This is a genomic window from Mesorhizobium delmotii, from assembly GCF_900149755.1.
Classification (GTDB): Bacteria; Pseudomonadota; Alphaproteobacteria; order Rhizobiales; family Rhizobiaceae; genus Mesorhizobium; species Mesorhizobium delmotii.
Genome location: NZ_FUIG01000046.1, coordinates 296 through 57,966, shown reverse-complemented (window position 1 = coordinate 57,966; position 57,671 = coordinate 296). Strand labels below are relative to the sequence as shown.

Sequence of the window (57,671 nt, the reverse complement as noted above, 5' to 3'; positions counted from 1 at the left end):
CCGACAGGCTCCATGCGCGCATTGCAACTTATCGAGGACCGCCGCCTTGAAACGGTGGACCTGCCGCCTCCGCCGCAGCCTGCGCTGGGCGAAGTGATGCTGCGCATCAAGGCCGTGGCGCTCAATCATATCGACGTCTGGGGCTGGCGCGGCATGGCCTTCGCCAAGCGCAAGCTGCCGCTGGTCGTCGGCGCCGAAGCTTCAGGCGAGGTCGAGGCGGTCGGCCCCGGCGTCTCCAACCTTGTGCCCGGGCAGCTTGTGTCGATCTACGGCGCGCGCACCTGCGGGCTTTGCCGCGCCTGCCGCGAAGGCCGCGACAACCTCTGCGAGCATGTCTCGGGCGTACACGGCTTCCATCTCGACGGCTTTGCGCAAGAGAAGATAAACCTTCCGGCGCGCCTGCTGGTCCCTGCCCCGCCCGGCGTGACCGACATTGGGGCGGCCGTCGCGCCCGTCACCTTCGGCACGGTCGAGCACATGCTGTTCGACAATGCCAGGCTGCAGCCCGGCGAAACCATCCTGATCCATGCCGGCGGCTCGGGTATCGGCTCCGCCGCGATCCAGCTGGCGAAGAAAATGGGCTGCACCGTGATCACCACGGTCGGCTCGAACGACAAGATTGACAGGGCGAAGGCGCTTGGCGCCGACCATGTCATCAACTATCGCGAGGACCGTTTCGAAGGCGTCGTGCGCAAGCTGACGAAGAAGAAGGGCGTCGACGTCGTCTTCGAGCATGTCGGCGCCGACACCTTTGCCGCCTCGATGCTGTGCCTGAAACGCGGTGGCCGCCTGGTGACCTGCGGCTCGACCTCGGGCGTGTCGACGCAGATCAATCTGATGCAATTGTTCCAGCAGCAGCTGAAGCTGCTCGGCTCCTTCGGCTGCCGCATGCAAAACATGGCCGACGCCATGCAGAAAATGGCGGCGGGGCTGGTTTCTCCGGTCATCGACACCGAAGTCGACTTCGACGGCATCGACGCCGCGCTGAAGCGCATGGAGGGCCGTGACGTGTTCGGCAAGATCATCCTGCGCATCGGCTGACCATGATGTTGCTGTCTAAAAACATCACGGTCTAGGAATGGTCGGCAACGCCTTCAGGAAGCTCCGCCGGGACTTGGCGTTCCGCCACGGCAGGCGGCTGCGCCAGTTCAACTACTGGTTGCTTGCGCGCGTCGCGATGACGATAATTTGGCTGCTGCGTCTGCTGCCGGTCGACAGCGCGCTCAATTTCGCCGACCGCGCCGCCCGTCGCATTGGCCCGTGGGTGGGGCGCCACAACGTCGCCATCGCCAATCTGCGCAACGCCTATCCGGAAAAGAGCGACCGCGAGATCCAGGCCATCGCGTCCGACATGTGGGGCAACATGGCTCGGCTCGCCGCGGAATACATCTTTCTCGACGAGCTGTTCGACTACGATCCCGCCGCGACGAAACCCGGCCGCATCGAGGTCAAGGGGATCGAGCACTTCGTGCATATCGCCGAGGAACCGACGCCGCATATCATCTTCACCGGGCATCTCGGCAATTTCGAACTGCTTCCGGTCGCGGCAGCCACATTCGGCATGAACATCACGGCGCTGTTTCGCCCGCCCAACAACCCCTATCTTGCCGACTACATCCTCTCGACTCGCCGCTCGACCATGGGGTCGCTTCTGCCCTCCTCCACCGGCGCTTCGTTCGCGCTGGCGGCAGTCCTGGAGAAAGGCGGCAATATCGGCGTGCTCGTCGACCAGAAATTCTCGAGCGGGCTCGAAACGACATTCTTCGGCCGCCCGTGCGAAAGCAACCGGGTTCTGGGCACTCTGGCGCGGCACTATGACTGCGATGTCTATCCGGCGCGCTGCGTGCGCTTGCCCGGCAACCGCTTCCGGCTCGAGATCGAGGACAGACTGAACTTGCCGCGCACCGCCGGCGGCAGTGTCGACGTCCACGGCACCACCCAGCTGCTCAACGACGTGGTCGAGCGCTGGGTGCGCGAGGATCCCGGCCAGTGGATGTGGTTCCACAAAAGGTGGGAGATCAGCGGCCCGCGCGGAAAGCATCGCCAGGCGAGACAGCGCGGCGAAGCCGCCTGAGCGGCAGGACGATGAGAGGCAGCGCAAGCGCGAATCGATTGCCCTGCAACTATGGGTAGTTTCGACTTGACAAGTGACGGCAGTTACGCTAGGAATTTAAGCACAATGTTGATCTGCGCCCCGCCCACTGAGGCGGGTTTTTTGTTTCGGCCGGATCGCTCGACCGCCGCCCTGTTCGGCCAATTGGGGAGAGGACAATGCGAGCCTCTTCTCAAGTTGCTCAATCCAATCGAGTTGCGACCAGCTTGCCGTCCATCATCATCGGGATGATTGCCAGCTTCTTTTCTTCCAGAAATTCCAGATCGGCGCTGCCTTGATTGAGGTCCATCAGCTGCTCGACTTTTCCATCCGGATGAATGCGAAAGAGCACCCCTGCGACCCAATCCGTGACCAGCCAATTCCCGGCTCCGTCCGATTCTAGACCATCTAGATTTCCAACAGGCTCGCCGGACCCGATGTCAGAGATAGCCTTCGTGTTCAGGTCAATCGCGATAAGGTGGCCAGGTGTCTTGGACGAAAAATCCGGCTGGATATCGCGACCCCAGCCGGCGACGAGGAGGCGACCGTCTTCGACGCGCAGACCGTTCGGATGCAGGAGATCCTCGCTCTCGAGCCAGACGGAGAGAGCTTGATTGTCCAGAACATAAATCCTGTTCGCCAGCATGTCGGAAGCAAAGACACGACCCGCCTCGTCGACAGCGGGATCATTGAGGAACTGAGCGCCTTCTGCAGGCCACGTTCCAGTGATCTGACCGCTCTCGACGTCGACGGCCATAAGCCGATCGATGTCGGTGACGAAAAGCGTGTCGCCTTGCATCACCAATCCCTTGGGCGCGTTAAAGCCGGTCACCCACTCGGCTGCTTGCAACTTTCCGTCAGGCGAAACCTTCGAAAGGTATCCGACCCCATCCCTGGCGGCGGGGTCGCCAGCAATGTTGGAGACGTAGAAGACATTCCGCTTGGCATCGAAAAATACGCTCTCGGGGGCCTTGAAGCCGTCAAGCGACCAGACCTCCTCGGCTTTCGCAGGTGAACCCGCCAATCCTAGTAGTAGAATCATAAATAAACCTGACTGCAGCCTGATCATCATAGCCTCCCTGTGTTGTTTATCTGACGCGTTCAGGTAAAGTGCAGCCGCACATTGCATAGGTGGCTTTGCAACTCTTACGGTTGGCTGCTTCGATTGCTCTGACGAGTCTGTTTGCCAAGCAGCATCTGCTTAGCCTTGTGAGCTTTATAATTCCCCAGATGAATGCCAGTTCCAACATCCCTGGAAGTCGACGTCGGACACACCTCATCGGCGGTTTGTTCGACCTTGCCAACCTCGGCTCACATGATCGCCGAGCGATTGCCTGCCTCTGGTTGCGATGCCGACGCGGGGCCGCCAACGACAGGTCGTGCTTCTGACTAAGGCTTGAATTGCCTCGACAACTCCGAGGCGGGCAGCGGCCCAGAGAGCTGGCACAGATGTTAAAGAGGCCGCTGATGCGCCCCTTCAGTGGTGTTCAGTTCGCCATGAGGGCAACTTAGGGCTGCTCGGGGTTCTCGTCGGCCAGTTCCTGCTCTCGCCGCTCAAGCTGCTTCTGAAGCTCCACCGCTAATGCGAAAAGCTTTGGTGGCAGAGTTTGGTCGGCCTCCATGCTCAATCGCTTACGTAGCTTCCGACGATTATCTTCCGAACTGATCAATTCCCGGAAGGCATGATCCCCATTTCGAGTTGCCATAACGGTTACCTTTAGTTTTGTGCGTAACTCATCGATTACTGAAGAGTTCCATAAAAGGTCCGAAATGTTTGCTAGGAGCTTCCGAGCGATATCAGCTAACTACGCTGGATTGAACGGAAAGCTACGAACAGGCCCAGGGCAGTAGCCGCCTCGACAATAGCCTCGGTTATCTCGTCTTGGATGCGACCAAATCAGGCGCAGCCTGCCGAATTTGGTTCAATGCCGCTTTAATCGAGACGGTGTCCCCATAGTCTGCCCTATTGAGGGTTGCGGTAATCGCCTAATCTAGAACTGGACTGACCCTTTGGACGATGCTCATCCACTTCCCCCCGGATAGCGATGGGGCAACAATAACGTGTCCGAAGCCAACGCGCGAAATTTCGGCTCACGACCCCAAGCGGTCATCTGCGGTGCAGGCGATGAACGTCTCAATTGAGCCCATTCCAGACCTTCCGGTGCATGCACAGCAAAGGGCCTTGCGGCGATACAATGCCTCCGACTTCTGCTATGGTGCATTCCTCGGGCATAGGTGGTCTTAAAGAACGCCGTCGTGGATCGCAAGCTTGCTGCCATTCTTGCTGCCGATGTGCTGGGCTACTCCGCGCTGATGGAGCGTGACGGCCAAGCAGGCGGCCGACGCGCGCATGTGGGCCGGGGTCCATTTTCGCTCCGATGTGGTTGCGGGCCAAAAGATCGGTGAGGGTGTGGCCGAGCAGGTCATAGCGTTCGCGGTTCCACCGCCCCAGCGGTGGGCGCGACGCTCGCCTTCGATTGGGGGCTCCTTGGGGCTAAGCACTACGGAGCCCTAGGTTCCGTAGTGCTTAGCCCAGAGCTATCGGAAAAAGGTGGCCGAAGCGCACGGGGGAGAGTCGGATTGTCAACCGAGCATGTAGAGCGGCGACTTACGGCCATTCTAGCGGCCGACATCTCCGGCTACAGCCGGCTGATGGGCAACGACGAGGAAGGTACGCTCGCCCAGCTGAAGGCGCATCGGCGTGCTCTGGTCGACCGAAAGATCAACGAACACCGCGGGCGGATTGTCAAGACCACCGGCGATGGGATGCTGGTCGAGTTCGCGAGTGTGGTCGAGGCCGTGCGCTGCGCCGTCGAGATCCAGCGCGGCATGGCGGAACGCAATGTCGCGGTGCCGGCAGGACAACGTATCGAGTTCCGCGTCGGCATCAATGTCGGCGACATCATCATCGAGGATGACGACATTTTCGGGGATGGCGTCAACGTGGCGGCTCGCTTGGAGGGGCTCGCGGAGCCTGGCGGCATCTGCGTCTCGGGCCGCGTGCAGGAAGACGTGCAAGGCAAGCTCGACATTGCCTTTGAGGATATCGGCGAACAGAAGCTCAAGAACATCGCTCGGCCGGTGCGCGCCTTTCGCGTGCGGCTCGACGCCACGGCCGCTCCGGCGCCCGCCGGCTGGCGCCGGGGATTGTTCGCCGCTCTGGCTCTGATGATTTTGCTTATTGTAGGCGCGCTGTGGGCCGGTCTTGGCTCTGAGTGGAAATTTCTCGGCATTCTGCGCTCTGGCGATCAATTCACAAAGAGTGCTGAAGTCAGCACGAAACCCGCGATCGCCATTCTCCCGTTCCTGAACCAGAGCGACGATTCGGCTCGTCAGTATTTCGCGGATGGATTGACGCAGGATATCATCAACGCACTGGGTCGGTTCTCCGCGCTGACCGTGATGTCGTGGAACGCCGTCTTCCCCTACAAGGGAAAGCCCGCAAGCCCGGAGGAGATCGGCCGCGGTCTCGCCGTCAGCTATCTGGTCGAAGGCAGCGTCCGCCAGACCGGCGACCGCGTGCGGGTCATCGCGCAACTCGTCGACACAAGGCAGGGACGGGTGATTTGGTCTGCACGCTTCGAGGAGGCGCTGGCGGACGTGTTCGCGCTGCAGGACAACATTGTCACTCGCATCGTCAGAGTCCTGGCGATTCGTGTGACCCAGATCGAACAAAATCGGGTGTTCGCGAAGCCAACCGAAAATCTCGCAGCCTATGATTACGTGCTGCGCGCCAGGCCGGCATTGCAGAGCCCGACGCATGCAAACAATGTGGAGGCGCGCGCCCTGCTCAGACGCGCCATCGAGCTTGACCCGAACTACGCTGCTGCATATGCGGCACTTGCCGAAACCTATCACATTGCCAGCTCGATGGGCTGGGCGGAATCGCCAACCGCCTTCCTGAGCCGTGCCGAGGAACTGGCAATCAAGGCGCTGAGCCTTGATGATTCCGACGTGCGCGCGCGCATCACTCTCGGCCACATCCACCTCTTTCGTCAGAGATACAACCAGGCAGAGGTTGAGATCGAGCGCGCCATTGCGATCAATCCGAACGATGCTCACGGCCTCGCCGGGCGCGGCACCATCCTGTTGTGGCTGGGACAGACGGATGCGGCGATCGAGGCCTTGGAGCAGGCGCAGCGTATCGACCCCGATCTCAATGCGATCGATCGCTTTGCGCTGAGCCTGGCCTACTATCTGAAACGGCGTTACGACGCGGCGATCGAACAGGCGGAACTTAGTCTTCGAACAACCGCAGGCGCGAACTTCAGCCGTATCCTGCTGGCGGCCGCCTATGCACAAGACGATCGAGCGGAGGACGCCGCGCGTGTCGTGACGATGATACGCCGCATCGACCCAACCTTCGACCCGCAGGAGTTCGGAACCAAGTTTCTAAGCTCTGGCGATCTCGAACATCTGCGCGACGGATTCCGCAAGGCCCGCCTCTACCCCGTCACAGGCGACCTGCCACCGGCCGAGAGAATGAACCGCTAATGTCCTTGAAGTAGCGCGCGGTTCTGGTTGGCCTTCGCGATGTTCGCAGCAAGGTCCTGCTGGAAGAGCGCGGGTCCCATCGGGGCCGGTTTGCCGAAAATATAAAGCTTTCCGTCGCTGATCAGCCAGTTCTCCGGGTTGGCCTCGTCGAGCTCGCCCAGGGCCAGCGCCATTGCACAAAAATTTCCGAACTCTGGCGCGTAGCGAACAGGATCGGCCTTGAAAAGCTCGCGATGCTCGGCGTTCGCGAAGAGGTAGCGGTGCTCATCCCATTCGTACTCGATCTCCGGCAGCCCGCGCGTGGGGCTTCCGATGGTGAAATAGGCGACCGGGTCATAACCCTTGATCGCCAGCGGAACCGCTTCCGTGGCAAAAGAGGGCATCGAGGTCGCAAACAGGGCGGCTGTGACCGCCAGAACGAGGCGAATGGCATTTCGCCGAGAGACATTGTGCATGGCGAATTCCCTGATTTGACCGTCCCGGGCCGCTACCAGCCCCGCGGCAAGCGAAGCCGTCTGCGTCATTCCGTTCGGGCACTAATTATCGCTCTTGTAGCGCTCGGCCGCAACACGTTTCGGAGATTTTCGGAGTTCGAGTGTGGTCAGGCCAGCGCCCATTGCAGGGGCGCCGGGCTCCATTCTTCGTCTGCTTAGTCCGCATCGCGGTCATTCGTGCTCATCGCATTGAGGGACTGCTTCCCACCCTTACCTGACATCCGGCATTCTTCGAGTGAACGACCAATCTCGGGCCACAACCTCGATGGACTTAGAGCGGGTGGTTTTAGCCGCATTTCTGTGACGCCAGCAGAAAAGTGATCCTGATCGGTCAAAGCATTGCCTCATCGGCCGTAAGTGCGTGCTCTCGCGTGCCGGAGACGATGATCTCCAGGACCTCATGCTCGTCGGTGTTTTTGATGTAGCGATCGCCGACGTTCTCGCCGCGCTTCAGCACCATCACGCGATCGCCCACAGCGAAGATGTCAACGAGGCGGTGGGAGATGATGATCTGGGCAACGCCCTGCTTTTTCAGTTCCAGCATGGTCTCGAGCAGCCGCTCCGTCGCCATCACCGAGAGATTGGCGGTCGGCTCGTCGAGGATCACCACGCGCGGCTGGAAGGAGATAGCGCGGGCAATCGCCACCGATTGCTGGCGGCCGCCCGACAGGCTCTCGACCTTTTGATAGACGGAGTTCACGTCGACCTTGAGCCGCTTCAGCACACTGTCGGCTTCCGCGTACATTTTCCGCCGATTGACGAAAAGGCCCCTGAGCGGCCAACGGCCAAGAAAGATATTCTGACCGACATCCATATTCCCGCAAAGAGCGAAATCCTGGTAGATCATCTCGATGCCGGCGTCGCGGCTTTCGTGCGGGCTCTTGAAGTGCACCGGCTGCCCGGCGACGAAGACCTCGCCGGCGTCGCGCTGGTAGGCGCCGGTCAGGATCTTCATCAGCGTCGATTTGCCGGCCGAGTTGTCGCCGACGAGGCCCAGGATCTCGCCGGGATAGAGCACGAGGTCGACGTTGCGGAGCGCCTGCACCGCACCGAAGGCTTTTTCGATGCCCCGCATTTCTACGATCGGTGCAGGCGTGGTCGGGTCACGCATGGGTGGTCTCCGCCGTTTTTGTGCGCCGCGCGAGGCGCGCCCGCAGGCGGCCGAAGATGTTGGCCTGGCGCACCCAGATGTCGATCAGCACCGCCACGATCAGGATGCCGCCGATGAAGACGTTGATCCAGTGCTGCGGCATCGTGAAACCCTGAACGTTGAGCTGCAGCAGCGCCCGGATCAGGGTGATCACCGCCGCCCCGGCGAGCGCCCCGATCACGGTGCCGTAGCCGCCGAAGATCGAACCGCCGCCGATGATCACCGAAGCGATGGCGTCGAGCTCGCGGAACTGGCCGGCCACCGGGTTGAAGCTGCGGAAGTAGGCAACGTTGATGATCCCGGCCATTGTCGCGCAGAGCGCCGCCAGAATAAGCGCGAGAAAACGCACCCGGTTGGTATTGATTCCGGCATAAGCGGCGGCGCGAATATTGCCGCCGGTTGCATAGACCTTCTGCCCGAACGGCATGTAGGCGAGCACGACGCCGGCGATGAGGGCGACGAACAGCATCCAGATGGTCTGGACGCTCACCACCTCAGCGATCGAGCGCAGCAGCCCGTCCGGCAGCGAGATGCGGTAGTGCAGCAGGATGTCGTTCACCTTGCGGCCAAGCAGGTTGTAGCCCTCGGGCCAGCCGGTGAGCTGCTGCCCGGCTACGAACCAGGCGGCGAGGCCGCGGGCGATGTAGAACATGCCGAGCGTGGCGATGAAGGCCGGCAGCTTGAAGCCGACGGTGACGATCGCGTTGACGAGGCCGGCGCACATGCCCGCGAGCAGGCCCATCGCCACGGCGGTCACGGGGTCGGCGCCAAGGACCTTGAGGAAATAGGCGGCGGTGCTGCCGGCGAGAGCGAGCACCGCCCCGACGGAGAGATCGATATCGCCGGCGGCGATGACGTAGGTGAGTCCGATGGTGATCAGCGCAAGCTCGGTGTAGTTGAGCAAGATCGCGAAGCTGTTGGACAGGTTCCACCAGTAGTCCGGCCGGAGCGCGAGGCCGGTCAGCCACAGGAGCGCGGTCAGGATGATGGCGAGCGCGTCGCGCCGAGCGAGGAACTTGCCGAACCCGGTGGCCGACAGCGCCATGTCGGTCGCCATCGCCCCCTTGGTCTGCACTCCCTCGATCGCGATGCCGCCGATCTCGTAGGCCGGTGGCGGCGGCCGGTCGCGGAGCCAGGCCCAGAGGCGCCCTGCCACCTGGCGGCGGATGAGATAGGGCTCGATGAGCACCGCGACGACGAGCAGCAGCCCGAGGAACACCGGCACCGCGCCGACCGGTAGCGAGAAAACGGCATTGACCGTGATCTCCTCGTCGCCGATCTTGATGATGCGCGTGATCGGCCAGCCCTCGCGCAATACCTTGTCGAGCAGCACCACCAGCAGGGCGCCAAGGCAGGATCCGGCGACCCGGCCGCGGCCGCCGAGGATCGAGGCGCCGCCGATGATCACGGCGGCAATGACGGTCAGCTCACCGCTGACGCCGTAGAGGGGCGTCACGCCCTTGTCCTGGGCAGCTGACATCAAGCCGGCCAGCGCCGCGCAGAGCGAGGAGATCAGGAAGGCTCGGATGCGCACCCAGTTGGTCGGGATGCCGGCATAGGACGCCGCCTGCTCGTTGCCGCCGGTGGCGAAGGTCTCGTAGCCCCAGCGCGTCTTGGCAAGCACATAGGCGCCGATCACGGCGACAACGAGGAAGATCACGATCTGGTTGTTGAAGCCGAGGAGGTTGGTCTCGCCGAGGTGAAAAAAACCCGGATAGCCGGTCGCCTTGGCAGGGTAGTAGATCGCCTGGCCGTGAGTGAGCGCCAGCACGAAGCCGCGGCCGATGAAGAGGACGGTCAGCGTGGCGATGAACGCCGGCACCTTCAGGATGGTGACGAGCACGCCGTTGATCAGCCCGATCAGCGTGCCGAGCAGCAGGCAGAGGATCGCCGACGTGACGACGCCGAGGTCAAGGAAGTTCGGCGCGAACAGCCTGGCAAAGACGACGGCGACTAGGCCGTAAGTTGAACCGACTGAAAGATCGAGGTCCTTGTTGACGATGACGAAGGTCACTCCGACCGCGATTATGGCAACCCGCGAGGTGTCGCGGAGCAGCGAGTGAAACGCCCCTGTTGACCCGAAGAACGCGGGATTGACGAGAGCGCCGCCGAGATAGAGCAGCAAAAGCAAGGCAACGAGCCCCACCTCCCAGCCGCCGACAATCTGGGACGGCGCACGGCCAAGTGATGTGGTCGCGGTAAGCGCCATGGTCTCTTCTGGTCGATTTCCCTGCTGCCGCATTTGCGGGAGAGCTTGCGCCCTCCCGCAATGATTTCAGACGTTCCGAGCGGCCTCAGTTCTCGAAGCGCTTGCCGACGTCCTCGACGGTCTCCTTCGTCACCAGTTGGGCGCGTGTGTCGAGGTTGGCCGCCGCGATGCCGCGGTCGATCTCCAGATAGAGCTGCATGACCGGCCAGAAGCCCTGCAAGAAGGGCTGCTGCCCGAGCGCGCCGGTCAGATCGCCGCTCTTCATCGCATCCTGCTGGGCCGGGCCCAGGTCGAAACCGTAGGCGCAGATCTTGCCGGTCATTCCGGTCTGAGCGACGGCCTTGGCAAGCGCCGGCGTGAACACGTTGTTGCCGGCGAACGCGCCAACGACATCGCCGCGCGATTCGAACAGCGTCACGATGCCGTTCACCGGGTCATTCGGATTGGTGTCTATACCGGTGTTCTCCGGACCCGCGTCGACCTTGAAGGCATCAAGCTTGCCGGCATCCTTCAAGCCCTTGACGATGGCGTTGAAAGCCGAAGTGACGCGATTGTTCACCTCGATGTTGCCCATTGCGGTCGACGACGGCAGGACGATCGAACCCTTCTCGATACCCTTGTCCGCGAGGCACTTGACGAGCGCCTCGCCGGCGATTGCGGCAGCGGAGGCGTCCTGGCCAGTGTGGCCGATGCCGCTGCGGTTGAGGATCGTGCCGTCAAAGGAATTGGTCGTAGCGATCGGTATGCCCTTCGCCTCAGCGGCCTTGACGATGTCGTTATAGGCGCCGACCTGGGGCGTTGTCATGATCAGCCCGTCGATCGTCGGATCCTGCACGATCTGGTTCAGGATTTCGATCTCGCGGGCAGGATCGTCGGTCGGCGATTCCGAGCCGAGCAGCAGGACCTTGGCGCCGATCAGGTTGCCGGCGACGGTCGCGCCGACGTAGACCGGATCGAAGAAGCCATTGCCGGCAGTGTGTGTCACGATAGCGAAAGTGAGGTGACCATCGGCCGAATGGAAGTCCTTGGTAGCGGGGGCCTCCTTTGCGGCTTCTTCGAAGCTGTAGCCGCCGACGGCCTTGTCGACGCCGCCCGATTGTGCGTAGGCGTTCGATACGCCGAGCGATAACGCCGCGGCACACGCCGCGAGCGAGAAAATGCGTTTCATGATTTTCCTCCCTTGCAACCAACGGTCGGAAGCCGTTCGGGCGCATTTATTCAGGATTCCGAATGCTTCCTCCCACCCCGTATATTCTGCCCAAAGTCTGCCCACGTAAATAGTGCTAGCGCGACGCGGTGTCAGACAGACGAGGAGACTTGGTGTATTATGGTCCCTACCTGGGCCGCATTTCAAAAGGGAGCGACACAGAGAGCACCAAGAATAAAGTTTCACAAACGCGTAGGGAGGATACCGCGATGAATCTGCGACCAGACCCCACATTCTATGCGTCACCGAAGCTGGCTATGGAAGGGCCGCCGGAAACTCTGGCCTACACGATGATGCTTAGCCCGGACTTCTCGCAACCCGACGGCCTGGCTGTGGTGAATGTCGATCCAAATTCGCCGGATTTCGGCAAGATCGTCCACACTGTGATCATGCCGAACAAGGGCGATGAGTTTCATCACTTCGGCTGGAATGCGTGTTCTTCGGCGCTATCACCACTGACTGGCCACGCTTTTCTGGAGCGTCGTTATCTGATCATTCCGGGCATGCGTTCGTCGCGCATCTACATAATTGATGTGAAGGGCGGGCCGACAGCCGCCAAGATTCACAAGATCATCGAACCCGCAGAAGTCTTTGCCAAGACGGGCTATTCCCGCCCGCATACGATCCACTGCGGCCCCGAGGGCATCTATGTCTCGACCCTGGGCGGCGGCGGCAAGGACGGTACCGACGGTCCTCCGGGCATTTTCATCATGGATTGCCAGACCTTCGATGTCATTGGCCGCTATGAGATAGATCGTGGCGCCCAGGACAAGCACTACGATTTCTGGTGGAACCTGCCGCGCGACTACATGGTCAGTTCCGAATGGGCCCTGCCGCCGCAGTTCGAAAACGGCATCGTCCCGGAGGATCTACTGTCCAACAAGTACGGCCACCGCATGCATTTCTGGGATCTGCGTGCGCGTAAGAACATTCAGACGATCGATCTGGGCGCCAATCACCAAATGGCGCTCGAAATCCGCCCGGCGCATGATCCAGTCCAGCAATACGGCTTCTGCGGCGTTGTGGTCGATACCACCAATCTCGAAGGCTCGATCTGGACTTGGTGGCGCGACGCAGATGGCAAGTTCCAGGCCAAGAAGACGGCGATCATCCCGCCTCAACCGGCCAATGCCGACGATCTGCCGGATCTTCTGAAGGGTTTCTCGGCGGTGCCCCCGCTGGTCACCGACATCGACCTCAGCCTCGACGACAAATATCTCTACGTGGCTTGTTGGGGTACGGGTGAAATGCATCAATACGATGTCAGCGACCCGATGAAGCCGGTTCTGGCGGGCAAGGTCGAACTGGGTGGGATCGTCAAGAAGACCAAGCACCCCTGTGGCAAGGTCTTCGGCTATGGGCCACAGATGGTCGAGATTAGCCGCGACGGCAAGCGTGTCTATTGGACCAATTCGCTCTATTCGACCTGGGACGATCAGTTCTATCCCGGCGAGCGCGGCGGGGCTATGGTGAAGGCCGATGTTGGCGCCAATGGTGGCCTGACGCTCGACACCAACTTCTTCGTCGAGTTCCCCAAAGGCTATCGAACGCACCAGATCCGACTTGAAGGCGGCGACTGCTCTACCGACAGTTTCTGCTACCCATCGGTCTAGGTGTCGCCCGAACTCCTTTCGACCACAGCCGGCCTCTGGTTTGCTGTGGTCGCCAGCGGGATTTACCATGGCGTAAACCCGGGTATGGGCTGGCCGCTTGCTGTTTCGGCCGCCCTGATGGAACGGCGAGCCTATGCGCTGCCGGGCGCACTCCTGGCGCTGGCGTTCGGGCATCTTGTCGCCATGACGGTGGTCCTCTTGCCCTTCGCGCTGATGACCGTGCTGGTTGATTGGCAAACCGAGATCCGCGTTGGCGCAGGTCTAATTGTCGTCGCGCTCGGAGTCTGGCTGCTCTTCAACCGGCGGCATCCTAGATTTCTGGCGCGCGTGCCGCCGTCGCGACTGGCGCTCTGGTCCTTTCTGGTCGCCGTCGCGCATGGCGCCGGCCTGATGCTGGTGCCGATCTACCTCGGCCTGTGCGGCGTCGTTGAAACGGATGCTGGGCACCGTGCCGCGACCGCCCTCATTGCACGAACTGCAGCGCTCTCGATCGGCGTGGCAGCGGTCCACACCGGCGCGATGATCACTGCGGGCGGCGCTTTGGCCTTCGGCGTCTATCGGTGGCTGGGATTAAGGTTTCTTTCGAAAAGCTGGTTTGATCTAGATGTGATCTGGGCGCTAAGCCTAGTTCTGGTCGGGGCGATCGGCGTGTTTTCCGCGCTCTAGTTGGTCACCACGATCCGCGTGTTGCGGAAGCCGGCTTGCCGCACCATCGAATAGAAGGCGGCGGCATTGGCCGGGTGCAGCCGCACGCAGCCATGCGACGCCGGGCGCCCGAGAGATTTTACCGCGCCGGTGCCATGGATGGCGTAGCCGCCGCGGTAGAATACCGAATGAGGCATCGGCGACATGTCGTATTTGCGCGAATACCACATCCGTGCCGTTCGTTGCGGCCGGTAGGTGCCGCGCGGCGTGATATAGCCTTTGCGCGCCGTGGATACGCGCCATCGGTAAACCGCCTGACCGTATCTTACAGTCATCGTCTGCGATGACACGTCGATCCTTGCAACCAGCTTGGCTGCCCAGCCCTCGACCGATGAACCGAGCAGCGTCGTTGCCAGTGCCGCTGCCATGAAAACGGTTTTCATGCGATCAAACCCCTTTGACTGCCCTTGCCTGCTTGCCTTCACGCAATTCTTCATCTTTTTAATCGCAGGTGAATGAGGTAACCACACACCTCTGACGAATTCACCAATCCAAAGCAGCGAATTTGAACGATTTCCCGCGATAGTTGCCGTGACGACACGTAACCACATAACTAGGGCGCGACCCGCCAACAGGCTTGCCAAAGCGCATCATTGGCTGCTCAATTCGCCGAATGAGCGAAATGAATGAACGGCTCCTGAAAGCGGTCGGTGATCGGGTCGACGACCTGGTCGCGTTGACCGCGGACCTGATTCGCTTTCCGACCATCAATCCGCCCGGCGAAGCCTATCGGCCATGCGCCGAATACGTCGGAGCGCGGCTGAAGAAGCGCGGTTTCGAAGTCGAATTCATCCGCGCCGAAGGCACGCCCGGTGACACCGACCGCTACCCGCGCGTCAATGTCGTCGCCCGCTTCGATGGCCGCTCGCCCGGCGCCTGCTTGCATTTCAACTCGCATATCGACGTGGTCGAAGCCGGCGACGGCTGGAGCCTCGATCCCTTCGCCGGCATTGTCAGGGATGGCAAGGTCTATGGCCGCGGCGCCTGCGACATGAAGGGCGGCCTGGCCTCGTCGATCATCGCCGCCGAGGCCTTCATGGAGGTCTTCCCCGATTTTCCGGGCGCCATCGAAATATCGGGCACGGTCGACGAGGAGTCCGGCGGCTTCGGCGGCGTCGCCCATCTGGCAAAGCTCGGCTATTTCTCCAAGCCGAAGGTCGACCACGTCATCATCCCCGAGCCGTTGAACAAGGACCGCATCTGCCTTGGCCATCGCGGCGTCTGGTGGGCGGAGATCGAGACCAAGGGGGAGATTGCGCACGGCTCGATGCCGTTCCTCGGCGACAACGCGGTGCGCCATATGGGTGCCGTGCTAAAGGCCTTCGAGGACGATCTGTTTCCGGCGCTCGACCGCAAGGTCACGCGCATGCCGGTCGTGCCCGACGGGGCCAAGCGCTCGACCATGAACATCAACTCGATCCACGGCGGCCAGACCGAGGATTTCCGGCCTGGCCTGCCCTCGCCCAACGTCCCCGATTCCTGCCGGCTGACCATCGACCGCCGCTTCCTGCTCGAAGAGGACCTCGGCACGGTCAAAAGCGAGGTGACCGATATCCTCGACCGGCTGAAGCGCGAGCGCAAGAAATTCGACTACGAGATCCGCGATCTCATGGAGGTGCTGCCGCTGATGACCGAGCGCGATGCGCCGGTGGTCAAGGCGGTGGCGCAAGGCATCATGGCGATATTCGACCACGAGCCCGACTATGTGATTTCGCCCGGCACCTACGACCAGAAGCACATTGCCCGCATCGGTCACATCTACGACTGCATCGCCTATGGCCCGGGCATTCTCGACCTCGCCCACAGGCCCGACGAATGGGTGGGGATATCAGACATGGTCGAATCGGCCAAGGTGATGGCGATCGGGCTCAACGTGCTGCTTAGGGGCGCGGGCGCTCGGTAGTCGGTGATGGGCGGAAAAACATTCCTGCCGGCGCTGCCGGAAAACACGAAACGCAATTTACTCGTTGGTGAAATCACGCTTCTATCCACCGGGTTTTGAGCATGTTTTTGAGCATATCGGGAGTTGCACGATGAAATTGTGGAAAACCATTCTCACCGCCGCGGCCCTGGTGCTGTCTGCCGGAACATCGGCATTTGCCGCGCGGACCGATCTGGTCATCGGCATTACGCTCGAACCTCCGCATCTCGATCCGACCGCAGGTGCTGCGGCCGCGATCGACGAAGTGCTTTACGCCAATATGTTCGAGGGGCTGACCCGCATCGGTCCGAACGGCGAGGTGCTGCCGGATCTGGCCGAAAGCTGGATGATTTCCGACGACGGCAAGGTCTACACATTCAAGCTGCATACCGGCGTCAAATTCCATGACGGCACCGACTTCAATGCCGACGACGTGAAATTCTCGCTCGACCGCGCCCGTGCCGACAACTCCGTCAACGCACAAAAGGGCCTGTTCGCCGCCATCGATACGGTCGATGTGGTCGATCCGGCGACGGTCAAGATCACGCTGAAGAACCCGCAAAGTTCGTTCCTCTACAATATGGGCTGGGGCGACGCGGTCATCGTTGCGCCGGAGACAGCCGACACCAACAAGGAAAAGCCTGTCGGCACCGGCCCGTTCAGGTTCCAAAACTGGGCCAAGGGCTCGTCGATCACGCTGATCAAGTCCGACACTTACTGGGGCGCCCCGGTGTCCCTCGACAAGGCAGAGTTCCGCATTGTTCCCGATGCCGCTGCCGCTGTGCCGGCTTTGCTTTCCGGCGACATCCAGGCCTTTCCCTTCTTCCCCGATCCCGACAGTGTCGCCCAGATCAAGGACGACCCACGCTTCAAGGTGGTGATCGGCGCGACCGAGGGCGAAACCATTCTCTCGATCAACAACAAGAAGCCGCCTTTCGACAAGCTGCAGGTCAGGCAGGCGATTTCGTTTGCGCTCGACCGCAAGGCGATCATCGACGGCGCCTCGGCCGGTCTGGGTGTGCCGATCGGCTCGCACATGTCGCCCGCCAACAAGGCCTATGTCGACCTCACCGGCCTCTATCCGCACAATGTCGAGAAAGCCAAGGAACTCTTGAAGGAAGCCGGCCTGGAGAACGGCTTCAAGGCGACGCTGAAACTGCCGCCGCCTCCCTATGCGCGGCTTGGCGGCGAGATCATAGCGTCGCAGCTTCGCGATGTCGGCATCGATCTGCAGATCGTGCCCGTGGAATGGGCGCAGTGGCTGGATCAGGTCTTCACCAAGAAGGACTACGACCTGACCATCGTCTCCCACACCGAGCCCAACGACATCGATATCTATTCGCGCAAGGATTATTACTTCAACTATGACAACCCGACCTTCGACAAGATCATCGCCGATCTGAGCCTCACCTCTGATGAGGCCAAGCGCATGACGCTGCTCGGCGAGGCGCAGAAGATACTGGCCGACGATGCCGTGGTCGGCTTCCTCTACGAATTGCCGAAAGCCGGCGTCTGGGACGCCAAGCTCGAGGGTTTTTGGGAAAACGCCCCGATCCAGGCCAACGACCTGACCAAGGTGAAGTGGACGGAGTGAGGGGGCGCAGCGGTCCTCCCCCATGACCGCCTATCTTCTCAGACGTCTCGTCATCGCGCTCATCACGCTGGTTCTGGCCTCGATGGTTGTCTTTGCCGTGCTGGAGGTCATTCCCGGTGACCCGGCGCGGCTGATGCTTGGCCTGAACGCCAGCGCCGACCAGGTCGAGTTGCTGCGCAACCAGATGGGGCTCAACGCGCCCCTTGCGCTGCGCTATCTGCGCTGGGCCGGCGGCTTGCTGAGCCTCGATTTCGGCCGCTCCTACACCTATTCGGTGCCGGTCATCGACCTGGTCCGCGAGCGCGTCGTCGTCTCGCTGCCGCTGGCGCTGATCGCGCTGGCGCTGTCCACCATCATTGCCATTCCGATCGGACTGTTCTCAGCCGGCCGGCACGGGCGGGCCGGCGACACGATTGCGATGGGCGCCGCCCAGCTTGGTGTCGCCGTGCCGAACTTCTGGTTTGCGCTGATGCTGATCTACCTCTTCGCCGTCTGGCTGCGGCTGGTGCCATCAGGCGGCTTTCCGGGCTGGAGCGCCGGCGTCTGGCCGGCGCTGAAATCGCTGATCCTGCCGGCGATCGCGCTCGCTCTGCCGCAAGCGGCGATCCTCGCCCGCGTCACCCGCTCGGCGCTGATCGAAGTGCTGAACGAGGACTACATCCGCACCGCCCGCGCCAAGGGCCTGCCCTTTCGCGCGGTGCTGTGGCGGCACGCGCTGCGCAACGCGATGATCCCGGTGCTGACCATTCTCGGCCTGCAGTTCGCCTTCCTGCTCGCCGGCACCATCATCATCGAGAACGTCTTTTACCTGCCCGGCCTTGGCCGGCTGGTGTTCCAGGCGATCACCCAGCGCGACCTGATCGTCGTCGAAAGCGTCGTCACGCTGCTGGTTGCCGCCGTCATCGCGGTCAACCTGCTTGTCGATCTCTCCTATGCGGTCGTCGATCCGCGTCTGAGAAGCCGCCAATGACGCTGCGCTTCGACATCCCAGAGGAAAATTTTGCCGACATCCTCGTCAAGGCCTTCACCAACCGCTCGTTCCTCGCCGGCTTCGTCATCACCATAGTGGTGGCAGCGGTCGCTATCGTCTCGTTCTTCTGGACGCCTTTTGACGTCACCAGGCTGATCATCGCCGACAAGACCCAGGCACCCTCGCCGGCACACTGGTTCGGCACCGACCATTTCGGTCGCGACATTCTTTCCATGATCATGGTCGGCGCCCGCAATTCGATCGCCGTGGCGCTGGTCGCTGTCGGCATAGGCATGGGCGTAGGCGTGCCGCTCGGCGCCTTCGCCGCGGCGCGCGGCGGCATCGTCGACGAAGCGGTGATGCGGCTGAACGATCTCGTCTTCGCCTTCCCTGCCCTGCTTTCGGCGATCATGATCACCGCCATCTTCGGGCCGGGCGCACTCAACGCCATCATCGCCATCGGCATTTTCAACATCCCGGTCTTCGCCCGCGTCGCCCGGGCCGGTGCGCTGGCGATCTGGCCGCGCGAATTCATCCTTGCCGCGCGCGCCGCCGGCAAAGGCAAAACGCTAATCACGCTGGAGCATGTGCTGCCCAACATCGTCACATTGCTCCTGGTGCAAGGCACCATTCAGTTCGCGCTCGGCATCCTGGCCGAAGCCGGGCTTTCCTACGTCGGGCTCGGCACACAGCCGCCAATGCCGAGTTGGGGGCGGATGCTGTTCGACGCGCAGACCCGCATGGTGGCGGCGCCGTGGATGGCGATCTTTCCAGGCATGGCGATCGTCGTCACCGTGCTTGGCCTGAACCTGCTCGGCGATGGGATTGCCGACATCCTCGACCCAAAATCGCGGCGGCAGCGATGAGCCTGCTCGAAATCCAGAGATTGTCGCTGAGCATCGGCGACACGCCGATCCTGAGGGATATCGAGCTCTCCGTCGCGCCCGGCGAGGTGATGGGGCTGGTCGGTGAATCCGGCTCGGGCAAGTCGATAACGGCGCTGACGGTGATGCGGCTTCTGCCCTGGGCGGCGCGCGCCACCGGGCGCGTCGTCTTCGACGGCATCGACATCCTTGCGGCCAGCGAAGACCAGATGTGCGCGCTGCGCGGCGACGATATCGGCATGGTTTTCCAGGAGCCGATGACGGCACTCAATCCGGTCAAGACCATTGGCGAGCAGGTCGCCGAAGGCATCCGCTGGCACACCAAGGCGAGCCGCGCCGACGCCGAGGACCGCGCGCGAAAAATGCTCGACCGGGTCGGCCTGCCGGCGGCACAGTTCCCGCTGTCGCGCTATCCACACGAGCTTTCCGGCGGTCAGCGCCAGCGCGTCGTCATCGCCATTGCCTGCGCGCTGAAACCCAAGCTGCTGATCGCCGACGAGCCGACGACGGCGCTCGACGTCGTGCTGCAGGCGCAGATCCTCGACCTGTTGCGCGACCTGGTCGCAGAGAACCGCATGGGCTTGCTCTTGATCTCGCACGATCTCGCGGTGGTGACCGAGATGGCGGATCGCATCACCATCCTGCGCCACGGCGAAGTGATGGAGGCCGGCGACACGGCGCGCACTTTGTCCGAGCAGCTCCATGCCTACACCCGGCAGCTGGCGCAGGCCTCGATGCATGTGCCGGCGCGTGCCAGGACGCACGAGGTCGGCCAAGACAACCCCCAGCTCCAGGCTGCCAAACCTTTTCTTCAGGTGGACAGCGTGACGCGGGACTATCCGGGACGGCGCAAATCGCTGCTGAAGCGCGCGGCCCCGATCCGCGCCGTCGACGATGTCTCGTTCTCGATTGATCCCGGGCAGTCTGTGGCGCTGGTCGGGCGTTCCGGTTGCGGCAAGTCCACGCTTGCCCGCATGGTCCTGGCGCTGGACGGGCCGACATCGGGAACGATCCGGTTTCGCGGTCAGGTCATCACCGGCAAGAGCGAGGCTGAGCTCAAGCCGGCGCGGCGCGACATGCAGGTGGTGTTCCAGGACCCCTACGGCTCCTTCGATCCGCGCCAGAAGGTCGAAAAACTGGTCGCCGAGCCACTGCATGTCCTCGAGAAGAAGCCGACGGATGCGGAACGGCGCGAGATGGTGGCAAAGGCCTTGCACGAGGTCGGCCTTAGTCCACGCGACATGGACAAATATCCGCACGAGTTTTCGGGTGGCCAGCGCCAGCGCCTGTCGATCGCCCGCGCCATCATCACCCGCCCCAAGCTGGTCGTCGCCGACGAGCCGGTCTCGGCGTTGGATGTCTCGATCCGCGCCCAAATTCTCGACCTGTTCGCCGAGCTGAACCAAAAGCTCGGCGTTGCCTATCTATTTATCACCCACGATCTGACCGTTGCCCGCGCCATCACCGATCAGGTGATGGTCATGCATGACGGCAAGATCGTCGAGCGCGGCAGGACGAGCGAGGTTCTCGACCATCCGCAGTCCGAAGCCGCCAAGGCGCTGGTCGCAGCCGCTCCCGATTTGCATCGGGCGATCGCGAAACGGCTGCAGGAACAGGGGTGAGCGGCTTCGTGGCACGGCTAATTCGTCGGGCGCACGGGCGGGAGAATGGCTATTGACAGCCAACAGTTCTGAAACGCGCGAAGGGCCTGAGCCTCCTACACTGGGCCTGGGCGGCTCTGCTGCGCTGTTCGGGGCGGGTGCTCTGCTGCTGTTCCTGGTAACGCGGATAGCCGTCCCAACGTTCGTCTCCGCTAGCGGGGCTGAGACTGTGGTGATGTGGTTCTTGGCCGCAGGCATCATTCTTTTTGGCCCCCTGCTTCTCACGGCTGCCCTGCTATTGCATCGAGAGCGGCGTCAAGGAAGGCTGGTGTCGTTGGGCGCGCGGCTGTGGCTTCGCACTATGAATGGCGGCGACTGGCTCTGGGCTATTGGAGGGTTGGCGGCTGTCAGCGTGCTGACCGGCGGCATCGGCGCCGCGCTCCGGATGCTGCAAGACGGGAAGACTCTTCATCCCTCGTTCATGGCTTTCGAGCAGCTAGGTCCTGGGCGGTACTGGATTCTCGGCGCGTGGCTGCCGTTTTTTGTACTGAACATCGTTGGGGAAGAGTTTGTCTGGCGGGGTGTCGCACTGCCGCGGCAAGAGGTTGCCTTCGGGGGGTGGGCTTGGCTGGTCAACGGGATAATGTGGTTACTGTTCCACGCTGCCTTCCCTTGGCAAGTCCTGTTGACGCTCGTGCCGATCACGTTGCTCCTGCCCTACGTTGTCCAGCGGCGTCGCAGTACATGGGCCGGGATCGTTATCCATGCCGGGTTCGGGGCGATGGGCTTCCTGGTCCTAGCATTCGGGCTCGCCTAAGCGGCGCTGCTCTCGTAATCGGTTACGACCCGACTCGCCTCCAAGGGGCGGCGACGCTTCCATGGCCCATCAAATCGTTATCACACGATGCCTCAGCCTTGCGGCTTCACCACATCGGCAGGGCTGATTTCGAGCAGGTCGAGCGTGCGCCGCAAGAGCTGCATCTCGCTCCCGGCAAGTTGCGAATCGGCCTTGGCGATCTCGGCCATGTGGCGGGCGAGCAGCTTGCGCCGTTCGATGTCGAGGTCGCGGAACTGAGCGATGGCTTGCGAGCTGTTGGTCTCGTAGCCGAATTCGTTGAGATATTCGATGACGCTGTCGATGCTGGTTTCGGGAATGCCGAAGGCGTCCCGGCAGATACGCCTGAAGGCGGTCATTTCGCTTTCGCTGACCGACCCATCGGCCAGGATCATGCGAAACAGCATGAGCAGTTCCGCCGACAGTACAGGATCGTCCGCGACCTTGCGCACGCCGGGGTCGCCTTCGAAGATCGAGCGTATCTGGTCCAGCAAAGCGAATGACATCAGCGTCCCTTTCCGATTCGTGAAATGCATGTCGCTCAAAAGTGCGCAGCGGTTTTGAGATAACGACATGCATAAAACAAAAGAGCCAAGCGCGTCGCGGCGCGCTTGGCATAGGTAGCGCGGAATCGGCCTTGCGCAAACGGGTCGGCTGTGGTTCGAACGCACCACATCTTCCCGCTGGCCAGAAGCCCTTCCCGCAACCATCCGATGTTCGATCTCGCCACCCAGACCGTCGTCATCCTCGGCGTCGCCGCCTTCGCTGCCGGCTTCGTCGATTCGATTGCCGGCGGCGGCGGCTTGATCACCATTCCAGCACTGCTGCTGGCGGGCTTCTCGCCGGTCGAGGCGCTGGGACCAACAAGCTGCAGGGCATGTTCGGCTCAGGCTCGGCGACCATCCACTACGCCGCCAAGGGCCATGTCGATTTGCGCCGGCAATTGCCTTCGGCCCTGTTGGCGCTTGCCGGCAGTGCTTTCGGCGCCTTGCTGGCGACATTCGTGCCGGGCGACCTGTTGCGGGCTCTTCTGCCGATCCTGCTGATCGCCATCGCGCTTTTCTTCGCCCTCAAGCCAAACATGGGCGACGTCGACCGCGCCCGGCGCCTGTCGCCGTTCCTGTTTGGGCTGATCCTGGTGCCGATTGTCGGCTTCTATGACGGCCTGTTCGGGCCGGGGGCCGGTTCCTTCTACATGCTGGCCTTCGTCACCCTGGCCGGCTACGGCGTGCTCAAGGCGACGGCGCATACCAAGCTGCTCAACTTCGCCTCCAACATTGGCGGCTTCATCATCTTCGCTGCTGCCGGGGTCGTCTACTGGAAGATCGGCCTGATGATGGGTGTCGCCCAGTTCCTCGGCGCCCGCGTCGGCGCCAGCCTCGCCATCCGCAATGGCGCAAAACTGATCAAACCGCTGCTGGTGATCGTCTGCCTGGCGCTGGCCAGCAAGCTGCTGGCCGATCCGGCGAACCCGCTGCGCACGCTGATTGGTGTGTGACGACGCGACTGATACTATGCGGTTGTACGAATCATGTTGGAGGAGCCACACATGAATCTCAGTGCGCCTACGCAGCTTATTTTTATCATATCCCTTGTTATCGCCCTCATCGGCCTGCTCGCCGCTCTCGGCGTTCTTGCATTTATTCCCCTGGCCGCGGTGTGGATCGTCCTCATCGCTTATATCGTGCTTGCTGGCGGCTGCCTGGTTCGCGGCGCTTAAGCACTCAGACCTCAGGCAACTCGGAGCGCCCGGTCACAAGCCGGGCGCTTTTGATTCTGAGGACTGGTCTGTTAGACTCCTTGGGCGGAAGGAAAGCTCATGCCCGCCGAGAGCGAAGACGGAAGCCGCCATGAAATTCCCGGCCTCGGCCGGGTCGAGATGGTGCGGCGTGCGCCCGGCCCTCGGCTCCGCGGCTCCGTCACCGATCTATGCTTCTATTGCGAAACGGCACCGGGCCGCTTCCGCAACGTCGAATATGCATCGCTGACCGTGCCGCTGGTCATCAGCTTCGCCGAACCCTTCGCCATCGGGCTCGGCAGGGAGCCGGGCGACAATGACCGCTTCGCCAGTTTCGCCGCCGGCCTCTATGCCGGTCCGGTGGTGATCGAATCCTTCGGCGGCGCCTGCTGCGTCCAGGTCAATTTCACGCCGCTCGGCGCCCGACGCTTCTTCGGCCTTCCGATGAGCGAACTGACCGACCGCATGGTCGGCCTCGACGATGTGCTTGGCCCCGAAGGGATCGCTCTGCGCGAAAGACTTGGTGATGCGAGCGACTGGACCGCACGCTTTGCCATCGTCGAGGCGTTCGTCGCCGCACGGCTGACTGAGGCCCGGGAAACGCAGGCCGAAATCGCCTGGGCCTATGACCGGATCATAGTCTCGGGCGGCCGCATTCGCGTCTCGTCGCTCGCCGACAGGCTGGGCTGGAGCCGCAAGCATCTCTTGGGAAAATTCTCCAATGCGATCGGCGTCGGCCCCAAGACGCTGTCGCGCATCGTCCGCTTCAACCGGGCGCTCGGCCTGTCAAGGCAGGACAAATCCGATTGGGCTGATATCGCCGCCGATTGCGGCTATGCCGACCAGGCGCATCTGGTGCGCGAATTCCGCGACCTTGCCGGCAAAACGCCGACGACGCTTGCCGCCCGGCCATAGGTTCTGAAACTGCCCTTGCCACGCCCAGTGGGCGCACGGGTAACATTTCTTCAAGACGTGCGAACAGCTTTCGCCCAGACTGGGTTATCGACAATCCAATTGAAGGAGATCGCCATGACCATGTCAGTCGAACCGCCCAGGCTCTATCCCACCTTGCGCTACCGCAATGCCGCGAAAATGATCGACTGGCTGGGTGAAGCCTTCGGCTTTGCCGTTCATGCCCGCTACGGCGAAGGCGACATTGTTCATCACGCCGAACTGACTTTCGGCTCCTCGATGATCATGCTGGGCACTGCACGCGACGACAAGTTTGGCCAGATGATCGGTGCACCGGGCCCGGGTGGCGGCAGGTCGATCTATGTTGCCGTCGACGATGCCGATGCCGCTTATGCTAGAGCCAAAAAGGCCGGCGCCGAAATACTGGAAGAGCTCACCGACCGCGACTATGGCAGCCGCGAGTTCATCTGCCGCGATCCCGAAGGCAATGTCTGGTCGTTCGGCACCTACTGGCCGAAGGCCGATGAGCCCGCCAGCTAACGCGCCAAACCAAAAATCGCGTCGCAGTCGAGGTGAGTCTCCAGCTCGGCTGCGACCTCGTCCAGTGCCCGTTCGACCTCGGCGCGATAGTCGATGCCGCCGGCTTTGACGCCAAGGTTTTCCAGGAATTTCGCCCGAAAAGCGTCAGCAGAAAACAGCCCGTGCAGATAGGTGCCCGACACCTTGCCGTCGGCCGAGATGGCGCCGTCAGCGGCGCCGTTGATGACGGCGGATGGTCGCAGCGTGTCCGGACCGGTGGTGCGGCCGAGATGAATCTCATAGCCTTCGAGCTGCAGGTCGAACTGCAGCGAGCGCGCGCTGACATTGCGCACCGTCTTTTCCGGCTCCATCACCGTTTCAACGTCGAGCAGGCCGAGCCCTTCCGTCTCGGTAACGCTGCCCTCGATGCCGTCGGGATCGCGCACGACACGGCCGAGCATCTGGAAGCCGCCGCAAATGCCGACGACGTGGCCGCCGCGCTTGCGGTGGGCAAGCAGGTCGCGGTCCCAGCCATTCTCGCGAAATCTCAGGAGATCGCCGATCGTCGACTTCGAGCCGGGAATGACCACCAGCCCGGCATCCTCTGGCAAGTGCTGGCCAGGCGGAACGAACACCACCTCGACTTGAGGCTCGGTCCTGAGCGGGTCGAGATCGTCGAAATTGGCGATACGTGAAAGCACCGGCACGGCGACCTTCAGCGCGCGCTTCTCGCCGGAAGCCAGGCGTTCGAGCACCACCGAATCTTCAGATGGCAACCGCGCCGCCGCCTTCAGCCACGGCACAACGCCAAAACAGCGCCAGCCGGTGAATGTCTCGATCGCCTCGATGCCGTCATCGAACAGCGAGACATCGCCGCGGAACTTGTTGATGAGATAGCCGACGATCATGCGCCGGTCCTCTTCCGGCAGGATCAGATGCGTGCCGGCGACCGAGGCGATGACGCCGCCACGATCGATGTCGCCGACGAGGATCACTGGCACATTGGCGCGCGTGGCAAAGCCCATATTGGCAATGTCGCGGCTCCTGAGATTGATCTCGGCCGGCGAGCCGGCGCCTTCGACGATGACGAGGTCGGCGCCCTTGCCGACCTTGGCCCAGGAGTCCAGCACGGCATCCATCAGCCGGCCCTTCAGCGCCTGGTAGTCACGCGCCCGCGCCTCGCCGAACACCTTGCCCTGCACCACAACTTGCGCGCCGACATCGGTCTGCGGCTTGAGCAGCACCGGGTTCATGTGGACGGAGGGCACAACGCCACAGGCGATCGCCTGCAGCCATTGAGCGCGACCAATCTCGCCGCCGGAGTTGTCGCCCGGAATGTCGGCGACGGCGGCGTTGTTCGACATGTTCTGCGGCTTGAACGGCTGTACCTTCAGCCCACGGTTCCTCGCCGCGCGGCACAGGCCCGCCACCAGCACCGTCTTGCCAACATCGGAGCCCGTGCCCTGCAGCATGATTGCTCTGGCCATTAATTCCTGCCCTGTGAAACGCTGCCGGTGATCGTGGATTTCGCCGCCAGCGGCCCGCCGCGCCAGATGTAGAGCGCCAGCAGCGGCTCCTTGCCGGTACGCATGGCGTGACTGATATCAGAGGCATGGTGGATCACCTCACCCGCCTCGCGCCTGCGAAATTCGCCTTCGCCCATGCGCCATTCGGTGCCGCCGGTCAACGGAATGTAGATCTCCTCGGCGACGTGGTGATGATCGGGATAGACGATATCAGGTCCGAGGATCAGCAGACCGGCCGCGACCTTGTCGTTGACGAAATGGCCACGCGTGCCGAAGACTTCCAGCCAGCCATAGTTGTCGATGAATGTCTTGCCGAAATCCGCCTCGCTGTAGGTCTGCCCCCAGCACAGATCGCGACGCTCCGCAAGCAACTGGACCAGCGACCTGGCGCCTGCCGGAGCAAGCTCGACGATACGGTCGAGCTGGCGCAGGCAAGCAAGCGGATGCGGCTCAAGCGGACGCGCCGGCATGGCCCAGCCGATCCGGGCCACGGCATCGCGCACCAACGCATCATCAAACGTTTCGAGACAGGCATGGAAACGTTCGAGCAGTTCATCGAAATATGTCGTCACGCCCTGCTCCGCACACGCATTCGCGCACCGCCGCTCCCCGGATGGTTGGATGGAGATGGTCGGCTTGCGCGGCGGCATCATTGGTCTAGATTGGACGGCGCGCAAAGCCAAAAACGACAGGCCAGCAGGCCGAAGACATCAGGGAGCACGCTATGGACGCCGCTGTCGATGCGGGCACCAGCCAGTTCGAACTCAACGAGGACCAGCGCGCCATCCAGGAGATGGCCGAGGCCTTCGCTGCCGATCGTGTGGCGCCGAACGCGCTCGACTGGGACCGCAACAAGCATTTTCCGGCCGACGTGATCCGCGAGACGGGGCCACTCGGCCTCGGCGGCATCTATGTCAGCGACGATGTCGGCGGCTCAGCGCTCGGCCGGCTCGACGCGGTGCTGATCTTCGAGGCGCTTTCGCGCGCCGATCCGGCCTTTTCATCCTTCATCTCAATCCACAACATGGTGGCTTCGATGATCGACCGCTTCGGCAGCGACGAGCAGCGCCAGCGCTTCCTGCCGAAGCTGACCTCGATGGAATGGCTGGCCAGTTATTGCCTGACCGAGCCGGGTTCGGGATCGGATGCGGCGGCGCTGAAGACGCGCGCGGTGAAGAGCGGCGGCGACTATGTGCTGAACGGCGTCAAGCAGTTCATCTCGGGCGCCGGCGACAGCGACCTCTACATCGTCATGGCGCGCACCGGCGCCGACGGGCCGAAGGGCATTTCCACCTTCGTCGTGCCGAAGGATGCGCCCGGCCTGTCCTTCGGCGCCAACGAGCACAAGATGGGCTGGCACATGCAGTCAACCCGCCAGGTCGTCTTCGAGGACTGCAAGGTGCCGGCGCAAAACCTGCTCTCGGCCGAAGGCGCCGGCTTCGGCATCGCCATGGCCGGGCTCGACGGCGGCCGGCTCAACATCGCCGCCTGTTCGCTGGGCGGGGCGCAATCGGCGCTCGACAAGGCACTGTCCTACACCGCCGAGCGCAAGGCCTTCGGGTCGAAGATCAACCAGTTCCAGGCGCTGCAGTTCAAGCTCGCCGACATGGAGACGGAGCTGCAGGCAGCACGAATCTTTCTCTACACCGCCGCCTCGAAGCTCGATCGCAAGGCCGCGGATGCCTCGAAATGGTCGGCGATGGCCAAGCGCTTCGTCACCGACATCGGCTTCAACGTCGCCAACGATGCGCTGCAACTGCATGGCGGCTACGGTTATCTGCACGACTACGGCATCGAGAAGCTGGTCCGCGACCTGCGCGTCCACCAGATCCTCGAAGGCACCAACGAGATCATGCGCGTCATCATCGCACGTGCGCTGCTTGGGCGGCAGTAGGGCAGTAGGGCAGTAGAAATGACCGGCAGGATCAATTCTTACAAGGACCTTACTGTATGGCAGCAGGGGATATATCTGGCGCATGATCAAGCTTATCAGATGCTACCTAGGCATCGGAAAAATGCTTCGCCAACTTATCAGCAACTGGCGCCGAATAGGCTGCCCTACTGCCCTACTGCCCTACTGCCCTACTGCCCTACTGCCCTACTGCCCTACTGCCCTACTGCCCTACTCCCTAACCTAACCACGGAGTGCCATTATGACCACCATCGCCTTCATCGGCCTCGGCAACATGGGCAACCCGATGGCCGCCAATCTCGTCAAGGCGGGATATGCAGTGCACGGCTTCGACCTGATGCCGGAAAATCTCGTCATCGCCAGGGACCATGGCGTCGTCGTCATGGCCAATGCCGTTGCCACGGTGAAGGAGGCCGATGTGGTCATCACCATGCTGCCGGCCGGCAAACATGTCCTGTCGGTCCACGAGGACATCGCGCCCAAGGCGAAAAAAGGCGCGCTGTTCATCGATTCCTCGACGATCGACGTCGAATCGGCACGAAAAGCCCACGCCATTGCCGCCAAACATAAGCTGCTGTCGATCGACGCGCCGGTTTCCGGCGGCACCGGCGGCGCCGCAGCCGGCACGTTGACCTTCATGGCCGGAGGCTCGAAGGAAGCCTTCGCCAAAGCCGAGCCAATCCTCAAGCCGATGGCCGGCCGTATCGTCCATTGCGGCGACGACGGCGCCGGACAGGCGGCAAAGATCTGCAACAACATGATATTAGGCATTTCGATGATCGGTGTCGCCGAAGCCTTCGTTCTGGCCGAAAAGCTCGCCCTGTCGCATCAGGCGCTGTTCGACGTCGCCTCGACATCCTCCGGCCAATGCTGGTCACTGACCACCTACTGCCCGGTGCCCGGACCGGTGCCGACATCGCCGGCCAACAATGGCTACAGGCCGGGGTTTGCCGCAGCACTGATGCTGAAGGACCTGAAACTGTCGCAGGAAGCCGCGCAAAGCGCCGGTGCGGTGACGCCGCTGGGCGCCGAGGCCGCCCAGCTTTATGCGTTGTTCAATGCCCAGGGCCATGCCGGCGCCGATTTTTCCGGCATCATAAATTTCCTGCGCGGTACACCGGCCTAATGCATGTCGCTCAAAAGCATGCCCTTGGGCGCGACCCAGGGCTTGACCCGAGGGTGCGCAGCGATTTTGGGACAACGACATGGATAAAAACAAGAACTTAAAGCGCGTCGCATGAGTCCCATCAGACGCGCCGCGCTTTAAGCCTTGAACTCGACTGGGCTTTTCGATTTCCCGGCAAAGAGAAACATCGCAAATTTAGATTTGCTTAAACTCTCGATAACCCCCCGGTAACGATGTGCCTGTAAAACGGAATGCGAGGCGGCATATCGCATCCGCCCGGCGCTCCGGATCAGGTCTCGCGTACCGGAGCCCGTAAGTTTCGCAAGTGTCCTGGTAGCGAAGCGCCATGCGTATCTGGCAAAGCCGCGTTCCCGATGGAGCGCGGTTTTTGCGTTTCGCAATCTTCAAGGACAGTGACGATCGCCCTGGCGCGTCCCCGGATGATCGTCGGCCTCGTGGCGGCGGTCCTGACTTACGACCCACAGGTGGTCGCTCCAATGCTCCCCAGCGCGAGGGTTCGGTGAGCGATCTGAGATTACCTAACTCCCGAAGCTCGTCAGTCCAGTCGACAGGACTATCGACAGCATCACGAAGTGGCAGCAGATCAAGGAAGACGCCAAGAACGACGCCGACCACATCCGCGCCGACGTAGAGATCAAGCGGCTTGAGCGGACCTCATGAAACCTTCTGATTTCTAAGCCGTTATCGCCGGTATGTCCGGGCTAAATTCAAGCCGAAATCGGTCTCCAAATCACGCGATGCCGAGAAGTCGCGCCAGGAGAAGCAATCGACTGTCGAAGTCGCGTCTGAGATCGTCGGCGCGGCCCCACCGCCGCTGGACCTGGTCGAACCCGATCCGGAGCTGACCCCTGAGGAGGCCGAGCAGGAGCGCAAGAGATATTTGCTGAGGCGTTTCTGGATCAGCGCGCGCGGTTACTGGGGCCGCGGAGGCGATAGGCTCGCTTGGCCGTACACGATCGGGTTATTGGTCCTGATCGTCATCAATGTCGGCTTCCAGTATGGGATCAATGTCTGGAATCGCGCAATTTTCGACGCCCTTGAGCAACGCAATGCTCGCACCGTCTATGTCCTGAGCGCCGTTTTTGTGCCGCTCGTGCTCGGAAGCGGAAGCCTTGTCGTTGCACAGGTCTTCCTTCGCATGACGATTCAGCGCCGCTGGCGTTCCTGGCTCACCACCGCGGTCATCGCGCGTTGGCTTGCAAGCGGGCGCTACTTTCAGTTGAATCTCGTCGGCGGCGACCACCAGAACCCCGAAGCCCGCATCACGGAGGATTTGCGGATTGCCACCGAATCCCCGGTCGACTTCATCGCCGGTGTCATCAACGCGTTTCTGTCGGCCTCGACCTTCATCGTGGTGCTCTGGACGATCGGCGGGGCCCTGACCCTGACGATCGCAGGTTCGACGGTGACCATTCCCGGCTTTCTCGTCATCACCGCGGTATTGTATGCCGCGATCACATCCACCTCGATGGCGATCATTGGCCGCCATTTCGTCCACCTCTCCGAGGAAAAAAATCAGGCGGAGGCCGAATTCCGCTACACGCTGACGCGCGTGCGGGAAAACGGCGAGAGTATCGCATTGCTCGGCGGCGAGGAGGAGGAGCGTAGCGGCATCGACAAGACGTTCGCCCATGTGCTCAGGCAATGGGCGCTCCTTACAGGTCAGCACATGCGCACAGCGCTGGTATCGCAGGGGGCGAGTCTGTTTGCGCCTGTCGTGCCGGTTTTGCTTTGCGCTCCAAAGTTTCTCGAAGGCAGCATGACACTTGGACAGGTAATGCAGGCTGCCTCTGCCTTTGCCATCGTGCAGGGCGCGTTCGGATGGCTGGTCGACAATTACCCCCGTCTCGCCAATTGGAACGCCTGTGCACGGCGCATCGCCTCGCTGATGACGTCGCTCGACGGGCTCGAGCGCGCGGAACAGAGCAACACTCTGGGACGCATAAAGCGCGACGAAACTGCAGGCGATGCGATGCTCAGCCTGAACAATCTGTCCGTGTCGCTCGACGACGGCACCGCCGTGGTCAAGGAAACCAAGGTCGTAATCGGATTAGGCGAGCGGGTGCTCGTCGCCGGCGAATCCGGCTCAGGCAAGAGTACGCTGGTGCGGGCCGTCGCAGGTCTGTGGCCGTGGGGTGGCGGCAGCGTCAACATCCACGCCGACAGACGGCTGTTCATGTTGCCGCAACGGCCCTATGTCCCCATCGGGACGCTTCGCCGCGCAGTCGCCTATCCAGGCGCCGCCGATCGCTGGGCGCTGGACAAGATCAAGGGTGCCCTCGACAAAGTCGGACTCGATTATCTGAACGACAAGATCGAGGACGACGCGCCATGGGACCAGACCTTGTCGGGTGGCGAAAAGCAGCGGCTCGCCTTCGCGCGTCTTCTGCTGCACAGCCCCGATATCATCGTGCTGGATGAAGCAACGTCAGCACTCGATGAAAAAAGCCAGGACAAGATGATGGAGATGATCGTTCACGAATTGCCGAAGGTCACCATCATGAGCGTGGCGCATCGCGCCGAGCTGGAAGCCTTTCATAGCCGAAAGATCACATTGGAGCGACGCGAGGGCGGCGCAAAGCTTGTCAGCGATATCGATCTTGTCCAGCGCAAGAGAAGACGGAACTTGCTTGTGCGATTTATGGGGCGCCGGCGCGCCGTACCGAAGCGCAGCACGACCTTGAGCAAAGCGGCGCTGCCCGAGACAAAAAAGTAAAGTCCGCCGGTCGGGCCTGGTGACAAAGGCAGCAAGGAAGAGGTCGCGTCGAGCGCACTGTGAACTAAGTGGCCCAAGAAAAAGTTCCTGGGCGTCTCTGCCGGCGCTTAAGCCGATGGCAGTGTCAGCTACGCACGTTCAAATGAAGCATCGGATGATGCTCATAATGGCCGGCGCCATTTCTTACGATGGGGTCCTCTGAGGTTATCGCCTGGATGTTTTGATCATCGGCGATCCTGTAGAGCGACACGCCATAGCCGCCACTCGGATCCATTACGGGGCCGTGTGCGACGATCAGCCCACGATCGAGCAGATCGTCCAAAAAGGCTCCGTGCTGCTTCATCCACTCTCGCTCTTCGTCAGTCATGGTCGCGAGAAAGTCGGTGCGCGGCGGAATATACTTGCACAGGTAACACTTCATTTTGAGCTCCGATTTAAATCCATTTGCCTGCTTGCCTTGGCGATCGCGTCGCCGCCGGCCTTCGCATTCATTTTTTGATGGAACGTCGACGAGCGATCAGATACTATCATTTTAGGAGTAAGTCACTATCAAAAAGATATCAACATGAAGGATCTTTCGAACCAACCCTGTCTGATCGCTCGCAGTCTTGCCTTGGTAGGGGATGCATGGAGCATGCTGATCATGCGCGATGCGCATGCCGGGCTCAGTCGTTTCGACGAATTCCGCAAGAGCCTCGGTATAGCCCCGACTATGCTGACCAGCCGGTTGGCAGCCCTGACGGAGGAAGGGCTGCTGGAGAGACGGCGATACTCCGAGCGGCCGCCGCGCGATGAATACGTGTTGACGCAGGCTGGTCAGGATCTGCTTCCAGTGCTGTTCTCACTCGTCGCTTGGGGAGGCAAGCACCGCGGTGGAGGCAATTTCACCCGGTTCTTTGACGCAGAGACAGGATCCGAAATCGACCCGATTAGCATCGACCGTTCGACCGGAGCGCCGATCGGCACCCGTCCCATTCAGATTGTTATGCCCAAGTCCACAACCAACGAGTAGCGCGGTCTATCGGCCCTTCGGATCACTTGTTGAAGTCGACGAGACACGCCCCGCCGGCACCAGTCGATGTAGACCGGCAGAATGCGGCATTCAAACGCCGGACGTCCGGTTGGACGCCCGGCGATCGTTCTGTCTTATTGCTTGCGCAAATCCGCTTGCGCCAGATCAAGCGCCTTGGTGATACGGCCGCAGGCCATGTCCATCGTCTCACGCGTCCAGATCAACGGCGGCGACAGGATCATCGTGTCGCCGGTGGCGCGCAGCATCATGCCTTGGACAATTGCGTGATCGCGGACAAGCACTGCCGCACTCCCGGCCGGCAGGAAGCGCTCCTTGGTCGCCCTGTCCCTAACGATCTCGATCGCCCCCATCAGCCCAATCGAGCGCACCTCGCCGACCAGATCGTGACCGCCGATGTGCTCCTGCAGCGCCTTGGCGAAATAGGGTCCGGTGTCGTTCTTGACCCGATCGACCAAACCTTCCCGCTCGATGATCTCGAGGTTCTTCAGCGCCACGGCGCAGGCCACGGGGTGGCCGGCATAAGTATAGCCATGATTGAACTCGCCGCCCTTCTCGACCAGCGTCGCGGCGATGCGGTCACCGACCAGCAACGCCGACAGCGGCTGATAACCGGAGGTCAGCGCCTTGGCGGTGGTGATGGTATCGGGCTCGATGCCGAAGGTCTGAGCCGCGAACCACTCGCCGGTGCGGCCATAGCCGGTGATGACCTCGTCCAGCATCAGCAGGACATCGTATTTGCGGCAGATGCGCTGCACTTCCGGCCAATAGCTCATCGGCGGTATCTTCACGCCGCCTGCCCCCATCACCGGCTCGCCGATGAAGGCGGCGACCTTGTCGGCGCCGGCTTCGAGGATGGCGTCCTCAACGGCCTTGGCCGCGCGCAGGCCGAAATCATGGTCGCTTTCGCCGGGCAGAGCCAGCTCGTAGGCATACGGCATCATCACATGGACGATGTTGGGAACCGCACCGTTGAGCTGCTTGTGCATCGGCTCCATGCCGCCCAGCGACGCACCGGCGATGGTCGAGCCGTGATAGGCTGTCTTGCGCGAGATGATGCGGTTCTTCTCCGGCTTGCCTTCCAATGCCCAATAGTGGCGGACAAGGCGCAGCGCCGTGTCGTTGGCCTCCGAACCGGACGAGCCGAAGAACACCTGGTTGACGTGCTTCGGCGCCAGTTCCGCCAGCTTTTTGGCCAGCAGCACCGGCGTCGGGGTCGAGCATTTGAAGAAAGAGTTGTAGTAAGGCAGTTCCTTCATCTGGGCGTAAGCCGCGTCGGCCAGCTCATCGCGGCCGTAACCGATGTTGACACACCACAGCCCGGCCATGCCGTCGAGGATTTCCGTCCCTTCGGAATCGTAGATGAACGGCCCGTTGGCGTGGGTGATGATGCGTGAGCCGGCCTCGCGCATCTCCTTGTGGTCGGTAAACGGATGAAGGTGATGCGCAGCATCGATCTGCTGAAGCTGCTTCAGCGAATAATTCTGGTAGGTCATGTCTGATCTTTCCTCTTGAACCAATCCGGCAATTGCAGATCAATCCAGCAATTGCAGCGGGGGCGGATTCGTCAGAGGAAGGCGGGCGGCGAATAGCCGATGCGGGCGCAAAGCCGCAAAAGCTCGGCGCGAAGCGTGCGCGGCGACGGCGTCACCGCCACCCCAAATGCGCAACATGTCCTCACCCGAGCCATGGGCTTCACCTTAGGCGGTCTGATGCGATCAGTTCAAGCCGTTCCGTTCAGCGCCCGTTGCAGGAAGACATACTTCATCGCCGCCTGTGCCGCTTGCGGCCGGCGATCGCCGCGCCCGCCATGGCCGCCCTCGGTCTCTTCGAAGAATAGCGTCTTCGTGTGGCCGACAGCCTGCAGCCGCCCGGCCATCTTGCGCGCATGGCCGGGATGGACCCGGTCGTCGGCGGTCGAGGTGGTCAGCAGCACAGGCGGATAGGCAGCATCGGCCTCGACATGCTGATAAGGCGAGTAAGCGGCAAGCCACTCGGCCTCTTCAGGCTTCGCTGGATCGCCATACTCGGCCATCCAGGATGCTCCAGGCGGCAGCTCGGTATAGCGCAGCATGTCGAGCAGCGGCACGTCGATGATCACCGCACCGAAAAGCTCCGGATGCTGGGTCAGCGAAACGCCGGTCAGCAGCCCGCCATTCGAGCCGCCCTGGATGCCGAGCGTGGCCGGCGTGGCGATACCGCGTTTCACCAGGTCTTGCGCGACCGCTATAAAATCGTCGAAGGCATTCTGGCGATTGGACTTGAGCGCGGCCTGGTGCCAGTTCGGGCCGAACTCGCCGCCGCCGCGGATATTGGCCTGCACATAGGCATTGCCTTTTTCCAGCCACAGCCGGCCGCGCACGCCGGCATAGCCGGGCAACAGCGGCACTTCGAAGCCGCCATAGCCGTAAAGCAGCGTCGGCACCGGCCCGTTCTGATCGCGCCGTCTGACGACGAAGTAAGGGATCTCTGTGCCGTCTTTCGAGCGTGCCTCGAACTGTTCCGAGACAAGAGACGACGCATCGAAACGCGCCGGCTGCGATTTGACCGTTGTCAGCGTCGCAGCATTGTCATCCGACCAGATGATCGAGCTCGGCGTCAGGAAATCGGTGAAGGAGAAGGAGACGCTGGAGCCGAAACGCTCGGCGTGGCTGATGCCGACATTGCCGTTTTCAGGTAAGGCTACCGGCTCCAGTGACCAGCCGCTGCCGCTGCGGTCGCAGGCGACGACCTTGCCGCGCACATTGTCCATCAAGTTGATGAACAACCGGTCTTGCGTGCGGGCGACGCCGGCGATCGAAACACGATCCGCCGGTTCGAGCACGGTTTCGACAGGTCCCAGCGCATTGGTTTCGATCCAGCGCGCGAAATCCAGCGAATAGAGGCCGTCGGGTCGGCACAGCGTGCCATCCGGCGCCGTCCACGGACTGCGCACCCCGAAGACGAGCTGATCCCTGAACAGCATCGTGTCGGTGATGTCGTCCGGCAGCGGGATGCGCCTGTTTTCGCCGGAAGGCAGACGCAGAAAGCTGTGCGAGGCAAAGAAGTCGAGCGTCCGGGTCAGGAACAGATGCCGCTTGTCGCCGTCGAATTCGAGGGAACCGCCGGCGGCGAGATCCTGCTTCTGCGCCTCGAAGATCGGCGTCGCATCCTCCAGCCTGGTGCCGCGCTGCCACAGCTTGACCACGCGCGGATAACCGGACTGGGTTTTTTCGTCCTCTTCGAAGGCAGCCGAGACGATGACCGTGTCCTTGTCCAGCCAGTTGAAGCCCGACTTCGAGGCGGGCGCGAGAAAGCCGCCCTCGACAAAGGACTTGGTTTCGATGTCGAATTCGCGCATCTCGCTGGCGTCGCCGCCATCCGGCGACAGGCTGAGCAGGCAGCGGCTGAAGTCGGGGTAAAGCCGGCTGGCGCCGCTGAACACCCATTTCACGCCCTCTTTCGCGGACAGACTGTCGAAGTCGATGATCGTCTCCCAATCCGGCTTCTCGGTCTTGTAGGAAGCGACCGTCGTGCGCCGCCAGAGGCCGAGCACATTGGTCTTGTCCTGCCAGAAATTATAGACGTGACCGTTGAGCGCAGAGCCGACCGCAATGTTGTCTTCGGCGGTCATCAGGTCGAGCGCGGTTTGGAAGTAGGCCTGGTAGGACGGATCGCCCTGCAATTCACCTGTTGTAGCCTCGTTCTGACGGTGAACCCAGTCGAGCGCTTCCTTGCCTGTCCTGTCCTCCAGCCAGAGAAAGGGATCTTCGGTCTTGCCAACTGGACCCTGCTGCTTCTGTGCGATCGACTTTGTCATGTGGTCTCCGAAAAATTGGTCAAGTTCGGTGCCGCAAACATCGGCATGGCGCTATCAACATTCAATTGGAACACGTAAGAACGACGGATCTCCGCAGTTGCGATAGCCAAGCCTTCAGTGCGGACGGCAAGGGAAACTTCATGCAACGTCTCTACATCGCGACTGAGAGATTTGGCCCTTCCGATGGTACCGAATGGAGGAACTACATCGAGTGGTCAGGCCTCAGCCAGTTGACCGAGGTCGTCACGCTCGACGGAATGCTGTGCCCGTTCGCGCTCCCAGAGACCAAGGAGAGCCACTGGCCGCATATTGTTCAAGAAGACAATATGCTCAATTTCTTCTTGGACCTGGATTTCCTTCTTTCGGAACTGGCCGATACGGGCGACCTCAACATCCTTGGCGTGATCCGGAGGCCAACGGTCGATGTGCGCTCGTTTGATTGGGACGGGTTTGCCTTCATGGGCTACGAGTTGCTGGACAAGGACGTCAGCATCAGCGCATTGACCAATTGCGGCGGATTCCCCGACGTGTTTGCAAATGCAGAACTTTCCAGTGTCGGGCTGATAGATGACTTTGATCGCGCGGCCGAAATTCGGGATTTGCTGCATGAAATGCACCCCGAAGAACATCATGCCGACTGTGACCTCTGGGCTGTTTTCAGACGGCAAGGCAATTAAGCGACTGCACTGCGCCGATAGATGCCTCACGCCGTCCGCCGACGCAAAACCGTGGCAATCGCCAACGCCAGGCAAATGGCGCCAAGCGTGATCGGCAGGCCGTCCGCACCGAGAATATCCATGGCGCCGCCCGCCAGCGGCGGCACGGCGATGCCGCCGACGCCCCACATCAGCGAGAAGGCGGCGTTGCCGGCGACCAGTGCCGAGCCGGTGAACCGCTCGCCAAGCTCGATGATCGACATCGTGTAGATGCCGTACGAAACCGCACCCCAGATAAAGACGCATGGCCAGATCAGCGGCGTCTCGATGAGAACCGGCAACAGCACGCATCCGAGCAGCGTTAGCGATACACAGGTAAATCGGACCAGACGCGCCGTCAGCCGTTCCGCCAGCAGGCCGAGCGGCACCTGCATGGCGATATTGCCGGCGATCATCATCGACAGCAGCGCCGACATGCGGGTTTCCTCGATGCCATAATGCGCTCCGAAGACCGGCAGCAGTGCCAGCACCGCCTGTTCGAAACCGGCGGCCACTACGACCGCCGACAACAGCAGCCATGCCATCGGCATGAACCCCATGACCGAAACCCGGTGCCCGGCTTCATCGACCTTCGGCAGCCGTCGCAGCACCAGCGCCAGGCAGGCGCCGCAAAAGACGAATGCGGCGATGCCGACGAGAAACGGCGGCCATCCTTCGGTGCCGACGGCAAGCAGGCACAGCGGGCCGGCGGCGAAACCTGCCGAAATGACCGTGGAATAGATCCCCATCACGCGACCGCGGCGCGCCGGTGGCGCCAGCGCGATCACCCAGATCTCGCTCAGCACGTAGAGCGGATTGGTCACCACGCCGATCAGGAAGCGCAGCGGAAACCATAGATAGACATTTTGCGTCCAGCCGATCAGCGCCAGCATGATCGCGGAAAGCGCTGCGCAGGTGAGCGCCGTGCGCCCTGCCCCGAACCGGCGCGCCAGCGCCGGGATGAGCGGCGACGAGACGATAAAGCCGACCGGCGTCATTGCCGCGGAGAGACCGATCATGGCCGGCGAGACGCCCTGGCGCTGCAGGATGAAGCTCAGCAGCGGATAGCTCAGCCCTTGCGCGATGGCGAACACCGAAACGGTGGCGATCACGCCGGTGATCGCCGCCCACTGCATCGTCTCGCCGCTGTTCTGTTCCGCCAGGTCCATGATCCGCACCAATAAGAACCTGCACGATTAGCGTTTCGGCGGCGTGCCGGGAAGCACCGGCGGCGAAAACCGCTTGCGCCAGCCAGAGCATGACTTGTTCAAGAGTCCCGGCGCCATTCAGACCACTACGGAAAATACCGGGCAATCGCCCCCTTCCTGCCCTCCGCGTAAGGCTTCAGCCACTTGTCGTCGATGGAGAGCCCATCATTGTCCGACGGTCCTTCTCCAATCGTTCTGCGCCAGGCGCGGAACTTGTAGTGGTCGAACACGTCGAGCATATGCACCGCAAAGGCCGCAGCGAACGTCTTGTCGCCTTCTACAATCACCATGTTCTCGTCGTTTTCATAGGACGCCTTGTAGCCAAGGTTGTGGCTGCCGGCGATGACGGTCGCGTTGTCGGCCATCGGATCGATGATGACGATCTTGTCGTGCACGATCGCATGGCCGACGGTCAGCACTTCCGCCTGGAAATCCCGCGCAACGGAGGCCCCCGTCAGGTTGGCCGCCCTGACGATGGAGACGTTCGGCGCCTCCCAGACCTTCTCCGGAAAGACGAATGGCGATTTGCCGTCCTTGTTCGATTTGTTGGTGACCGGATCCCTGGTCGGGGCAACATAGTTGGGCATGGCGGTGTGATCGCTGATTGCGCCTTGCACGATCAGCTTTGGATTCGCCGTCGCCGCCGCGACCGCCTGATCGACGACCGAATTGTTGCCAAGCCGCGAAGGATTGAACACGAGAAAGAGCACCGCCTCCTTCGCCGCCTTAATCCGTGCGAAAACGTCTTCGAGATCGACAGGCCGCACCGAGATGTCCTTTTTGCTGCGGTCGGGATCGTTTGGCGAGAACCAGATCGTGGCCCCATTGACATGGTTCGGTGTGCGATTCTTCAGGCGAAACGGCTTGCCTTGCTTCTGCGCCACACGTCCGGCGGCGCTATCGCTCGCCGGCGGCGGGAACACGTCGGCCTTCATCCGCTCCCAATAGGCATCGAACACTTTGGCCATGGCAGGGTCGTCGCGGATGAAGGCGTTGTTGGACTGTCCGCAAATGCCCGTCGACGTCCAATTGGTGCTGCCGGTCATCACCGCTTGCGGATTGCCCTGGGCGTCGCGGTAGACGGCAAACTTGTTGTGGCCGATATGGTTGTTGTTGAACAGACGATCGGTCAGCACGACGCCGGCGTCCCGCAGCCGCTTTCTGAAGGGCGCGTTGCCCGCGTCCCACGCCTTCGTTTGTTCATCCCTGCCCGAATTCGAAAGAATGACGTCGACGAGATCCTTGGCGTCGATGATAGCGTCGCACAACTCGTCATCGCCAAGTTCATAGAGGGCAAGCCTGACAGTGCCGCCCTCGGCCTTGGCCCGTTTCATCAGGCTGGTGAGCACATCCGGAACCTCGCCGTGAAGATAGGCGCGTATCTTGCTGCCGGGACGCTGAAGCTCGGCCCTGATCTTATCGCGCTGCCCGACCTTGATGCCGGCATCTTCCAGGGCGCGCGACAACCATTGCGTCGAGAGCACGCCGTTGGTGAAGGCGAGCCTCGCCTTGCCGAACATCGATCCCAGGAAGATGGTCGGGCTGACGGCACCTTGTCCGAGATAGCCGAGCGGCCGAGCCGCTCCGGTATAGGCTTTCTCGGGGCGCACCGGCACCGGATCGAGGCCGGGGCGCATGTCGCCGACCGGACGCACCCGGTAGGCGACCATTTCGCCATCCGGCCTGATTTCAAGGCTGTCACGGCGCCGCCGCACCGTAAGATCGCGCCAGAATGTCTTCTGCACCGGCCAGACGCCGGTATCCTGCGGAATCCAGTCCTTGTTGCGTTGCCCATTGAAAGGCACCCAGGACGCCAGACAGCGTTCCTCGCCGGTGCCGGGATAGATGCGGACGATTTCGAAGCCGAGACAGCCGTCGATCATTCCGTCAATATCCCAGGCAATGAAGGCGACTTCATTGTTGGTCGCAGCACGCACGCTGACAACATCCGACATGGAGACAGTCTCCCTCAGGACCGGTTTCATTCAATGTACTTATTTCATATGACGTGATCGCAACGTGACACGTTTCACAGTTCGGGCCAGACCTGGTTTCGCCTGGTCGTCCGGCTGGCGAACGTCCATGTCGCTTCCCTCGTCCTAGTGGTCGCCGCCTCCGCAATGGCGGGGCGGCCGGCGGTCCATTATGCCGCCGCACTGTCGCAGCGTACGAGGACTATCATGACCGCCGCCCTTCATCCCGCCGAGCCGGCATTGGCAAACGACCGCGCCCGTCGCGGCGGTCGCGCGGGAAAGCGCGCCGGCGGATCGGCGGCGTTCGAGCAGCCGCCTTTCCGTCAGCTGAAAATCCCGCTGACGCCGACCAAGCTGGTCTCCGACGACGAGCTGGAATCGATCCATCTCGCCTCGCTGCGTGTTCTCAGGGAAATCGGCGTCGACGTGCTGCACGACGAGGCAAGGCGCATCATGAAGGCGCATGGCGCGGATGTCCGCGAAGGCAGCGAGCGGGTGCGCTTCGACAGCGACATGATCCTCGAGCTGGTTTCCCACTGCCCGTCGGAATTCACCATCCATGCTCGTAATCCGGCGCACAATGTCCGCTTCGGCGGCGACAACCTGATCATCTCGATGATGGCGTCGGCGCCCAATTGTTCCGACATCGATCGCGGCCGCCGGCCGGGCAACCAGCAGGACTACCGCAACTTCCTCAAGCTTGCGCAGATGCACAACATCCTCAATTGCACGGGCGGTTATCCGGTCGAGCCGATCGATATCCATCCGTCCGTCCGCCACCTCGAATGCATCCGCGATCTGAGCGTGCTCACCGACAAGGTGTTCCACATCTATTCGCTCGGCAAGGAGCGCAATGTCGACGGCATCGAGATCACCAGGATCGCGCGCGGCATCAGCGACGAACAGCTTCTTGAAGAGCCGTCGGTGTTCACCATCATCAACACCAATTCGCCGCTCAAGCTCGACGTGCCGATGATGGAAGGTATCATCCAGATGTCGAGCAAGGGCCAGGTCGTCATCGTGACGCCGTTCACCCTGTCGGGCGCCATGGCGCCGGTGACCATCGCCGGCGCGCTGGTGCAGCAGAATGCCGAAGCGCTGTCCGGCATTGCCTTCGCCCAGATGGTGCGCAAGGGCGCGCCCGTCGGCTATGGCGGCTTCACCTCCAACGTCGACATGAAGTCCGGCGCGCCGGCTTTCGGCACGCCGGAATACATGAAGGCGCAATTGGTCGGCGGCCAGCTCGCCCGCCGCTACAACATCCCCTACCGCACCTCCAACACCTGCGCCGCCAACACGGTCGACGCGCAGGCGGCCTATGAAAGCGTGTTCTCGCTGTGGGGCGCCATCCAGGGCGGCGGCAATCTGATGATGCATGCGGCCGGCTGGCTGGAAGGCGGCCTGCGCTGCTCCTACGAGAAGACCATCCTGGACATCGATCTGCTGCAGATGGTGGCCGAGTTCCTGACCCCGCTCGACCTCTCCGAGGAGGCCCTCGGCTTCGACGCCATCCAGTCCGTCGGTCCGGGCGGCCACTTCTTCGGCACCCAGCATACCCAGGACCGCTACAAGACCGCTTTCTATTCGCCTATCATCTCCGACTGGCGCAATTTCGAGACCTGGGCGGAAGCCGGATCGCCGACGGCTATCGAAAAAGCCAACCGGGTGTGGAAGGAGCGGCTGGCTACTTATGAAGAGCCCTACATGGACCCGGCTATCCGCGAGGAGATCAACGCCTTCGTCGACAAACGCCGGTCCGAAGGCGGCGCGCCGACCGATTTTTGACCATCTGTATTGGTTTGATGAACAGTCGACCCCCACTCCATCGAGCTTCGCTCGACACCTTTCCTCCGTTCGACGGGGTAGAGGAAGGGCGTGAGATTATTCCAGCCGGCGCCCTTCTCCGCTTTGTTTTCAGGCCCCGCTCACTCGATTCAATCTCTTCAAAAACGGAACTATCTTCATGAAATCTCATGCAAAAGCGGTTGTCATCGGCGGCGGCGTCGTCGGCTGCTCGGTGCTCTACCATCTGGCCAAGGCCGGCTGGACCGACATCATGCTGATCGAGCGCTCGGAGCTCACCTCCGGCTCGTCCTGGCATGCGGCGGGCGGCTTCCACACGCTCAACGGCGATCCCAACGTCGCCAAGCTGCAGGCCTACACGGTGCAGCTCTATAAGGAGATCGAGGAGCTTTCCGGCCAGTCCTGTTCGCTGCACCTGACCGGCGGCGTGATGATGGCCGACACGCCCGAGCGCATGGACTTCCTGCGCCTTGCCCACGCCAAGGGCCGCTATCTCGGCATGGACACCGAGCTGATCACGCCGTCCGAGGCCAAGGCGATGTTCCCGCTGATGGACGAGACGAATTTCGTCGGCGCCATGTGGGATCCGGTCGAAGGTCATCTCGACCCTTCCGGAACCACCCACGCCTATGCCAAGGCCGCCAGGAAGCTCGGCGCCGAGATCGTGCTGCGCAACCGCGTCGTAGAGCTGACGCAGGAGGTCGACGGCACCTGGAACGTCGTTACCGAGCAAGGCACGGTCAAGGCTGATCACGTCGTCAACTGCGGCGGCCTGTGGGCGCGCGAGATCGGCCGCATGGTCGGGGTCGAGCTGCCGCTGCTTGCCATGGAGCATATGTACCTTTTGACCGAGCCGATGCCGGAGGTCGAGGAATTTAACAAGTCGACCGGCCGCGAAATGATCGGCGTTATGGACTTCAAGGGCGAGATCTACACCCGCCAGGAACGCAACGGCATCCTGCTCGGCACCTATGAAAAAGCCTGCAGGCCGTGGTCTCCGGTCAACACGCCGTGGGATTTCGGCCACGAATTGCTGCAGCCCGACATCGACCGCATCGCGCCGTCGCTGGAGATCGGCTTCAAGCATTTCCCCGGCATCGAGAAGGCCGGCATCAAGCAGATCATCAACGGCCCCTTCACCTTCGCGCTCGACGGCAATCCGCTGGTTGGCCCGGTGCAGGGCCTGACCAATTTCTGGTGCGCCTGCGCCGTCATGGCCGGTTTCTCGCAGGGCGGCGGCGTCGGGCTGGCATTGTCGAACTGGATGGTCCATGGCGATCCCGGCTTCGACGTTTGGGGCATGGACGTCGCCCGCTTCGGCGAATGGGCGACGCTGCGCTACACCAATGCCAAGGTGCGCGAAAACTATTCGCGCCGCTTTTCCATCCGCTTTCCCAACGAGGAATTGCCGGCCGCGCGCCCGGCGCAAACGACGCCACTCTATGACACGATGCTGGCCAACAACGCCGTCATGGGCGATAGCTGGGGCCTCGAAACCCCGCTCTGGTTCTCGCCGAAAGGCGCCGAGCCGAAGGACATCGTTTCCTTCCATCGCTCCAACGATTTCGGGCCGATCGGCGAGGAAGTGCGTGCGACACGCGAGAAGGTCGGCGTCACCGAGATCGCCAACTTCGCCAAATACGAAGTCTCCGGGCCGGGATCGGAAAATTTCCTCAACCGGCTGATGACCAACCGCATGCCGAAGACCGGCCGCATCGTGCTGACCCCGATGCTGAACGAGTTCGGCAGGCTGATCGGCGACTTCACCATCGCCAAGGCGGGTGAAGAGCGCTTCATGATCTGGAGCTCGTCGGCGGCGCAGAAGTATCATATGCGCTGGTTCGAGAAGCACCTGCCGAAGGATGATAGCGTCCGCGTTCACCGCTTTGACCAGACGCTTGTCGGTCTCTCAATCGCCGGGCCGAGATCGCGCGACCTGCTGCAGAAACTGGTCGATGTCGACATTTCGACCAAGGCTTTCCGCTTCATGGATTTCCGCGAGATGGCGGTCGGCGGCGCGCCCTGCATGGTCAATCGCATCACCTATACCGGCGATCTCGGTTACGAGATCTGGATGGCGCCGACCTATCAGCGCCTGGTCTACAAGGCGATCAAGGATGCCGGCGAAGAGTTTGGCCTCGTCGATTTCGGCATGCGCGCCCTGCTCTCGATGCGCCTGGAAAAGAACTTTCCGACCTGGTTCCGCGAACTGCGTCCGATCTACGGGCCGTTCGAAGGCGCGATGGACCGCTTCGTCAAGCTGGAGAAGAACGACTTCATCGGACGCGAAGCGGCGGCCAGGGAGCAGGCGGAAGGGCCAAAACTGCGCCGTGTCTCCTTCATCGTCGATGCCGCGGATGCCGACGTCATGGGCGACGAACCGATCTGGGCCAAGGTCGGCGGCAAGGACTACGGCACGGTGGAAAAGCCGCACGGCTATGGTGCGCCGCGTTTCGATACGGACGGCAAGGAAGTGCGCGGCTCCAGGGCCGCGGAAGGCGCTTCGGCCGTGCGCGGCATCGTCGACGGCGACTGGCGCGTGGTCGGCTGGGTCACCTCCGGCGGCTATGCCCATTACGTCCGGAAATCGATGGCGCAAGGCTATGTGCCGGCGGCCTTGGCCGGGAACGAGAGCGCCGGACTGTTCGAGATCGAAATCCTCGGAAGCCGGCGCCCGGCCCGCATCAATGTCGAGCCGCCTTTCGACCCGAGCGGCGAGAAGATGCGGACCTAGAGCACCGGACCCAAAGGCCGCCGCCCCGGCCCGACCCGGGGTAGGACCGATTTGGGCAAATCCGATGCTAGAACAAAAGAGAGAGCGACGGTGCGATTCGACTTGCCTGCCCGCCGCTCCGGCAGCGATCAGGGCTGCCACATTGTGCGCGGCATGGTCTTCATGCTAGCGGAGCCGGCGGCAACTGGCACGGGCGATGAGAACTCGTTGAAGTATTCTATGAAATGGGACGAATGGCTTGCCGAGAGCAAGATCGGCCCCTTCCCGGCGGCGATCGTCATGGTCGCTGCTTACTTGGCCTTGCAAACCGTCATATTGTCTGTGCTGGCCACTTGGGCAGGAACTGGCGTCGGCGTCGATGACGCGGAGCAACTGATTTATCTTCCATATCTTTGGGCTGGATATGGCGGCTCGCAACCGCCTCTCTACACATGGATCAACTGGCTGGCCGCGCAAATTTTCGGCACCAATATTTTCACGCTGAAGCTCGTCAAATACTCCGTGCTGTTCCTCGCCGCCTGCAGTGTGTTCGCCGCCATGCGGCGGTTCGGCTACACGAAAGCGACGGCAGCGGCGGCCATGCTCGGACTTTTCACAATCCCGCAAATCGCCTGGGAATCACAGCGGGCCTTGTCGCATTCGGTCGCCGTTGTCGGCTTCTGCGCGCTGCTCCTGCTCGCGATGGCTAATCTGATCGAGCGGCGAAGCGTAATCGCCTATGCGGTGTTTGGCTTGGCAACGGCTGCGGCAATTCTTGCCAAATACAACGACGTATTCCTGGTGGCAGCGCTTGTTGCGGCGGTGTTGTCGCTGCGCGAGCTGCGCGGCGCGATCCTCGATCCGAAATTCGCAATCAGTGTTGCCGTCGCGATATTGCTGCTCGCGCCAACCACATATTGGAGCCTCATGCATCCTGCCGATTTGCTGGCGAGAGGCGAGAAGTTCGGAATAGACCTACAGCAGGGGCGCATGATGGCCGCGGTCACCGGCGCCGGCAAGTTTATCACGGGGACCTTCAATTTCGCTGTCCTGCCGGTGCTCGTTTGCGCGCTGGCTTTGGCGCTGACGGGGTTTCGTTTCTCCGAGCGTCACCCCAAAGCTCCGGCCAGGGAAGTTCTCCTGTGGCGTACCTTGGCGCTCGGCTTGGCCATGCTGGCGATACTCGTGCTGGCCACCGGCGTGACCGAGGTCAAGGCCCGTTGGCTGGTGCCGGTCCTGGTCATCTTGCCGCTGGCGATGGCCGCCTATATGGAACGGCTCTTACCACGCGGCAGGGACGCCCAGCTCCTGGTGATCGCGGCCGGAGCGATCATCGCCGTTCTGCTCGCGCCCGCCACTTGGTACTTCCAGATAAACGGGACCAGTGGTCTCTCGCGGATGATCCGGGTGGATTACGCGGCCCTCTATCGCCAGCTGACTGCAGACGGGCCGGTGAAAACCGCAATATCCGACGGTGCATGGGTCGGAAATCTGCGGTTGGTCGACGAAAAATTGGTCGCGCTTGACCAGGAAGTGCCGAATTTCGACAGGCTTGTGCAAGACCCGGCTGTACTCGTCTGGCTTGATCGCGACGATCCGCGGCCGGTCATTTTGGAGCAGCTCAAAAAAGCCGGCTATGAGCCGGACGGCCAACCAAGGCAAATCATGGTTCCGCTATTGCCTAGCACCGACAAGTCTGCCCGGCCCGGCGCGTATACAAGATTGAAGAGAATCGCTGCGGAAAAAGCCAAAGCGCCGGAGGAAGGCGTCAGCAAAGGAGCCGAGGGTGGACAGGAACCCGACTGATCGGCCTCCTCGCCACCGCAGGATCATGCCGTTCGAGCCGGACGAAGCAGGCTCCATCGATGCGTTGCGCCTGAAGTCGCGGCGGAAGGCCGCTGAGCTCAACCAGCATGTGCTTGGCTATGGCGCACTGGCGGAAGCCGAGTGGCAGGCCGCCGGCATTGCTGCTCCCAACCTGCCCGCCATGCGTCAGTACCGGCTCGACCGCATCCGCGCCGAGCTGAAGCGCCGCGGCTATGCGGGAGCCCTGCTCTACGATCCGATCAACATCCGCTACGCGACCGACTCGACCAATATGCAGCTCTGGGTCGCGCACAATCCGACAAGGCATTGTTTCGTTGCCACCGAAGGCCCGGTGGTGCTGTTCGACTATTTTTCCTGCGAGCACCTTTCCGACCACTCCGGCGTGGTCGACGAGGTGCGGCCGGCAGTGTCGTGGATGTATCTCTACAGCGGCGAACTGACCGAGCAAAAGGTCCGCCGCTGGGCGGCCGGCATTGCCGATCTGGTGAGGGAGCATGGCGGCGGTATCAGCCGCATCGCCGTCGATCACATCAATCCCGAGGGTGTCGAAGAGCTCGCCCGCCTCGGCATCTCGATCGGCAATGGCGAAGCGCTGATGGAAAATGCACGTCTGATCAAATCGCCCGACGAAATCCTGGCCATGCGCCGGTCGATCGTCGCTTGCCAGGCGGCAATGGGCGAGATGGAAGCAGTATTGAGGCCAGGCATTTCCGAAAACGAATTGTGGGCCGAACTCCACCGCGGCAACATCGCACGTGGCGGCGAATGGGTCGAAACCCGGCTCCTGACGTCCGGCCCGCGCACCAATCCCTGGTTCCAGGAATGCTCGTCGCGAACGATCGAAGCCGGCGATCTCGTCGCTTTCGATACCGACCTGATCGGCCCCTACGGTTTCTGCGCCGACCTGTCGCGCACCTGGCTCTGCGGCGACACCGAGCCGTCCAACGAGCAACGCGACCTGTTTCGCTTCGCCGCCGACCAGATCGCCCACAACATCCGCCTGATGCAGCCGGGCATATCCTTCCGCGACCTTGTCGAACGCTCGGCGGTGCCGCCCGGAGATTGCTTCCCGGCGCGCTACGGCGTGCTCTATCACGGCGTCGGCCTGGCCGACGAATACCCGACGCTGCCGCATGCGATCGACTGGACTGAAGACACGCCCGACGGCGTGCTCGTGTCAGGCATGGTGCTTTGCGTCGAAAGCTATATCGGCCGGCTTGGCGGACGCGAGGGCGTCAAGATCGAAGAGCAGATCCTGATCACCGAAACCGGCAACGAGCAGCTTTCGACCTATCCGCTCGACGAGCGGCTGCTCGGCGGCTGACTGTTTTTATGCGATCGCCGCGACTGCCTCACGCAGCGCCACCACGATCTTTTCCGGTGTCGCTCTGGCAGTGATGAACGGCAGGCCCTTGCGCCGCCTTGTCCAGCCAACGGCCGCTACCTTCTGTGCCGCAGGCTCGAAGCGCCGCGCCAGCGCCCAGCTCTGGCAGTCGATGGCCGCGACATCGGCCTTGCCCTCGGCAATGGCGACGATCGAGGCGCGGTGGCCACCGCTTTCGCTGCGCTCAGAGAACATGTTCAGGCTTTCGCCCAGCGCCTCCAGGTCACGCGTCAGCCCGACGAAGCCCGACATCGAATCGGAGTGGTTGAAGGTGAAGCGCATGTTGCGCAGCAGGTCGAGAGAAACAAGAGGGCTGCCGTCATCAGGTGCTCGAACAGACGGCGAGCCGTCCGCGCACATCACGATGGCGCTCGAATAGAGTTCGCCCTGCCCGCCCTCGTATGCGTCGTAGCTCGGCTGGCCGACCACCTGGACATGCTCCGACAGGCCGAGTTCCATCGGCCCCCAGCAGGTCTGTGCGAACAGCAGCGCCGGATGCAGCCAAAGCCCGTGAAAATCCAGTTCGTCCGGCGGCAGCGTCGCCGGATCGGGCGCGATCACCTTTCCGGCGGCGTCACGGATGCCGCCGTCTACAGGCCACAGATCGGCATTGACGCGAGCGATGGTCTGCGGCGCGTCGATGCCTCTTTGCCGGAAGGCATCACGCAGCCGTGCCCATTGGGCATCGACCTCGCTCCGCATTTCGGGCCAGTCATACATCGGCAAGGCGGCAACGAAATCGCTCGTGCCGGGATTTTGATCGTTACGCTGAGAAACTGACGAGACCATTGACGCGCACCTGGGCATCGCAGCCAGCGATGCCGCAAATTTCATTCTTTCGGCGGCTCGGCGGGCACCGGCGCACTGCCAAGCCCATTGAGGCTGCGCGCCCTGACGCGCGGCTTGAACGCCCGGCCCGGTTCCGGCGTGCGCCGCAGCACCGGGTGGACGATCGGCTCCTTCGCCTTGAACGCATAAGCCTTGAGCAGCGCGAAATAGTTTGGATAGGCGTAGCCATTGTTCATCCGTAGCCACTCGTCCCGGCGCTCGCGAAACAACTTCGGCAGCCGGTACCAAGCCACCGTCGGGCTCTTGTGATGCACGAAATGCAAATTGTTGTTGAGGAACAGCAACGACAGCGGCGAACGCTCGACAATCACCGTGCGGCCTTCCGGATGCTCCGACCATTGATGCTCGGCGAAGGTACGGATCGAGATCAGCGACTGGCCGAGCCACACCGGCACTAGCACGTAGAGCCACAGCGGGATGCCGAAGCCGAACTGCACGACCGGCAGCACCACGGCGAGGCCGATGGCGTGCAGCAGCCATGCCTTGCGGATCACCTTGTCGCCGGCAAGCATCTGCTTGGCATCGTCGATGAAGAAGCCGGTGCACGACAGCCACGGGCCGAGAATAAGGCGGCCGATCATGGTGTTGTTGATTTTCAGCAGGAACTTCATCGCCGGCGGCAATTCGTCATGGTGCCACAGCGCCTTGTAGTAGCTTTCAGGATCGTCAAGCGGATCGGTCAACCGTTCGTCGGCATGGTGGCGCAGATGAATGGTCCTGAACCGGCGGAACGGCCAGACGAGGCCGATCGGCAGGAAGACGAAAGCTTCGTTGAGCTGCGCATTGCGGGTCGGATGGCCGTGCAGGACTTCGTGCGCCAGCGAGGATTGCAGCGCAGCCATCAAGGCCAGAACGACGAGCGCCAGCAACGGATAGGACGGCCACAGGAACAGGCCGGCTGCGAGCCATGTGCCGTAACAGAAGAACGCGAGAAACACGGTCGGCCATTCGATGGCCGGTGCATTGCGTCGTCTGTTATTCATGCTCGTCATGGATCGACCACTGCCCTTCCAGTCGCCGGAACCGTTTTGATTCCTGACAGTATTGTGTCAGGAGCGTTGACATGCTGCAACGCGACAAAGCGCACAAAATGTTGCGATTGCGCATTTTCAGCCGCATATGTTATCTATTGTAAACGAGCCGGCGGATTCATTTACGCCCGAGGTGCCGGTTTGGCGAATTCGGCGAAATTTTTTCCTCCCAATGGCCGGAATGACGATATGGACAAACGCGACCTGTCGACGATCTTTCGGGAGCGCCTGAAAATGCTCCTGACACGCTCCGACTTGAACCAGTCCGCCTTCGCGACGGCGGTGGGCATCGACCGCTCGGCGCTTTCGCAGCTGCTGTCCGGCGCCTCGACACGCCTTCCCCGCGCCGAAACGCTGCTCAACATCGCCGCCGAATTCAAGGTGTCGCTCGACTGGCTGCTCGGCCTCAGCCAGGACGAAGGCGTCACCGGTGAGATCCGCGAGAGCCTGGAGATCGAGGAAGCGCCCGACGGCTTCGACCGCACGCTGCTGGCCAAATGGCATGCCGAGGCTGCGGGCACGAAGATCCGTTACGTGCCCGCCGGCATTCCCGATCTTCTGCGCACCGAGGCGCTTGTCGACTACGAGGCTGGTATTGCCAACAAGAGCCGCGAGGCGCAGGCCGGCGAGACGCAGTACCGCATCGACTACAACCGGCGGCCGGAAACCGACATGGAAGTCTGCATGCCGCGCCACACGCTGGAGATCTTTGCGCGCGGACTGGGGGTCTGGGACCGTTTCCCTGAGGCCGACCGCCACCAGCAGCTTCTTCACATGGCGACGCTGCTCGACGACCTTTATCCCACCTTCCGCCTGTTTCTCTATGACGGCCGGATGCGCTACTCGATCCCCTACACCATATTCGGGCCCTATCGTGCCGCCATCTATGTCGGCGACATGTATCTGGTGCTGAACGCGACCCAGCCGGTCCGCACGCTGACCAGCCATTTCGACAATCTGATCCGCGCCGCCGACATCAACGCGCATGAGGCGGCCAGCTTTACGCAAAGGCTGGGGGAGATGCGATTTTGACGGCTTGTTTGCCGCGCCGACATTGACGCCATATAAAGATTTCTTTATATCCTTATCTCAACCAGCAGGTTCCGCAAAAGTGCTTCGCGGTTTTGCGACGAGAACCTGCGGCAATACAAAAACCTAAGCAGACGTAGCGGGCGAGCGAAGTCTGCTTGGAATTCCGGGAAGGCGTATCTCCAATGACCAATCCAATTGACTCGCTGCTTGCCGAAAAGGGCGTTCTGCTTGCCGATGGCGCCACCGGTACCAATCTGTTCGCCATGGGGCTCGAGGCCGGCGAGGCTCCAGAGTTGCTGAACGAGACGGCTCCCGACACCATCACCAGTCTGCACCAGAACTTCGTCGATGCCGGCGCCGACATCATTCTCACCAACTCCTTCGGCGGCACCCGCCACCGGCTGAAGCTGCACCATGCGCAAGACCGCGTGCATGCGCTGAACAAGCGAGCCGCCGAGATCGCCCGCGCTGTCGCCGATAAAGCCGGCCGCAAGGTCATCGTGGCGGGCTCGGTCGGCCCGACCGGCGAGTTGCTGGTGCCGCTCGGCGCCATGACCTATGACGAGGCGGTCGAAGCCTTTGCCGAACAGATCGAGGGCCTGAAGGCCGGCGGCGCCGAAGTCGCCTGGATCGAGACCATGTCGGCGCCGGACGAAATCCGCGCCGCAGCCGAAGCCGCGATCCGCGTCGGCCTGCCCTATACCTATACCGGCTCCTTCGACACCGCCGGCCGCACCATGATGGGGCTGTTGCCGAAGGACATCCACGGCGTCGCCGATGGGCTGCCGCAGGCGCCGCTCGGGGTCGGCGCCAATTGCGGTGTCGGCGCCTCCGACATCCTCGCTTCGCTGCTCGATATGACCGAGGCGAAGCCGGAGGCGACGGTGATCGTCAAGGGCAATTGTGGCATTCCCGAATTTCGCGGCGCAGAAATCCATTATTCCGGCACGCCCGAACTGATGGCCGACTATGTCAGGCTGGCCGTCGATGCCGGCGCCAAAATCGTTGGCGGTTGCTGCGGCACCTCGTTCGCCCACCTCGCCGCCATGCGCAAGGCACTCGACGCGCATACCAGGTCGGATCGCCCGACCGTTGAGAAAATCGTCGAGCGCATCGGCCCGATGCGCAACAAGCAGGCGACAGTCAACACCGCCGAGACCAGCGAAGCCCGCCGCGAGCGCCGGCGTAGCCGCGCCTGACAAATGTTGAAAAAGGCCGGCAAGGTTTCCCTCGCCGGCCTGCCCTCACCCGCCGTGCGTCGGTTTCCCCTACTCAGAACGATCCCATCTGAAGAAAACCGGCCGTCATCACCATTACCGGTTACCGCCGAGCGCCGAGGCAAGGCGCACCAGCGAGAGGAACTCGGACCGGTACCCAAACGGGTCGGCTCCCCGGGCAGCAGTGGCAATCTCCAGGATCTTGTCGTAGCCGAACTTCGCGGTCGCATCCTCGTCGCGCAGCTTCTGGCCGAAGGCCGCGACGGCAACGGAGAAACGCTGGTCGGTGCTGGCCTGGTCGAAATCAGCCACTTCATTGGCCGATGTGACCGGCGTGGTGATCAGCTTCGAGGCATCCTCATTCGGCAACTTGTAGCGGATCTTCACGAACGCATATTCGTCGGCATTGGCGACGCCGCCATTGTTCACTGCAGCCTGGCCGTAGCGCAGCGGATCGATTTGCTCGCCGCCGTTGCCTTTCGGCGTGATCTCGTAGATCGCAGTGACCGAATGGCCGGAGCCGATCTCGCCGGCATCGACGCGGTCGTTGTTGAAATCCTCGCGGTTCAAGGCGCGGGTCTCGTAGCCGATCAGCCGGTATTCCGAGACTTTTTGCGGGTTGAACTCGACCTGGATCTTCACGTCCTTGGCGATGGTGAACAGCGTCGAAGACGCATCCTCGACCAGCACCTTCTCCGCCTCGGCCAAAGTGTCGATATAGGCGGCGGTGCCGTTGCCGTTCTGGGCGATGGTCTGCATCATCTGATCGTTCAGATTGCCGCGACCGAAACCGAACACCGACAGGAACACGCCGGTCTTACGCTCCTTTTCGATCAATCGCTTCAGATCGTCGTCGTCGGTCTGGCCGACATTGAAGTCGCCGTCCGTGGCGAGCATCACGCGATTGATCCCGTCGTTGACAAAGGATTTCTGCGCCAGCCTGTAGGCTTCCTTGATACCCGCCTCGCCGGCCGTGCTGCCGCCGGGCGCCAGCGTGTCGATGGCATTGAGAATCTTGTCCTTCTCCGAAACCTTCGTCGGCTCCAGGACAGTGCCGGCATCGCCCGCATAGGTGACGATCGAAACCGTGTCGTCGGGCTTCAATTTGTTGACCAGAAGCCGGAAGGCGGACTGCAAGAGCGGCAACTTATCCTGCTCGTTCATCGAACCCGACACGTCGATCAGGAAGACCAGATTGGCCTTGGGCTGCTCGGCCGGCTTCGCGTCGAAACCTTTGATGGCGACGTGCATCAGCCTGGTGTGCCCGTTCCACGGCGTCGGCATGACGCTGACGTTTGAATTGAACGGCGTCGAGGCAACGTCCGGACCTTTCCAGTCATAGGGGAAGTAGTTGATCATCTCCTCGACGCGGACCGTGTCGGCCTGCGGCACGACACCTTCCCTGAGCGAACGCCGCACGAAGGAATAGGAGGCCGTGTCGACGTCGATCGAGAAGGTCGAGACCGGGTCTTCGAGCGCGGCACGCACCGGATTGCTCTTGAAATCCTCGATGCGGTCGCGGTTTTGCTCCGGCAGCGGCATCTGGTCAGCCGGTGCGGTCGAAGGCTGAGCCATCAACTTGGCCACAGTACCGGGCACACCGCCAACCCGCGCGGCGCCATCGGCTGCAGGAGCCGCGGTACTCGAACCGCCAGCCAGCGCCTCGCGAGGCGAGGGCTCGGGCGCATTGCGAGCCAGCATATCCTGCTGCACCAGGCCACCCATCGCGTTCGATTCTGACTTCGGCGGCGATGCCGGCGCAAGCGCCTCGGCTGCGACGCGGCTTTCGGCGTCGACATCGGCTTTCTTCTGCTTGTCGGCCTCGGCTACGGTGAGCGGCGTCACCGTTGGCGGCGCATTAGCCGCTGGTTTATCGGCCAGCGTTTCGGCGATCTTCTCGTCCCCACCGGAAGGGAATGGCTGCTCCTGCAGCATGTAGATCGTAGCGTATCCGGCGATCGGCAGGGCGACGAGCCCGGCAATGGCCGGGGTGGCGAAGAGTTTCTTTTGCATGATTTCGCTCCAGAGCTTTTGTGCTCGCTCTGTGAGACGAAGCCCTTTCTCCGATCCTTGGGCGGCAGGTGAAGTTTTTTCGTCAAGGTCGTAAGCCCGCATGGCGGCCTCTAAGGCACGCGCCTTCGCCTCGGTACCCGGTGCCGGTGCTGCGATGTCGCGCAGCCTGTTGAGTTCGTTGTCGTCGACCATGATCACACTTCCCCGGCTGAAAGCATGAGCGTCTTCAACCGTTTCTTCGCTTCATGGATGTGCCAGGAAACCGTCGTCTCCGAGATGCCCATCGCCTCGGCCGCGGCTGCGTGGCTCAGCCCTTCGCCATAGACGAGCAGCACCGCGTCGCGCTGCTTGTCCGGCAGCATCCGCACCGCCGCCCAAAGCGCCTCGGCTGGATCTTCGGGCTCGGCCGGGGCTTCTCCCGAGATCAGCTCGTAAGCCCCGTACGCTTCGGTCTTGATCGTCTCGCGAACGGTCTTGCGCATCATGTCGCGTGCCGCATTCAGCGTCACGGCATAGAGCCAGGTGGTGAAGGCGCCGCTGCCATGATAGTCGCGGATCGCCCGGCCGAGCCGGACGCAGACTTCCTGGGCGATATCCTCGGCGTCGGCCTTTTTCCCGCACCAGCGATAGGCGGCGCGATAGACGAAGTCATAGTGCCTTTCGAGCAACTTGCCGAAAGCCCCCCTGTCTCCGCCCTTCGCGCGACCGATCAGCTCGGCGTCGGAGGCTTCGCTTTCATCCAGCATCATCGCCATCATTTGCCTGTTGGACGAAGGCTAGCGGCGATTCCTTGGGGTGGTGGAAAGAAAAACACAAACCGCCTTCCAGAACACCAACCATGGGTGCTCCTCACTCTCCGGGACAGACCAGGCGCACGGTGACCGTGTGGTTGCCGCTGACCGACATGCCGCCCTGTGTCACGATCTTGGCAAACGGCATCATGCTGACATCTTGCGAGATGTCCGCCTCGCTCTCGAAGCGTTCCGCTGCAAACACCTCGCCGCTGCCGACTTCACCTTGAGGACGCATCGACATGCCGTAACCGCCCCTGCAGCGAACCTTTATATCGCCGGGTCGGCCTGTCGACTTGCTCTTGAGGTTCATACCAAAGCCATCCGTATCCAATGCCATGTCGATGTCGTCGTTGAGCTGTCCGCTCGATTTGCAGGTCATGCCGCCAATCTTCATGTTTTTGATCTTGCCGGATTGTTTGCCCTTTCCGTTCACCGTCCAACTATCCGACCCAGGCGAGCTCTTGCCCTCCATCGCGATCGACGGCATCACAAAGGAATAGGTGACATCGAACTGTGGACCCTTGATGCGGGGTTCCATCTTCGCCTCCACGGTGATTGTCCCCTCATCCACAATGCGCTTGAGTTGCGCCCGCATGGCGTTGGCCTGCGCCCGATAACGTTCGGCTTCTTCGGCGGCGATCTGACTGGGCAACCTGTCCCAATAGACCGCAGCGGTTTCCCTTGCGCATCTCTCCCTGTGCGCGGCCTCGTGAGCCAGCGTGATGTCGGCGATTTCCTTGCACTGCGAGCCGGCGGGCAGTGCCTCTAGATCGGCCGGCTTCTGCTCGCAGCTGCCAAACTTCATGTCCACGGTCAAAGGACCCGAGTAGCCGTAGGCTGGGTTGTGAGGAAGCTTGAACGTGCGCATGATGTCGGCGCGCGCCCTGGACGATCGGTCCTGGATGTTGACATCTGAATCGGGATGGGTCGGGTTCTTGCGCGCCTCGATCAGCGGATCCTCGACCGCCTTGAGCTTCGCCGCCATATCGGCGAAGAACACCGCCTCATACTCCGCGTTCTTCAGTTCTTCCTGAACGCTGCGCAGGTTCCGGCAGGAACATTTTGCTTGGTCGGCAAAGGCTGGCAGGACCATCGCGCTGGTCAACAGGCAAAAGCCTACAATCTTGCTCCTGAGAGAAACCCGCATCATGCCCCTGATCAAATGACTGCCGCCGGTATTCAGGAGCTATGTTTCAAGACTATGTCGCCGGCTCCGGCGGGCTTAGCCCAGCGTTTCCGCGAATAGCGTCGCCAATCGTTTCCAGTGGCGCTCGGCGCCGGCCGCATCGTAGGCGCTGTGGTCCGGTACGCACCAGCCATGCGCCATACCGGCATAATTCTCGATGACATGGTCGACTTCAGCCACACGCAGCGCTTCGGCCAGCCGCGCCGCCTGCTCCGGCGGAAAACTTCTGTCAACACCTGCCGTGCCGACATAGACCCGCGCCTTGATCGACGCAGCCTTCCTATGCGGGCTGTCGGCGGCATCGCTCGCCAGATTGCCGCCATGGAAACTGGCCGCGGCAATGATTCGGTCGGGATAGGTCGCAGCGGCGTTCAGCGCCCGCGCTCCGCCCATGCAATAGCCGACGGTGCCGACCGGTCCGGTCACGCCTTCGGCATCGAGCGCATCGAGGAAAGCGCCGCTGTCGCGGATGGTCATGTCCTGCGTCGTGCCGCTGAGGAGACCCGTGATGACAGCCTTGCGCTTCTCGTCGCTAAAGGCGGTCTTGGCCTCGAACGGGCCGTAGGGCGCGTTGCGGTAGAAAAGGTCCGGGACCCAACACCGCGCAATTATCGCCTGCAAGTCGTTCCGCCATTTGGTCGAGCGCCGACCGCGGGCCAAAAGCGTCCATATAGAGGATGATTGCGGCCTTGGCCGGGGCCGCCGAGCGGAACAGACCGGCTTTTGCCAAGCCGTCGCTGGTTTTGATCTGAATGTCCCGCTTCGCCATCACCCACTCCTTCCGATTGTCGGGTCGTGTCCCACCGCGTGGTGTAGGTCGGCGGTAGCGAAGCCCTCGCGAGCGCGCCCTCAACAGCGCTGTAGCGAGCGAGCGGCGT

46 protein-coding genes and 3 pseudogenes are annotated in these 57,671 nt (G+C 62.1%); 27 read left to right on the top strand and 22 right to left on the bottom strand.

The features are described 5' to 3' along the window. Positions 1–12 precede the first annotated feature (12 nt). Positions 13–1,041 (top strand): zinc-binding dehydrogenase, encoded by a 1,029-nt coding sequence (locus BQ8482_RS27745; RefSeq protein WP_123150515.1) that lies wholly within the window; start codon positions 13–15, stop codon positions 1,039–1,041. Positions 1,042–1,078: 37 nt separating this feature from the next. Further along, positions 1,079–2,074 (top strand): lipid A biosynthesis lauroyl acyltransferase, encoded by a 996-nt coding sequence (locus BQ8482_RS27740; protein WP_123150514.1) that lies wholly within the window; start codon positions 1,079–1,081, stop codon positions 2,072–2,074. Positions 2,075–2,294: 220 nt separating this feature from the next. Here the strand turns inward: BQ8482_RS27740 and BQ8482_RS27735 are convergent, their stop codons facing one another. Continuing rightward, positions 2,295–3,164, bottom strand: coding sequence for an SMP-30/gluconolactonase/LRE family protein (locus BQ8482_RS27735; RefSeq protein WP_165848743.1), 870 nt, complete (start codon positions 3,162–3,164; stop codon positions 2,295–2,297). Between the two features lie 1,508 nt (positions 3,165–4,672). On the opposite strand from BQ8482_RS27735, the gene BQ8482_RS27730 reads away from it, so the two are divergent. After that, positions 4,673–6,586, top strand: coding sequence for an adenylate/guanylate cyclase domain-containing protein (locus tag BQ8482_RS27730; RefSeq protein ID WP_123150512.1), 1,914 nt, complete (start codon positions 4,673–4,675; stop codon positions 6,584–6,586). Here the strand turns inward: BQ8482_RS27730 and BQ8482_RS27725 are convergent. From BQ8482_RS27725 to BQ8482_RS27710, 4 genes are all read right to left on the bottom strand, one after another. After that, positions 6,583–7,110, bottom strand: coding sequence for a YHS domain-containing (seleno)protein (locus tag BQ8482_RS27725; RefSeq protein WP_244602995.1), 528 nt, complete (start codon positions 7,108–7,110; stop codon positions 6,583–6,585). The genes BQ8482_RS27730 and BQ8482_RS27725 overlap by 4 nt on opposite strands. 301 nt (positions 7,111–7,411) lie before the next feature. Next, entirely contained in the window at positions 7,412–8,191 is a 780-nt protein-coding gene (locus BQ8482_RS27720) for an ATP-binding cassette domain-containing protein (protein ID WP_123150511.1), read from the bottom strand. Further along, positions 8,184–10,439 carry an ABC transporter permease gene (locus tag BQ8482_RS27715; RefSeq protein ID WP_123150748.1) on the bottom strand — a complete coding sequence of 752 codons (2,256 nt, stop codon included), beginning with the start codon at positions 10,437–10,439 and terminating at the stop codon, positions 8,184–8,186. The genes BQ8482_RS27720 and BQ8482_RS27715 overlap by 8 nt, the downstream gene beginning before the upstream one ends. Positions 10,440–10,524: 85 nt before the next feature. Continuing rightward, the gene (locus tag BQ8482_RS27710; protein ID WP_123150510.1) at positions 10,525–11,607 is read right to left on the bottom strand and encodes a substrate-binding domain-containing protein; all 1,083 of its coding nucleotides are present in this window, start codon (positions 11,605–11,607) and stop codon (positions 10,525–10,527) included. Positions 11,608–11,855: 248 nt separating this feature from the next. On the opposite strand from BQ8482_RS27710, the gene BQ8482_RS27705 reads away from it, so the two are divergent. Continuing rightward, complete coding sequence (locus BQ8482_RS27705; RefSeq protein WP_123150509.1) at positions 11,856–13,259, top strand: selenium-binding protein SBP56-related protein; 1,404 nt, start codon at positions 11,856–11,858, stop codon at positions 13,257–13,259. Beyond that, positions 13,260–13,925, top strand: a complete 666-nt coding sequence (locus tag BQ8482_RS27700; protein WP_123150508.1) for a hypothetical protein — start codon at positions 13,260–13,262, stop codon at positions 13,923–13,925. Here the strand turns inward: BQ8482_RS27700 and BQ8482_RS27695 are convergent. Continuing rightward, positions 13,922–14,347: a L,D-transpeptidase gene (locus BQ8482_RS27695; protein ID WP_123150507.1), complete on the bottom strand. Its 426-nt coding sequence runs from the start codon at positions 14,345–14,347 to the stop codon at positions 13,922–13,924. The two genes, BQ8482_RS27700 and BQ8482_RS27695, sit on opposite strands and share 4 nt — an antisense overlap. A 239-nt stretch (positions 14,348–14,586) precedes the next feature. Between BQ8482_RS27695 and BQ8482_RS27690 the strand changes: the two genes are divergently transcribed. From BQ8482_RS27690 to BQ8482_RS27665, 6 genes are all read left to right on the top strand, one after another. Beyond that, the gene (locus BQ8482_RS27690) at positions 14,587–15,867 is read left to right on the top strand and encodes an acetylornithine deacetylase/succinyl-diaminopimelate desuccinylase family protein (RefSeq protein WP_123150747.1); all 1,281 of its coding nucleotides are present in this window, start codon (positions 14,587–14,589) and stop codon (positions 15,865–15,867) included. Between the two features lie 130 nt (positions 15,868–15,997). After that, complete coding sequence (locus BQ8482_RS27685) at positions 15,998–17,479, top strand: ABC transporter substrate-binding protein (RefSeq protein WP_123150506.1); 1,482 nt, start codon at positions 15,998–16,000, stop codon at positions 17,477–17,479. A gap of 22 nt (positions 17,480–17,501) precedes the next feature. Next, a complete protein-coding gene (locus BQ8482_RS27680; RefSeq protein ID WP_123150505.1) occupies positions 17,502–18,449 on the top strand; it encodes an ABC transporter permease in 948 nt (315 codons plus the stop codon). Continuing rightward, on the top strand, positions 18,446–19,315 hold the full coding sequence (locus tag BQ8482_RS27675; protein ID WP_123150504.1) for an ABC transporter permease: 870 nt from the start codon (positions 18,446–18,448) through the stop codon (positions 19,313–19,315). Before BQ8482_RS27680 ends, BQ8482_RS27675 begins: the two co-directional genes overlap by 4 nt. Next, positions 19,312–20,955, top strand: coding sequence for an ABC transporter ATP-binding protein (locus tag BQ8482_RS27670; RefSeq protein ID WP_123150503.1), 1,644 nt, complete (start codon positions 19,312–19,314; stop codon positions 20,953–20,955). The genes BQ8482_RS27675 and BQ8482_RS27670 overlap by 4 nt, the downstream gene beginning before the upstream one ends. 52 nt (positions 20,956–21,007) lie before the next feature. After that, positions 21,008–21,751, top strand: coding sequence for a CPBP family intramembrane glutamic endopeptidase (locus tag BQ8482_RS27665; RefSeq protein WP_123150502.1), 744 nt, complete (start codon positions 21,008–21,010; stop codon positions 21,749–21,751). Positions 21,752–21,843: 92 nt separating this feature from the next. Here BQ8482_RS27665 and BQ8482_RS27660 read toward each other — a convergent pair whose 3' ends face one another. Continuing rightward, complete coding sequence (locus BQ8482_RS27660; protein WP_123150746.1) at positions 21,844–22,275, bottom strand: tellurite resistance TerB family protein; 432 nt, start codon at positions 22,273–22,275, stop codon at positions 21,844–21,846. 35 nt (positions 22,276–22,310) lie between these two features. Further along, complete coding sequence (locus BQ8482_RS38360) at positions 22,311–22,583, bottom strand: hypothetical protein (protein WP_165848740.1); 273 nt, start codon at positions 22,581–22,583, stop codon at positions 22,311–22,313. On the opposite strand from BQ8482_RS38360, the pseudogene BQ8482_RS27655 reads away from it, so the two are divergent. The 4 genes and pseudogenes from BQ8482_RS27655 (at position 22,483) to BQ8482_RS27640 (ending at position 24,959) form a co-directional block, all read left to right on the top strand. After that, positions 22,483–23,267, top strand: a pseudogene (locus tag BQ8482_RS27655) (TSUP family transporter). The gene BQ8482_RS38360 and the pseudogene BQ8482_RS27655 sit on opposite strands and share 101 nt — an antisense overlap. Before the next feature lie 51 nt (positions 23,268–23,318). Continuing rightward, positions 23,319–23,489 carry a hypothetical protein gene (locus BQ8482_RS27650; protein ID WP_084646958.1) on the top strand — a complete coding sequence of 57 codons (171 nt, stop codon included), beginning with the start codon at positions 23,319–23,321 and terminating at the stop codon, positions 23,487–23,489. Between the two features lie 99 nt (positions 23,490–23,588). Further along, on the top strand, positions 23,589–24,422 hold the full coding sequence (locus tag BQ8482_RS27645; protein ID WP_123150501.1) for a helix-turn-helix domain-containing protein: 834 nt from the start codon (positions 23,589–23,591) through the stop codon (positions 24,420–24,422). A gap of 114 nt (positions 24,423–24,536) precedes the next feature. Continuing rightward, the gene (locus BQ8482_RS27640) at positions 24,537–24,959 is read left to right on the top strand and encodes a VOC family protein (protein WP_123150745.1); all 423 of its coding nucleotides are present in this window, start codon (positions 24,537–24,539) and stop codon (positions 24,957–24,959) included. Here BQ8482_RS27640 and BQ8482_RS27635 read toward each other — a convergent pair. Next, positions 24,956–26,425: a cobyric acid synthase gene (locus BQ8482_RS27635; RefSeq protein WP_123150500.1), complete on the bottom strand. Its 1,470-nt coding sequence runs from the start codon at positions 26,423–26,425 to the stop codon at positions 24,956–24,958. The genes BQ8482_RS27640 and BQ8482_RS27635 overlap by 4 nt on opposite strands. After that, positions 26,425–27,036 (bottom strand): dimethylsulfonioproprionate lyase family protein, encoded by a 612-nt coding sequence (locus BQ8482_RS27630; protein ID WP_123150744.1) that lies wholly within the window; start codon positions 27,034–27,036, stop codon positions 26,425–26,427. The genes BQ8482_RS27635 and BQ8482_RS27630 overlap by 1 nt, the downstream gene beginning before the upstream one ends. Positions 27,037–27,188: 152 nt before the next feature. On the opposite strand from BQ8482_RS27630, the gene BQ8482_RS27625 reads away from it, so the two are divergent. The 3 genes and pseudogenes from BQ8482_RS27625 to BQ8482_RS27610 all read left to right on the top strand — a co-directional run. Continuing rightward, positions 27,189–28,358 carry an isobutyryl-CoA dehydrogenase gene (locus tag BQ8482_RS27625; RefSeq protein ID WP_123150499.1) on the top strand — a complete coding sequence of 390 codons (1,170 nt, stop codon included), beginning with the start codon at positions 27,189–27,191 and terminating at the stop codon, positions 28,356–28,358. 259 nt (positions 28,359–28,617) lie between these two features. Beyond that, complete coding sequence (gene mmsB, locus BQ8482_RS27620) at positions 28,618–29,502, top strand: 3-hydroxyisobutyrate dehydrogenase (protein ID WP_123150498.1); 885 nt, start codon at positions 28,618–28,620, stop codon at positions 29,500–29,502. A gap of 721 nt (positions 29,503–30,223) precedes the next feature. Continuing rightward, positions 30,224–32,239, top strand: a pseudogene (locus tag BQ8482_RS27610) (ABC transporter ATP-binding protein/permease); the annotation flags it as partial. 124 nt (positions 32,240–32,363) lie between these two features. Here BQ8482_RS27610 and BQ8482_RS27605 read toward each other — a convergent pair. Further along, on the bottom strand, positions 32,364–32,660 hold the full coding sequence (locus BQ8482_RS27605) for a YciI family protein (RefSeq protein ID WP_123150496.1): 297 nt from the start codon (positions 32,658–32,660) through the stop codon (positions 32,364–32,366). Between the two features lie 144 nt (positions 32,661–32,804). Here BQ8482_RS27605 and BQ8482_RS27600 point away from each other — a divergent pair, with 144 nt between their 5' ends. Next, positions 32,805–33,251: a winged helix-turn-helix transcriptional regulator gene (locus tag BQ8482_RS27600; protein WP_095494557.1), complete on the top strand. Its 447-nt coding sequence runs from the start codon at positions 32,805–32,807 to the stop codon at positions 33,249–33,251. A 134-nt stretch (positions 33,252–33,385) separates the two neighbouring features. Here BQ8482_RS27600 and BQ8482_RS27595 read toward each other — a convergent pair whose 3' ends face one another. From BQ8482_RS27595 to BQ8482_RS27585, 3 genes are all read right to left on the bottom strand, one after another. Continuing rightward, on the bottom strand, positions 33,386–34,765 hold the full coding sequence (locus BQ8482_RS27595) for an aspartate aminotransferase family protein (RefSeq protein WP_123150495.1): 1,380 nt from the start codon (positions 34,763–34,765) through the stop codon (positions 33,386–33,388). A gap of 71 nt (positions 34,766–34,836) precedes the next feature. Then, entirely contained in the window at positions 34,837–34,959 is a 123-nt protein-coding gene (locus BQ8482_RS27590; protein WP_095494560.1) for a capsid protein, read from the bottom strand. Between the two features lie 33 nt (positions 34,960–34,992). Then, positions 34,993–37,068: a prolyl oligopeptidase family serine peptidase gene (locus tag BQ8482_RS27585; RefSeq protein WP_123150494.1), complete on the bottom strand. Its 2,076-nt coding sequence runs from the start codon at positions 37,066–37,068 to the stop codon at positions 34,993–34,995. A gap of 140 nt (positions 37,069–37,208) precedes the next feature. On the opposite strand from BQ8482_RS27585, the gene BQ8482_RS27580 reads away from it, so the two are divergent. Then, entirely contained in the window at positions 37,209–37,745 is a 537-nt protein-coding gene (locus BQ8482_RS27580; protein ID WP_123150493.1) for a hypothetical protein, read from the top strand. Positions 37,746–37,771: 26 nt separating this feature from the next. Here the strand turns inward: BQ8482_RS27580 and BQ8482_RS27575 are convergent, their stop codons facing one another. Both BQ8482_RS27575 and BQ8482_RS27570 read right to left on the bottom strand, forming a co-directional pair. Beyond that, a complete protein-coding gene (locus BQ8482_RS27575; RefSeq protein WP_123150492.1) occupies positions 37,772–38,932 on the bottom strand; it encodes an MFS transporter in 1,161 nt (386 codons plus the stop codon). 125 nt (positions 38,933–39,057) lie between these two features. Continuing rightward, positions 39,058–40,926 carry a phospholipase D-like domain-containing protein gene (locus BQ8482_RS27570; RefSeq protein WP_123150743.1) on the bottom strand — a complete coding sequence of 623 codons (1,869 nt, stop codon included), beginning with the start codon at positions 40,924–40,926 and terminating at the stop codon, positions 39,058–39,060. A 225-nt stretch (positions 40,927–41,151) separates the two neighbouring features. Here BQ8482_RS27570 and BQ8482_RS27565 point away from each other — a divergent pair, with 225 nt between their 5' ends. The 4 genes from BQ8482_RS27565 (at position 41,152) to BQ8482_RS27545 (ending at position 48,611) form a co-directional block, all read left to right on the top strand. Next, a complete protein-coding gene (locus BQ8482_RS27565; protein WP_123150742.1) occupies positions 41,152–42,729 on the top strand; it encodes a trimethylamine methyltransferase family protein in 1,578 nt (525 codons plus the stop codon). Positions 42,730–42,907: 178 nt separating this feature from the next. Beyond that, positions 42,908–45,481 (top strand): GcvT family protein, encoded by a 2,574-nt coding sequence (locus BQ8482_RS27555; protein WP_123150491.1) that lies wholly within the window; start codon positions 42,908–42,910, stop codon positions 45,479–45,481. A gap of 90 nt (positions 45,482–45,571) precedes the next feature. Continuing rightward, entirely contained in the window at positions 45,572–47,266 is a 1,695-nt protein-coding gene (locus BQ8482_RS27550; RefSeq protein WP_123150490.1) for an ArnT family glycosyltransferase, read from the top strand. Between the two features lie 25 nt (positions 47,267–47,291). After that, the gene (locus tag BQ8482_RS27545) at positions 47,292–48,611 is read left to right on the top strand and encodes a M24 family metallopeptidase (RefSeq protein ID WP_123150489.1); all 1,320 of its coding nucleotides are present in this window, start codon (positions 47,292–47,294) and stop codon (positions 48,609–48,611) included. 6 nt (positions 48,612–48,617) lie between these two features. On the opposite strand, the gene BQ8482_RS27540 is transcribed toward BQ8482_RS27545, so the two are convergent. Beyond that, positions 48,618–49,460 carry a phosphate/phosphite/phosphonate ABC transporter substrate-binding protein gene (locus BQ8482_RS27540; protein WP_123150741.1) on the bottom strand — a complete coding sequence of 281 codons (843 nt, stop codon included), beginning with the start codon at positions 49,458–49,460 and terminating at the stop codon, positions 48,618–48,620. Positions 49,461–49,501: 41 nt separating this feature from the next. Further along, positions 49,502–50,503 carry a fatty acid desaturase gene (locus BQ8482_RS27535; protein ID WP_425294145.1) on the bottom strand — a complete coding sequence of 334 codons (1,002 nt, stop codon included), beginning with the start codon at positions 50,501–50,503 and terminating at the stop codon, positions 49,502–49,504. A 237-nt stretch (positions 50,504–50,740) separates the two neighbouring features. Between BQ8482_RS27535 and BQ8482_RS27530 the strand changes: the two genes are divergently transcribed. Further along, a complete protein-coding gene (locus BQ8482_RS27530; protein ID WP_123150488.1) occupies positions 50,741–51,583 on the top strand; it encodes a helix-turn-helix domain-containing protein in 843 nt (280 codons plus the stop codon). 182 nt (positions 51,584–51,765) lie between these two features. Further along, positions 51,766–52,782, top strand: coding sequence for a betaine--homocysteine S-methyltransferase (gene bmt / locus BQ8482_RS27525; RefSeq protein WP_123150487.1), 1,017 nt, complete (start codon positions 51,766–51,768; stop codon positions 52,780–52,782). Positions 52,783–52,896: 114 nt separating this feature from the next. Here bmt and BQ8482_RS27520 read toward each other — a convergent pair whose 3' ends face one another. The 3 genes from BQ8482_RS27520 to BQ8482_RS27510 all read right to left on the bottom strand — a co-directional run bounded on the left by BQ8482_RS27520 (position 52,897) and on the right by BQ8482_RS27510 (position 56,475). After that, positions 52,897–55,005, bottom strand: coding sequence for a VWA domain-containing protein (locus BQ8482_RS27520; protein WP_123150486.1), 2,109 nt, complete (start codon positions 55,003–55,005; stop codon positions 52,897–52,899). Between the two features lie 2 nt (positions 55,006–55,007). After that, complete coding sequence (locus BQ8482_RS27515; protein ID WP_123150739.1) at positions 55,008–55,568, bottom strand: RNA polymerase sigma factor; 561 nt, start codon at positions 55,566–55,568, stop codon at positions 55,008–55,010. Positions 55,569–55,662: 94 nt separating this feature from the next. Beyond that, on the bottom strand, positions 55,663–56,475 hold the full coding sequence (locus BQ8482_RS27510; protein ID WP_133254847.1) for a hypothetical protein: 813 nt from the start codon (positions 56,473–56,475) through the stop codon (positions 55,663–55,665). Positions 56,476–56,529: 54 nt separating this feature from the next. On the opposite strand from BQ8482_RS27510, the gene BQ8482_RS37860 reads away from it, so the two are divergent. After that, positions 56,530–56,853 (top strand): hypothetical protein, encoded by a 324-nt coding sequence (locus tag BQ8482_RS37860; protein ID WP_133254846.1) that lies wholly within the window; start codon positions 56,530–56,532, stop codon positions 56,851–56,853. Here the strand turns inward: BQ8482_RS37860 and BQ8482_RS27505 are convergent. Next, positions 56,830–57,562, bottom strand: a pseudogene (locus BQ8482_RS27505) (dienelactone hydrolase family protein). The gene BQ8482_RS37860 and the pseudogene BQ8482_RS27505 overlap by 24 nt on opposite strands. Between the last annotated feature and the right edge of the window lie 109 nt (positions 57,563–57,671).

What these genes read in the sequence shown, in the direction of transcription:
- BQ8482_RS27745 (WP_123150515.1), top strand. Translation starts at nt 13, where the DNA reads ATGCGCGCATTGCAACTTATCGAGGACCGCCGCCTTGAAACGGTGGAC.
- BQ8482_RS27740 (WP_123150514.1), top strand. Translation starts at nt 1,079, where the DNA reads ATGGTCGGCAACGCCTTCAGGAAGCTCCGCCGGGACTTGGCGTTCCGC.
- BQ8482_RS27735 (WP_165848743.1), bottom strand. Translation starts at nt 3,164, where the DNA reads ATGATGATCAGGCTGCAGTCAGGTTTATTTATGATTCTACTACTAGGA.
- BQ8482_RS27725 (WP_244602995.1), bottom strand. Translation starts at nt 7,110, where the DNA reads ATGACGCAGACGGCTTCGCTTGCCGCGGGGCTGGTAGCGGCCCGGGAC.
- BQ8482_RS27720 (WP_123150511.1), bottom strand. Translation starts at nt 8,191, where the DNA reads ATGCGTGACCCGACCACGCCTGCACCGATCGTAGAAATGCGGGGCATC.
- BQ8482_RS27715 (WP_123150748.1), bottom strand. Translation starts at nt 10,439, where the DNA reads ATGGCGCTTACCGCGACCACATCACTTGGCCGTGCGCCGTCCCAGATT.
- BQ8482_RS27710 (WP_123150510.1), bottom strand. Translation starts at nt 11,607, where the DNA reads ATGAAACGCATTTTCTCGCTCGCGGCGTGTGCCGCGGCGTTATCGCTC.
- BQ8482_RS27705 (WP_123150509.1), top strand. Translation starts at nt 11,856, where the DNA reads ATGAATCTGCGACCAGACCCCACATTCTATGCGTCACCGAAGCTGGCT.
- BQ8482_RS27695 (WP_123150507.1), bottom strand. Translation starts at nt 14,347, where the DNA reads ATGAAAACCGTTTTCATGGCAGCGGCACTGGCAACGACGCTGCTCGGT.
- BQ8482_RS27690 (WP_123150747.1), top strand. Translation starts at nt 14,587, where the DNA reads ATGAATGAACGGCTCCTGAAAGCGGTCGGTGATCGGGTCGACGACCTG.
- BQ8482_RS27685 (WP_123150506.1), top strand. Translation starts at nt 15,998, where the DNA reads ATGAAATTGTGGAAAACCATTCTCACCGCCGCGGCCCTGGTGCTGTCT.
- BQ8482_RS27680 (WP_123150505.1), top strand. Translation starts at nt 17,502, where the DNA reads ATGACCGCCTATCTTCTCAGACGTCTCGTCATCGCGCTCATCACGCTG.
- BQ8482_RS27675 (WP_123150504.1), top strand. Translation starts at nt 18,446, where the DNA reads ATGACGCTGCGCTTCGACATCCCAGAGGAAAATTTTGCCGACATCCTC.
- BQ8482_RS27670 (WP_123150503.1), top strand. Translation starts at nt 19,312, where the DNA reads ATGAGCCTGCTCGAAATCCAGAGATTGTCGCTGAGCATCGGCGACACG.
- BQ8482_RS27660 (WP_123150746.1), bottom strand. Translation starts at nt 22,275, where the DNA reads ATGTCATTCGCTTTGCTGGACCAGATACGCTCGATCTTCGAAGGCGAC.
- BQ8482_RS38360 (WP_165848740.1), bottom strand. Translation starts at nt 22,583, where the DNA reads ATGGTGATCAAGCCGCCGCCGCCGGCAATCGAATCGACGAAGCCGGCA.
- BQ8482_RS27650 (WP_084646958.1), top strand. Translation starts at nt 23,319, where the DNA reads ATGAATCTCAGTGCGCCTACGCAGCTTATTTTTATCATATCCCTTGTT.
- BQ8482_RS27645 (WP_123150501.1), top strand. Translation starts at nt 23,589, where the DNA reads ATGCCCGCCGAGAGCGAAGACGGAAGCCGCCATGAAATTCCCGGCCTC.
- BQ8482_RS27640 (WP_123150745.1), top strand. Translation starts at nt 24,537, where the DNA reads ATGACCATGTCAGTCGAACCGCCCAGGCTCTATCCCACCTTGCGCTAC.
- BQ8482_RS27635 (WP_123150500.1), bottom strand. Translation starts at nt 26,425, where the DNA reads ATGGCCAGAGCAATCATGCTGCAGGGCACGGGCTCCGATGTTGGCAAG.
- BQ8482_RS27625 (WP_123150499.1), top strand. Translation starts at nt 27,189, where the DNA reads ATGGACGCCGCTGTCGATGCGGGCACCAGCCAGTTCGAACTCAACGAG.
- mmsB (WP_123150498.1), top strand. Translation starts at nt 28,618, where the DNA reads ATGACCACCATCGCCTTCATCGGCCTCGGCAACATGGGCAACCCGATG.
- BQ8482_RS27605 (WP_123150496.1), bottom strand. Translation starts at nt 32,660, where the DNA reads ATGAAGTGTTACCTGTGCAAGTATATTCCGCCGCGCACCGACTTTCTC.
- BQ8482_RS27600 (WP_095494557.1), top strand. Translation starts at nt 32,805, where the DNA reads ATGAAGGATCTTTCGAACCAACCCTGTCTGATCGCTCGCAGTCTTGCC.
- BQ8482_RS27595 (WP_123150495.1), bottom strand. Translation starts at nt 34,765, where the DNA reads ATGACCTACCAGAATTATTCGCTGAAGCAGCTTCAGCAGATCGATGCT.
- BQ8482_RS27590 (WP_095494560.1), bottom strand. Translation starts at nt 34,959, where the DNA reads ATGGCTCGGGTGAGGACATGTTGCGCATTTGGGGTGGCGGTGACGCCG.
- BQ8482_RS27585 (WP_123150494.1), bottom strand. Translation starts at nt 37,068, where the DNA reads ATGACAAAGTCGATCGCACAGAAGCAGCAGGGTCCAGTTGGCAAGACC.
- BQ8482_RS27580 (WP_123150493.1), top strand. Translation starts at nt 37,209, where the DNA reads ATGCAACGTCTCTACATCGCGACTGAGAGATTTGGCCCTTCCGATGGT.
- BQ8482_RS27575 (WP_123150492.1), bottom strand. Translation starts at nt 38,932, where the DNA reads ATGGACCTGGCGGAACAGAACAGCGGCGAGACGATGCAGTGGGCGGCG.
- BQ8482_RS27570 (WP_123150743.1), bottom strand. Translation starts at nt 40,926, where the DNA reads ATGTCGGATGTTGTCAGCGTGCGTGCTGCGACCAACAATGAAGTCGCC.
- BQ8482_RS27565 (WP_123150742.1), top strand. Translation starts at nt 41,152, where the DNA reads ATGACCGCCGCCCTTCATCCCGCCGAGCCGGCATTGGCAAACGACCGC.
- BQ8482_RS27555 (WP_123150491.1), top strand. Translation starts at nt 42,908, where the DNA reads ATGAAATCTCATGCAAAAGCGGTTGTCATCGGCGGCGGCGTCGTCGGC.
- BQ8482_RS27545 (WP_123150489.1), top strand. Translation starts at nt 47,292, where the DNA reads ATGCCGTTCGAGCCGGACGAAGCAGGCTCCATCGATGCGTTGCGCCTG.
- BQ8482_RS27540 (WP_123150741.1), bottom strand. Translation starts at nt 49,460, where the DNA reads ATGGTCTCGTCAGTTTCTCAGCGTAACGATCAAAATCCCGGCACGAGC.
- BQ8482_RS27535 (WP_425294145.1), bottom strand. Translation starts at nt 50,503, where the DNA reads ATGAATAACAGACGACGCAATGCACCGGCCATCGAATGGCCGACCGTG.
- BQ8482_RS27530 (WP_123150488.1), top strand. Translation starts at nt 50,741, where the DNA reads ATGGACAAACGCGACCTGTCGACGATCTTTCGGGAGCGCCTGAAAATG.
- bmt (WP_123150487.1), top strand. Translation starts at nt 51,766, where the DNA reads ATGACCAATCCAATTGACTCGCTGCTTGCCGAAAAGGGCGTTCTGCTT.
- BQ8482_RS27520 (WP_123150486.1), bottom strand. Translation starts at nt 55,005, where the DNA reads ATGGTCGACGACAACGAACTCAACAGGCTGCGCGACATCGCAGCACCG.
- BQ8482_RS27515 (WP_123150739.1), bottom strand. Translation starts at nt 55,568, where the DNA reads ATGGCGATGATGCTGGATGAAAGCGAAGCCTCCGACGCCGAGCTGATC.
- BQ8482_RS27510 (WP_133254847.1), bottom strand. Translation starts at nt 56,475, where the DNA reads ATGCGCACGTTCAAGCTTCCTCACAACCCAGCCTACGGCTACTCGGGT.
- BQ8482_RS37860 (WP_133254846.1), top strand. Translation starts at nt 56,530, where the DNA reads ATGGGTCGGGTTCTTGCGCGCCTCGATCAGCGGATCCTCGACCGCCTT.